Origin of the sequence: Rickettsia sp. Tenjiku01 (assembly GCF_001653015.1) — a bacterium.
GTDB classification, from domain to species: domain Bacteria; phylum Pseudomonadota; class Alphaproteobacteria; order Rickettsiales; family Rickettsiaceae; genus Rickettsia; species Rickettsia rickettsii.
Window position 1 is genome coordinate 1 of the sequence record NZ_BCMR01000006.1, and the last position, 57,671, is coordinate 57,671.

The following is a 57,671-nucleotide window of genomic DNA, read 5'->3' on the forward strand; positions in this document are numbered from 1 at the left end:
GGTAATGTAGTTAAAGAATTTGGGCTTTCTAAAGCTATAAAAAGACATGATCAGGATAATATAGAGCTGTGCAACTAGCTTTAAAGGACTCTATTTTATTTATTGAATCTTTATATACAAACCGTGATGATATATTGAATGAAAAAAGTGATATATTTTTTAGAAGAAGATAATATAAAGAAGAAAGTTTTTGGCAGATAAGCTTTATACGGGATAAGCAATAACAGCACTAATAAAACATCATGAAGTTGCTTAAATACCAAAAGGTTAAAATTATTATGCTTCTTTAGGATTAAAAAGCCATTTATTATTACAATTTTTAATTTTTGTTTTAATTGTAATCAACTATTATTAATAAAAATAAGAAATGACTTTTATGGAAGATTTAAGCTCTTGGAAAGAAAAGTTTGAAACTTGCGTTTACGCTAAAAAACTATTAGACAACATCGAATATTTAAATTCTAAAGTAAAAAATCCTGTTGATATAGAAGAAGTTAAAAAAGGTATCTACTACGCTCGCAAGTATCACGGCTTACAAATACGTCAATTAGGCGATCCTTATTATTCTCACCCGATTGAAGTAGCGATTATGCTCGCAGAGTTTGTAGCCGAATAAGCTCCTAAGCTTTATAATGCTATTATGCTGCAAACTGCTTTACTGCATGATACTATTGAAGATACAGCACTGACTGAAGAAGTAATAACTATTGGACCGGAAGTAGCAAAGCACGTAGAGGGTTTAACTAGAATAAAACCTTACGGCAAAATAAGTAGAGAGAAAAGTCTGAATTTGCTAGTTAGACAAAAAAGATATAATACAGTATTAATAAAGTTCTTTGACAGAATGTATAATTTACAAACTTTAGGTGCTAAATCACCTGAAAAAATGAGGAAAGTTTAATTAGTTTGGTAAAAATTGCTGTGTATATAGAGGCACATGAAATAAAAAACAATTAATTAAACTGTGCTACAAATAAATTTTGATGAATAATTTCTGCAGGGCTATAATTAACAGTATTTTTAATATATTAGCACAATAAATATATGATACATAAAATGCTACAGGACCTGTACAATCTAATAAAAAAAACGCTATAATAGTTTTAATAATATTACTTTTATCTTCTTAGGATCAATATTAGCTTGTTCTAAAGTGTTTCTTAAATATCGTTTAGCATCCACAAACTCCGGTGTCTCTCTAAGCGAAGTTCTCACGATGACTCCTACTATAGTGATTCCAGCACCGATTCAAAAAGCTATACGCCAACTAAAACCAAATGAAGTAACTAAAGAAGCTAAGCATAATGCTCCAAAACCACCTAATATACAAAAACTATCTAAAGTTGCTACAGTTGGATATTGTACAGGTGGTCAATTCAGTTAAATATACATCTGCTCCTATTACTTTCTCCATTGAGGACATGCCTTGTGCCATACGGCATGCTATCATAACCCATGTAGCTACATTCCTATTTCATCATAAGCTGAAGATTTGCCATAATAAAACAAGCTATAGTCATAAGCAAAGTAGTTATTATTATAGTTGATTTTCTTCCTATATTATCACCAAGTCAACCAAAGATTAATGCTCCTATCGGTCTAAATACATATGTTGAACATAATGCAGCTGCTTTATAGATTAGAGCAGTCTGAGGATCAGCTTGAGGAAAAGTTCGTTGAGAAGCACTGCTGCCATATGTACATATAAATATAAATCAAAATATTCAAGAAAAGTGCCAATAGACAAAAAACCTCATGCTTGTTTTGGTTCTCTATTTAAACTTGTTTGTGCTTTCTCATAGCCGAGCATAAATGCTTTATAAAAAATTAAATTGTAAAGAAATCTATACTGTTTTATATAAAAGTCAATAGGAAATTTCGCTTTATACGAAAATCAGAAAGTGAAGTGCAACTTATTATTAATTTATGTTATCCATTTTGTCAATATGATTGCACTAGTTTAAAGCGGTATGTCTGTGTACCTGAGCATTCATCACAAGCCCAAAGCCGATTAGCATGGATGCGATCATTGTTCCGCCGTAAGAAATAAACGGTAGCGGTACGCCTACTACGGGAAGCAAGCCCATAACCATAGCTATATTAATAAATACGTGAATAAATAAGATTGAAGTAATACCTATTACCATTAATTTACTAAAAATCTCTCGGCAATTTGTGGCAATTAATAAAGAAATAGTTATAAGTGCAAAATATAATATTAGTAAAAACATTCCTCCTATAAAGCCGAACTCTTCAGCGAAGGTAGCAAAGATAAAGTCAGTTTGATGTTCGGGAAGAAAATCCAAATGGCTTTGGCTACCTTGATTTAAACCGCGTCCAAATAGGCTACCTGAACCTATAGCGATTTTAGACTGAATAATATTATAACTAGCACCGAGCGGATCATGTTCGGGATCTAAAAAAACCATTACCCGTTTTTTTTGATAATCATACATCATATTCCAAGCAATAGGTAGGCTAATAAGAGCAGCAAGACCTAGTATTATAAAATATTTTATTCTAAGACCTGCCGCAAAAAATATAATTGCCGAAACAATTAAAACAATCATTCCCGTACCTAAATCTGGTTCTCTAATTATTAGAAAAGCCGGTATTAAAACTCCTATAATCGGTATAATAACTTTATGAAATTTTGTAAGATCATCAATTGTGAGTGAATGGAAATATCTAGCAAGCATTAGTACAACGGCGATTTTTATCGGTTCGGAAGGTTGAAGCTTAACTATACCGATATCAATCCATCTTTTACCGCCCATGGCAGTTGAGCCGAAAAGCTCCACGGCTACTAGTAAAGCGAGTACGCACAAATAAAAGATATACGATAACCTAAATATTATGCGTAAATCAATTAATGTAATAATAATAGCTAAAGGCAAGAATATACAAAAATTTATAATTTGTTTGTAAGCCCAGGGCTGCAAATTACTATTTGCTGCAGAATAAAGCACAATGAAACCAATACAGCAAATTAAGCTAATTAGTAAAATTAAAGTAATCGGTAATTTTTGTAATTGTTCTAGATAATTTTTATGCATTGTTTTTGTATTCAGTAGAGGTGTTGTATGTCATTCCTGCAAAAGCAGGAATCCAGTACTTTAAAGCTTTTTAAAAGCTCAATTTATTGCGCTTGTTCCTGGCTTCCTGCTTTCGCAGGAATGACATAATAGGATTCCAGCAACAAATCTGCTAACTAAACCTCAACATCAAACACCTTAAAAATAAATACTAATTCGTCAGCTATCTCTTTCAGATAATCAAAACGACCGGCAGAACCTTTATGTCCCGTATCCATATTTATTTTTAATAATAAGGGATTATTGTCCATTTTTAGTGCTCGTAATTTTGCTACCCATTTAGCAGGTTCCCAGTAACCTACACGTGGGTCGGATATACCGCAAGTAACGAATAGAGCAGGGTAGTGTTGTGTTTTTACGTTATCATAAGGGGAATATGATTTAATATATTCAAAATATTCTTTCTCTTTCGGATTACCCCACTCATTATATTCCAAGAGAGTTAACGGTAAGCTTTCGTCAAGCATGGTACTCAAAACATCAACAAACGGTACATGCGCGATTGCTGCTCTATAGATTTCCGGTTTTTCGTTGAGTATGTAACCGATTAACATACCGCCGGCACTACCGCCCATTATTACTATATTGTTGTTACTTGTATATTGCTTGTTAATTAAAGCTCTACTACAGGCTATGAAGTCTTCAAATGTTCTTTTTTTGGTTAAAAACTTAGCAGCTTCATACCAATCATGACCTAGATCATCGCCACCTCTAATATGAGCAACTGCGTAAATAAAACCGCGATTGGCAAGTGTCACTGCTGTATTTCTAAAATTGACGGGCATAGCGATGCCATAAGCACCGTAACCCATTAGATATAAAGGATTTGAACCGTCTTTTTTAAATAAAGATTTTTTATAAAACAAGGTTATAGGTACTTTTACATCTTCATTATCTGCAAATATTCTCTCTACTTTATACTCCTCCGGGTTAAAGCCTGAAGGTATTTCGTGGCTCTTTAATATCGTTAATTTATCGCTATTAAAATCGTAGCTATAAGTGGTATTGGGTCTTGCTAGAGAAGAGTAATCTATTCTGATATCGTCTTCCTCAAAGTTTGTAGAAAAAATACTTGCTTGGAAACTTTCGTCGGGAAAATGAATTGTGTTTTCTTGTAAATCTTTAAATCGCTTTATTTTAATTAGCGGTAAACCTTGGTCACGATAGTTTAAGATTAAATAATTATTTGTAACATTAAAGCTTTTTAAATATTTTTCTTGTTCTTCCTTAATATAAATATTATCCCAATCATCCCAGCTAGTATTTTCAAAATTATTTACCGGCAGTTTTATAACATGGAAATTTTTAGCTTTATAATTAGTTCTAATATAAAAATAATTGCCATTATATTCTATTTCATAGAATATTTTGTTTTCTGCAGCTCGTACTAATTTAGGCGTAAAACTATCATCCTGCATAGAAATTACGTAAATTTCATTTTCATTATGATCGCCTGAATTTATAAAAATATATTCATGACTTGCTGATTTCTTGCAGCTGATAAAATGAAGAGGGTTTTTTACCTCGAATATTAATTTATCCTGAGTGACCTCTTCACCTAGACGGTGAAACATTACCTTATCCCAGCGTTGATTCTCATTAATAGTAATATAGAAAAAGCCGTTTAAGTGTTCATGCCAAATTATAGTAGGAGCTACAGCTAAATCTCGATCGCTTGATACAAGCGAATTTTGCGGCATGCGCCTATGCTCACGTACATTTGTACGTTCCGCAGGCTTATCCTGAAATTCATCTTGTCTGAAGCGATCGAGATTTAGCTGTACATTGCCTAATTCATCAGGTAAGTATTTTTGTTCTTTAAGGTTGTATATTTTGATATTGTATTGTTCATTACCTGTAAAATTAACACTATAAGCCATTAAATTGTGATCAGGTGACATTGCAACTGTAGCAACATCAGTAAAACTGCTATTTGGAGCAAGAAGGTTGACATCTAATATTACTTCTTCTGCTGAATCCATATTATTATGCTTTCTGCAATATATCGGATAATTTTTATTCTCCTCTACTCTATGGTAATAGTAATACTCTTTGTTCTTAACATAAACCGATTCATCGTCTAATTTAACCCGTCCTTTTAATTCTTTAAAAATCTTTTCCTTATCATTTTGCAGATCGGCAAAGAAATTTTCGGTATATTGATTCTCAGCTTTTAAATAATCTAAAATTTTAGAGTCTTCTACATTTGGCCACTTAGGATCACGCAGCCAGTGATAATCATCGTTTATTGTTGTTTCGTGAACTTCAAAGCTGTAATTTTGTTTGTCTGTTATTGGTGGTTTCATGTTTTTTATTTTTTTGTGTTGTTATGCCTCAAGTCGTCCTTGCGAGGAGCCGTAGGCGACGCGGCAATCTAGTAAAATAATAAAAAAATTCTGTAATCAGAATTGTTTACTAGATTGCTTCGTTGAAACTTACAGTTTCTTCTTGCAATGATGATTTTGGTATCTATACAACAATGACATCGAATTATTGTAGTGTTAAAATCAAACTAATTAATAGGAATAATACAATCAATATAGCAGTTTGCTGATTATGCCAAGCAGATATTTTACTTAAAATATTATCCCAAATAACCTTAAAATTAAGATATTCTGCCGCATCTTCATTATTGTCTGCCGTTTCTTTATATTTATCGATACTGAAATATATAAATTTTTCAATATATTGGTATAGGTCAAGGTTTATGTTTTCTGTCGAAATGCGTGGTATTTTTCTAAATATTAAAGCCAATAACAGTGAGATTGCAAGGATCACTAGCTTAAAGTTAGCAGTATGTGATATTTGAATAGGGTAGAATAAACATATGCATAAAGTGATGATGCAGAAAGAGAGGTAGGGTATAGTTCTTATGTCATTCGCGCTTTCGCGGGAATCCAGAAATATTATAAAGCTTTTATTTTTAAGGTTTTTACTGGATTCCTGCTTTCGCAGGAATGACGTAGCACTCTCCATCAACAACCCAAATAATACGGTACAAGTCGCTATCTTGGAAAATAGCATTACACTATTCTCGTTTAAAATATTAGCTATTTCATCTTTAATATAAGAAGAACTAATAGGCAGTATAGATGTATAGATCAATATACTAATAACAAATCCGCTTAATAAAATAAAATTAATTTGAGTATTCTGAAGATCTTGGTAATTTTTAATATTATACTCATCTTCTATATAAGCGAAATATAAAGCAAATAATCCGTTATATAATATATGTATGAATATAAAGCTTGTGATAAGATACGCTATATTTGGAGAGTTTATGCTAATAGCCGTTAATATAAAACCAAGCTGTGATACGGTAAGATAACATATTAATCGTTTAAGTTTTTTTTCAATTAGAGACAATACTAATCCGTAAATGATCATTGATATCCCAAAAAACTTTAATATCTCAAGACCGCTAAATAATTTTAAAATGATAATTAAACTAACTTTAGTAGTAAAACTAATTAAATATATAATACCGCTACTTGAAGCTATAGGATAGCAATGAACCACCCAGCCGTTTACAAAAATAGCCGAGGCATTAATTAAACAACCTGCAAGTATGAATATTGCTGGTAACTCAAAATTATTTACTGATTCCGTTAAAGAAGTAAAAGTCGTATTACTTGTTGTTTGGATTAGAAGAGTCATACCGATTAAGATTAGCCCGCTGCTGCATAAATGAGTGAGGAAATATTGACGTGCCGGTTTTATCTTTAATTGGTCACAAAAAATAATTATGCAGGCAAAAATCGTCATGAATTCAAGCGAGATTATCATGGAAATAAAATCAGCTGCAAATACGCATATAATAGAGGATAAACAGTATAAACTACCGATTAAGCATTCTAATTTTCTATTTTGGGAAATTGTATAAAGATTTAAGATAGCAGTAACAATTAGAAATGCTAGAGCTATTAGCTGATTTTGTGGGTGAAAATCAAACATAAGCTCAAAATTAGTAAGCGGAAATGTACACTTGGTATTTTGAATAAACATTTTAATCCTTAGAAGAAACTGTTAAAACCTCTAGTCCCTGGATTCTTTTAAAGTCTTTTACATTTAGAGTTAATATCAGAAAACCTTTTGTAATAGCCGTTGCTGCAATAAGCATATCATGAGTTCCTATAGTTATACGTTGTGTGTATAAATCATGAGTAATACGTGCATATGTATATACTTCTTCAATACGAAAGGTAATATAGTAAACAGACTTGTTACGTATTCTATAAAAGCTAAACATTTTATACGTTTATTCTCATTCTTGACTCTATCTACTCCTATTAATAGTGCAGTTAACACAATAGGGCTAATATAAGTCTGACCGTAATGTGACCATTGCTTAGTACTTACTTACCTTTTCTCTTTCTAAAGCTATGATTATAACAGTATCAATAACTAATCCCTTCAACTAATTTTTTAATATCTTGTTTAGTATTGTGTCTTATTTCTTCGCGATTTTTCATGAATTGATCAGCATCTTCAGGATCAAGATGTGGACCATTTTTAAAAGTTTCCTCTAAGTCTCTTACTGCTACAGAAGGTTTGATTTCTGCAGGCGTAATCCTTGCTACGATATGATTACCTTTTTGAATGTCAAAGCTTTCGCCTTTATAGTAAACTCTATTCATAATATCTGAAAAAGATCGTACAAATTCTGTTGCTCTAATAATTTGTGCCATATTTATACCTTTGATACTTCAAGATTTGGTACGTCAAATTTCGGGATTTGCCTGTGCTCACTATTGTACGCTGTGTAGGCGTACTGCTTATTTGACTTCCAACTTTTGAAGTATCAAAGGTATAAATATTATATGATTATGTGTAGATTATGTAAATATGTTTATGTAATATAAGCTAAAAATTCTCTGATTAAGATTTGAATAAAATAGAAAAGAGTTACGGCACAGCAGCACATTATTATACTAATTTGCATAGAGTAGGGGAGTGGTTTTGTTACGCTAGATTCTACTAAAGAAGGTTTATAAATAGAGCTTAATATTTTGAGCAGGTAAAGGCTTGAGAATATACTACTAGCTATTACGACAATCATAACAATGATTTGATTCTGTTCGCTTGCGGCAAGTAATATTGAGAATTTGCTAATAAATCCGCTAAAGATAGGTATACCGATTAATGATAATGAAGAGATAGATATAATAAAAGAAATTAAAGGAAATTCTTTGGATATACCATGTAAATTCTGTACTTGATTGGCTTTCTTTAAACTGTAAATACTTCCCATACTATAAAATAAGCAGATTTTTGTAAAAGAATGTGAAACTAAATGGAGTATTGCAGCTCCAAGTGCCTTAGGTGTTAACATGAAAGCACTAAGCAATGCAAGGCTTAATTGGTTCATAGTGGAGTAGGCGAGTATTTTTTTGATATTATCCGTGTCTAGGGCTTTGATTGAGCTATAAAATATGCTTACTATCGGTATAAAAATTAACCAGTTAAACTCGGCAAATATCATTTGTAAATACGATAAACCGAATATATATAATAGGATTTTGTAAATACAAAATAATCCGGTTTTAACCACTATTACGGCATGCAGCAAACTACTAATGGGGTAATGTGCAACCATTGCAGCAGGAAGCCATGAATGCACCGGAAAAATTGCAGTTTTAGCAATACCGCAAATAAACATTAACAATAAAATAATTGACTGGTTTTTGGAAAAATAATTTTCTACTAAACTCCCACTTGCAAAATCTCCGTTACCGGTTTTAGTATAAATAATTATCACTGCCGGTAAAAATAATATTGTGGCAGAAATCATCAGAATTTTTAGATATTTATATAACCCGCTAAGTACTATGTTATTTTTGGTATGTCCTATTAAAAAAGCTGTAGAAATAGTTAAAAGCTCATAGCAAATAAACATCGTGAATAAGTTGCTAGAGAAAGCAATTAAAACACCGATTAGAATAGTGAAGTTAAAGAAAAATAAGAATCTAGAAGAATAGTCTATATTATTAATAGCAAGATATTTAGGAGTGTAAAGTAAAGCACAAATCCATAAAAAGCCTATTAAACTTAAGAAAATAAGCCCTAAAGGTTCAAGATGGAATCCTATAGAGTAATTACCGGATATATTAAATTCAAATCCTGCTCTAATACCTTTTAAAAACAACCAGTCTATAATTAAAATATTACCGAAGAAAAAAATAGCGATAGTAATAAGTAAAAAATTACGTATAAAGCTATCTTTTTGAGTGGTATACGGGCTAGTTAAGTTTAATGCACCAACTAGCAAAGTTGATAGAATCAAAAGACTCGGAGTAGTAAATTGTGTAATCATGATAAGTTATTATACTTTTTTTGATAGTATGGTTAGAGCATTACCTGTATGGCTTTCTATGTCATGCCTAGCTAAAAGTGGGGGAATCCAGAAAAAGCGAGATAAATCGTGCTTTTAGTTTTAAAAACTTACTGTGTTTATATTTTTTAATTACTGGATTCCCGCTTTCGCGGGAATGACAATAGTACCATTTTATAATGGTAAAATAACGATCCTACGGAGCTAAGTAAAATTATAATAAAATCTAATAGTAGATTTTGTGTTAATAATAATTCAAGAATATTTACTTTGATAAAAAATAATGGACTGATAGGTAAGCCACAGCTGCACATAATAGCAATTATTATTAAAACTTTGTTAGGTTCTCTTTTATAGCTTCCATTATAAGCATCTATCAAGAAAAGAGCTATTTTATTTATACTATCCGCAAGTAATAAACTTGGTAAAACTATTATACCGTTTTCGGTTACGTATAATAAAAATACGTAACCTATTTGAGTGCAACATGAATATATTATAATATTCTTGAAATCTTTTGTTTGGTAAGCAAAATATGGGGCTATAATAAGAGTAGCTAAAGCGATAGGTTTTATAAAATTTGTAATAGCCGTTTTAATTGTCTCATAGCCTATAATAATATAAGTAAATTTATATATTATATATATTCCTATTATAGTAGAAATCCCTGCTAAATATACTAAAATAACTGAAGCCGTGTTATTATAAGCTCTCATCATCCAAAAATGCATAGGGAAAAAAGCTGTTTTTAAAATAGCACCTATTAAGAAAAAACCGATAGCTATAGTGATTATACGGGAATTAGTATTTGCTTGTAAATACGCTGCAATTTCTGCCATATTCAAACTACCCGTAATGCTTAGCAAAAATCCTATAGATATAAGAATAAGAGTTGCACCGATACTACCTATTATCAAATAATCAAAAGCTCCGATTAAAGATTTTGGATTATTACCTGAGGCTATCAGGACATAGCTACTAAGTGCCGAAATCTCTATAAATATATATAGATTAAAAAAATCATGAGTAGCCATCATCCCTAAATAGCCCGTATGAGCGAATAATAATATACCGTAAAATAAAGATTTTCTATTATTGTTTATATATTTTAAGATAGTTTGATTAGTAATCTTATGACAAAAAACTAAAAAGAATAATAAAACCAAGTTAAGATAAATAATAATAGTTTGGTTTAGTGCATTTAGCCGATATTCTATTCCTATTTTTGAAGTCCATCCTCCCATGGTGTAAGATAGCTCCGTATTTTGTATAATGCTATATCCATAAACACTGACCAAAAGGCTAGATAAAATACAAATCGTAGTAATTATTCGTGCAAAGGTAATAAAGCGAAAAGATATTATTGAGAGTAAAGCCCCAAATAAAGGGAATAATATTTGTATGATAGGGACATGGTTAGCTAGAATCATTTATCAAAATTAATTTCATTTTCTGATATTGTACCAAAATGTTTATAAATTTGATATATTAAACTTAAAGCTACGCTAAGAGTAGCAAACCCAACTACTATAGCAGTTAGCATTAATACATGAGGCAAAGGGCTAGTGTAAGTAGTGATGCCCTCTTGGAAAATAGGTACACCACCTGTTTTAATTTTTCCGATACTTAAATAAAATACTAACACCGAACTTTGAAAGATTCCAAGCCCGATAATTTTATGAATATAATTACGACTTGTAAGCATTATAAATAAGCCGCTAGTTAGTAAGATCAAGGCAAAGAAATATATTAAATTATGCATAATTATATTGTTATTGTAAGAAAAGTATTGTTAACTGAATCAGTTTTATCGTCATTGCCGCAATGACGTTGGTAGACATTAATACGCTTTGAAAGACTGATTAAATACGCATGTGACTTTTTTGCCCTTACGTATAGCGAGCTTAGGAAAAACCTGTTCAAGGATCACCATATTAGGATTATCTTGAGCAAGGCGATAATTTACTAAAGATTCTCGAAGTGCATCATCTACAGCAAAAATACCGGAAATTTCGGCGTTTTTATCTCTAAATTGTAGATAAGTAAACTCGCCGTCATCAAAAATTTTAATAGGAGCTATTTCTTCGCTGCCGCTAATATAGTAATTAAAGTTATATTTTTCAGGATGAGTCAGGTCGGGACTTGCTAGGGCAGCAGAAAAAGTTTGCATATGACCGCTCATATTGTCATTTTCGTCATCCGGATAAAGAAACTTTACGTTAAAGACCATTTCAGGATCACGCATATCAAGAGTTTCGGCAGCATATAGTTCAAAGAAGTACGTCCGTTTATTAGTAATTAAAGTCATATTAGTAGTAGCATCTGGTTCCATCGGTTTAATAAAAATCCTATGACCGGCAGGTACTATTTGCCATGAAGTAGTATCTCCCATAGAAATACTTACTATTTCCTCGTCTCTTGCTAGTTCTATACTTGCTTGATAGCCGTAATATCCTGTGAATTTGAAAACATCGTCAGGGTTATAAGTCATAACTCTTAAACGTGGGTCTCGACCTAGAGGTCGAGATATAGTAAGCGCAAATACATCTAATGTCAGTATTATAAAAGTACAAAATATTATTAGTTGCTTCATATTATTTCTGATTTTTATTCCTTAATAACTTTAGCTTGTAACTAGTAACGGTAAAATTGAACGGCATATCAGGTGATGTATTTGTACTGATAGAATCCATTATAAATCCGATTTTTGCTTCCCATACCATATTTTCTAAAATTGCATCCGTACTATTTTTTGCCAATGATTCAAAAGTAACAACTGCCTCGTTATTGTTTATATTGTTAATTGATAATATATTAATTGAGCGTCTATATAGTTTTTGATATCTTATGACCGGTGATAATGGGTTATCAATATTCATAAAATTAGCAAATTGCATATAAACAATACTCGTAGAAGCATTTTTGATAAAGGTAAATTGTTCTTTTAATATATCGTAATTGTATTCTTCTCGTTGTTTTACATAATTCTGAAGCATAATATTTGCAATAGAGATATAAGGATTTGCTAATGTTGAATGTTTAGTATTAGTAACGGCAGCTTGTTGTTCGGCATCATCTTTTATCAAATAATTTACTTTTTTGTTTATAGGTAGCAATATGTTGATATTTATACAAATTAAGGTTAATAATAAGGTAAAAATCGTGCATATTAAAAGCAGAAGACTTCTATGACTTAACGGTAAGATATACTTAAAATTATACCATTTTCTTGCATCAATAAAATATTCGCCGGATTTTATATATTCTTGTATTGCGTTGGTTAATGGGTCCATAATTACTAGATTAATATCTAATTTTATTCTGTTTTAAAACTCTATCATAATTATTATAATATGATTATGATTTAATTTAATGTTATTTAAGCTATAAAATAAGTTTATATTATTGCTACAATACCAAATATTGTTTAACTTTAAAATTAAAATAAATAAATTTTAAATTAAAATTATACAATAACAATTATTGATGGTAGTTATTATGTTATACTCATCCCACTTGAAAAATTGGCGACAATGTCTTTATAAGTCCGCAGGTAGCCACATATTAAGTATACGCTCTTCTCCTAAGCTGAACTTCGTATAACTACTCTTTATTTACTTCAGAGTATAATAGTTTACAATCTTTTTAATATTTTTTTCTATTTATAAATAGATTTTTTTAAAAAATGCTTGTGAACTATTGTATAGTAAGGTAATTTTAAAATAGTAACAAGATAATTTAATAATGTATAATTAGAATGTTAAAATCATTAAAGCTTCTATTAGTATTAATTATGCTTGCTCAATTGTTGTCATGTACCTCTTCAGCTCCTTATGAAATTAAAAGCCCGTGCGTTTCTGCTGATATAGATGATGGTTCGAGTGTAAGCGTAAATCCTTGTATAAGAAGACCTGTTAATTCAGTAAATATAGTATAAAAGTAATAGTTTTACACAATAACAATGTAATAATAAAAATACCTTTGATATGAATAATATATTTGGCTTCTTTAAATCAAGTAATAACTCGCAAAGCGGTTCAGGAGATACACAAACGCAAGAAAGTATTAAATCGGCTAATCCTTTAAAAATTACTCAGAATTGGTATGAAGAGCGATCTGATAAGTTACTTGTTCAACGTAACTTACTTATCATATTAATAATACTACTAACCATTTTTATGGTTATAGCAACTTTAGTAATAGCCTTTGTAGTGAAATCTAAACAGTTTGAGCCTTTTGTTATTCAGCTTAATAGTAATACCGGACGTGCCTCAGTGGTAGAACCTATTTCATCACCAGTGTTAACGGCGGATGAGTCTCTTACAAGGTATTTTATAAAGAAATATATAACGGCACGGGAAACATATAATCCGGTTGATTTTGCGACGATAGCTCGTACGACAATAAGATTATTTTCAACAAGCAGTGTTTATTACAATTATCTTGGCTATATAAGAAATAAAGATTTTGATCCTACTTTAAAATATAAGGAAAAGAATACTACATTTTTAGTAATAAAGTCATGGTCAAAAATCGCAGCAGATAAATATATAGTTAGATTTTCCGTAAATGAAACATCAGGAAACCAATTAGTTTATAATAAAATAGCGGTAGTAAGTTATGCTTATGTGCCTATGCAATTAACAGATTCAGAACTTGATGTAAATCCGGTAGGGTTTCAAGTGAACGGATATAGGGTAGACGATGACAATAGTTAGATTTTATTTTTTAGTTTTTATATTATTAAGTGGTTTTACAGTACAACGAGAATGTCCACTTGTAGATGATCCATGTAATAGTAGTAATAATTATGTAGATGATTTATCTATAACTAAAGATAATAGGATAAAAACTTATATATATAATCCAAATGAAGTTTATTTATTAGTTTTGCATTTTGGCTTTCAATCGCATATAGAATTTGCTAAAAACGAAGAAATCCAAAATATAATTCTTGGGGATGCTTATGCTTGGAAAATAACTCCTTTGGCAAATAGATTATTTATTAAGCCTCTTGAAAAAGATATTCGTACAAATATGACTATTATAACTAATAAAAGAATATATGAATTTGATATCGCTTCTACGGAACTTATGATGGGTAACGAAAGGGATTTAGTATATGTAATTAAATTTTACTATCCTAAGAAAAATAGTAATTACATGGCAAGATTTTAATCGATGTCATTTCTGCGTAGATATGTCATTGTGAGCAGCAGTAGGCTGCGTGGCAATCTCATGAAATAATACAAACTCCTGAGATTGCGGACGTACAATTGCTCTGAGGTTTCCGCGCAATGACGGAAAAATCGATCCACGCAACAATGACAATAAAAACACTTTAACTAATATAATTTAGATATGGCTGAAGAGCAAAATAACAATCATAATACCAGTTCTTTATCAGGAGCAGATTTTCCTGAAGTACAAAGAGAATTATCAAAAGTTTCGGTTAGCTTTAATAAGAGTATTGCGATAGTAGTCGTAATTTGTGGTATTTTTATATATATTTTTTATACTCTTTTTTTCGGTACTGAAAAAGTAGAAATACAGGAGACTCAGATACCGAGTAATATTGTAAAACCTGTTACGGAGGTTGATGATAATATTCCGGAGATTCCAAAGTTACCTGATCCGCCTAAGCTTGAGACGCCCACCGCTCCTCCACCGCCTCCCCCTCCGGTAGTAAAAGTTCCACCGGTCTTACCTCCTACTACTCCTGTAGAAGAGAATAAAGACAAAACGCTTCCATTGCCGCCGGTTTCGTTGCCTTCGACTTCAGGAACGTTAGTTGAGAGTGATGCAGAGAAGCAACGTCGTGAAGCAAAAAGAAAATCAGCTATAGTGTTAATTGCTGGTGTAGAGCCTAAAAAAACACCGGAACAGATTACGGCGGAAACGACCTTTAAAGATCGCGGTGATATGTCTTTGGTTCTCGGACGCGGTAAATTAATTGATGCAGTCCTTGAGACGGCAATAAATAGTGATCTCGGCGGTGAAATAAGAGCCATTATTAGTAGAGACGTATTTTCTGAGAAAGATAAAGTGATATTGATACCGAAAGGGTCAAAAATATTCGGTAAATATGCAACCTCAACTTCGTCCGATAGTTATGGTAGAGTTTCTATAATATGGGATAGAATCGATTTAACGAGCGGTTATACTATAGAATTCGACTCACCTGCAGTTGATAATTTAGGTAGACCGGGATTACAAGGAAGAGTTGATAATAAATATAAAGAACAATTTGCAAATGCCGTATTACAATCCGGCTTTAATATAGGGCTTGCTAAAGTCCTTGATAAGTTAGTGCCGCCTCCTATAGCTTCTCAGGCAGCGGCTACCAATAGTGCTACGGCAAAACAATTGTTAAATACTGCTCAAACTATTGCGTCTAATACCGCTATAGATGCAAATACTAGGATAGTTACAATTTGTACTAATATACTTGCTGCTATTACCGATAAAACTTCGACTGCTTATACTACTATGACTCAAGCATGTACAACCGCACAAACTGCTTCTTCAGCGAATACTGCTGAGCAGAGACTTCAAACCTTAGTACAGGCAGTTAATACGGCAGCTTCAAGTTTGCTTACTACTACCTCTATAGCATCAACTCCGACGCAAGCACAACAAGCTTCTACTCAAGCTTTTACGGATGTAACGAATGTTGTAAAAAATATGATAACTCAGCAGCAGTTTAAGCCGACGACAACGGTTAATCAAGGTACGCCGGTTAGAATATACGTTAATAAGGATTATAAATTCCCAAAAGCCGTTTTATTAAAATCGAGGGTAATGAAATGAATGAAGAATTTGCAGCCTTAGAGACGTTTTTACTTCCTTTTAAAAATTTATTTGCTGAAGACGGTATTAACGAAATTATGGTTAATAAGCCCGGAGAAGTATGGGTTGAAAAAAAAGGCGATATATATTCTAAACAAATACCGGAACTGGATAGCGAACATCTACTTGCATTAGGGAGTTTAGTCGCTCAATCTACCGAACAGATGATTTCAGAAGAAAAACCGCTTCTTTCGGCAACTTTGCCGAATGGCTACCGTATTCAAATAGTATTTCCTCCTGCTTGTGAGATAGGACAAATCATTTATGCTATAAGAAAGCCTAGCGGTATGAATCTAACTTTAGATGAATATGCTAAAATGGGGGCATTTGATGATACTGCAACAGAGAGTTTAGTAGATGAAGATGCAGTAATTTTAAATAATTTCTTAGCTGAAAAAAAGATTAAAGAATTTATTAGACATGCAGTTGTTTCAAAGAAAAATATCATAATTAGCGGCGGTACTTCAACCGGTAAAACTACTTTTACTAATGCAGCACTCACTGAAATACCTGCAATAGAAAGATTAATTACTGTAGAAGATGCTCGTGAGGTTGTGCTATCACGCCATCCTAACAGAGTGCATTTACTGGCTTCCAAAGGAGGACAGGGGCGTGCAAATGTTACTACTCAAGATTTAATAGAGGCCTGTTTGCGTTTAAGACCAGATAGGATTATAGTAGGTGAGCTGCGAGGTAAGGAAGCTTTTAGTTTTTTGCGTGCTATTAATACAGGTCATCCCGGTTCAATATCAACACTGCATGCTGATAGTCCCGCTATGGCTATTGAGCAGTTAAAGCTTATGGTTATGCAAGCAGATCTTGGTATGCCGCCTGAAGAAGTAAAGAAGTATATTTTAACCGTTGTAGATATCGTTGTGCAGTTAAAACGCGGTAGCGGCGGGAAAAGATATGTTTCGGAAGTATATTATAAGAAGAACAAGAACGCTGAGGGGATGGTTTCAAAACGTCATTGCGAGGAAATTACGAAGTAATTGACTAAGCACAATCTCCAGGCCACGCTCCTTTTAGTTGCTCGCAATGATGTAAAAATTACTCCACGCAAAAACTAATATATAAGCATAAACTAGGAATATCAATTCATGGAATGGCATAAGATACTTAAAGTGACTAGAAATATATTCGGTCATGCTATAATTCATCCGGTTGTTATTTTTTGTACCATTTGGATAAGCGGTGCATTTGTTGCAATTTTTACTAATGAGGTTGGAACTTTAGGTGTAAATATAAATGCTATAAATATTGCTTATAAGTGGGCTTATTGGCTTATTAACGTTTGGGGGCAGTTAAAAATTGCCGACTATAATTATTTAAAATTGAAGCTAATTGCCTCTCTTCTCAGTCCGGCTATTATTGTTATAATATTTTACATTAAAAATTTTGAAAGAATAAAATCATTACAATTTTTCAAACAAGATGAAAAAGTATATGGAGATGCAAGCTGGGCTAATCCGTCAGATATAGAGGCTGCAGGTCTTAGATCTAAGAAAGGTATGCTGATCGGTGTTGATGCCGGTGGATATTTTGTTGCAGACGGGTTCCAGCATGCTTTATTATTTGCTCCTACCGGTTCAGGTAAAGGTGTAGGGTTTGTGATACCTAACTTGTTATTTTGGAGTGATTCGGTAGTAGTGCATGACATAAAGCTTGAAAATCATGGGTTGACAAGTGGTTGGCGTGAGAAGCAAGGGCAGAAAGTTTTTGTATGGGAGCCTTCTAATCCTGATGGTGTTACTCATTGTTATAATCCGATTGATTGGGTTAGTACTAAGCCTGGGCAAATGGTTGATGACGTTCAAAAAATTTCAAATCTTATAATGCCGGAAAAGGATTTTTGGAATAATGAGGCACGAAGCTTATTTTTAGGCGTAACTCTATATTTAATAGCCGATCCTACTAAAACTAAATCTTTCGGTGAAGTAGTGCGTACTATGAGGAGTGACGACGTAGTTTATAATCTAGCGGTCGTACTCGATACGCTTGGTGGTGTAATACATCCTGTTGCATATATGAATATTGCTGCATTTTTGCAAAAAGCCGATAAAGAGCGTTCCGGCGTAATATCTACAATGAACTCATCGCTTGAATTATGGGCAAATCCACTTATTGATTCAGCTACAGCATCTTCTGATTTCAATATACAAGAATTTAAAAAAGTCAAAACAACCGTATATGTAGGGTTAACACCCGATAATATACAGCGTTTACAAAAATTAATGCAGGTGTTTTATCAGCAGGCGACAGAATTTTTAAGCCGCAAAATGCCGGATTTAAAAGAAGAGCCGTATGGAGTAATGTTCTTACTTGACGAGTTCCCGACGCTCGGGAAGATGGATACTTTTAAAGCCGGTATAGCTTATTTTAGAGGTTATAGAGTTCGTTTATTTTTAATTATCCAAGATACACAGCAGTTAAAAGGAACATATGAAGATGCAGGGATGAATTCTTTCTTATCTAATGCAACATATCGTATTACTTTTGCCGCTAATAACTATGAAACGGCAAATTTAATATCGCAGCTTGTCGGTAATAAGACGGTAGAACAAAGATCATTTAGTAAACCTTTATTTTTTGATCTTAATATTGCTACTAGAACCCAAAACGTTTCTCAGGTTCAAAGAGCTTTACTTTTACCTCAAGAAGTAATACAGTTACCGAGAGATGAGCAAATTGTTTTAATAGAATCCTTTCCGCCTATAAAATCTCGTAAAATTAAGTATTATGAAGATAAGTTTTTTACTAGTAGATTATTACCGCCGACTTTTGTACCTACTCAAGTACCTTTTGACCCTAGGGCAAATAATAATGAGGCTTCGGAAGAGACCGAAACAATAACTGTTCCGGAAAATAATGAGTAAAATGCGTTCAGCTATTATTGATATCGGTTCAAATGCTTTAAGAGCTGTAGTTTATGAAAGTGATGAGCTTGGAGCGCCGGAAATTTTTAATTATAAATTTAGAAATTATCTTACAAATTTACTTAATTTAGATAATTTAGACGTAAAACATCAAACATATTTATCTCTACAATATCTTATTCATATTTTTACCAAACTGTCTGTTACTAATATTAGATGTGTTGCAACAGCTATACTTAGGGGGCATCCTAAAGCAGATGAATTCAAAGCTATAATTAAAAAGAGATTCAATATTGATATTGAAATTATCTCAGGTGAGCGTGAAGCTTATTTAACTGCTGCCGGATTAATTTCCGGTATTAGTGATGCTTTCGGTATTGTAGCTGATCTTGGAGGTGGAAGTCTTGAGCTTGCACAGATTGGAAATAAAAAAGTCGGTAAATTAAAATCATTGCCGCTTGGTACAAAAATTATTGTTAGTAGCAATTTTGGTGATGTCGGGCTGATTACTAAAATGCTAGAGGAAGAATTTGGAGCTGCACATTATCCTAATTTATATTTAATTGGCGGTGCATTACGTCTAATGAGCCGTATATACATGGAGTCTATAAATTATCCCCTTAAAAATTTACATAATTTTGAAATAAATCGTGTAGAGTTTGAGTTATATTTAGAGAAATTATCGCAAATCGATAAATTAAAGCTGAGTTATTACGAGCAGAAAGTCATAAATTATAATGCAGTTTTAATAATAAAAGCAATGATTAAGGTATTTTCACCGGAAAAAATTATTATCTCAAATTACGGTTTAAAAGAAGGAGTAAGATTTGACTCGTTGCCGTCTCATGAAACAGAAAAAGATATTATTTATGAGAGGGTGAAGAGATTAGTAAAATTTGATAGCAATATATGTAAAATTGAAAAATATATTGAAGCAGTACAATATCTTTTAATTAATGCCGATGCCACGACTCTTATTATTATTGAACTCGCTATAATGCTAGCACAATATAATAAAAATATTGATAAAACGCTTAGAGCAAATTTTGTTTCGGAATTTATATTATCTTCAGACATTCCTTTTAGTCATAGACAGCGTCTTATGCTAGGTATTGCCCTTACGGTTACTTATACTGCTAAAACTGACATGCAGATTAATAAAATAGCTAAGAAAATGATTAGTAAAAGTGATTATTACAACAGTCATATAATCGGTTATTATATAAAAATTGCTAGAGAAATTGATGGGCCAGAATTTCAAGAGCCTTCTTTTTCGATTAAATTAAAAGACGATAAATTTTTACAAATTAATGCTTCAAATATCTTGCCTAAACAAGTCTTTGAAAAGGTTTGTGAACGTTTAAAAGATATAAGTTCTGCTAGAAAAAATATTAGGTATAATTTTAGTGATTAGGTTTTTTTGTTATAGTGCCGGATAGTGTTCGAAAAGCCAGTGATGTCATACATGCGAAAGCAGGGATCCAGGCTAAAAAAATCTTGATTGCAAAGATTTTTTTATTATATTGTCTCACTTTTAAAGTAAAATCTTTAAAAAGCTTTAAAGTACTGGATTCCTGCTTTCGCAGGTATGACATAAAAAGCGCCACACAACAATAGCTAAATTAATTACGCTCCATCAAATGTGTCACAATTATATTCCTTTGTACATCCTATAATAGTAGATTCCATTTTAGGAACTATGTGTTCCTCCCAAAAATCCACCAGCGGTTGAATTGCATTAATAATAAGTGAATCTTCGATGGGATGCAATAAATTATCTATACTAATTTCTAGATACCTAACTATGAACTTTGCAGCTCTATTATCTGATTCTCTGTGTATAAGATTTCCAATTCTTTCTAAGTAGTAAACTTGCTCGCTAGTAAGATCTTTATCTTTTATTATTTGCGATAGAATCTTGGTTAATATACATTGCAATTGAACTTTTTGATCAGTTGCAAATTATGCATAATAATCCTGTTCTTTTACACAAGGTAATTTTAGTTAATTAATAATTAAATTGGTCACATAACATGGGCATGAGAATTAGTTTTTATAACTTCCTCTAATTCTCTTGTATCTGTTCCGGTCTATAATTATTAAAGTAAAATATAGGTAATATAGTCTCATTTTTTAAATATTTAATCAATTCTTTACTATCGTTATATTTACTACTAATTTCATTTTGTTCCTCTGGTGTTAATATTAAATTTGCCGTTAAATCAAGTATTGGTTTTGCCGCTCTACTAATATTCATATGCACTATTAATTAAGCGCTTTAAGCTTTCAAAATTTTTAGGCAAAAATATTTTATCATCATTTTGATATGGTACATTTTTTACGAAATCTGTTTTCAAAATTTGAAAACTATTATTTAATGGGATACTTGCAATGTCCAAATTCATGTGCTATTATTGATTCTAAATTTAATTTTTCTGCGCCTATACATATTAGGTTATTGTCTCAATCATAATGAGAAAATGATTTATTATCAAATATTATTTTTAGGCTATCTTGCACTTTAATATTAACCCCTGCTATATAGGCTAATAACTTATTTGTAGGCCCCTATTGCAAAAGCTTTGTATAGTTATGAAGAATTATATTGTCATTTAAATCGCTTACATTGTAAGTCCTTGTCATTAAAATAGTAATATCAGAGTTTTCGCTATATGCAATCGGTGATAATTTTGCAATATTAAGTTCTTCAATATTTATCTCAATTTTATTATCTTCAATAAAGCTTTTAAACTCTTGAAAACTTAAATAACTAGCTAATTTTTTAATTCAAATCCTTCTATTTTAAATTCACTAATTGCATTGTTATTGTGCTCCTCAATTGTTCTCTTCTTAAACTTAATCAACTCTTGCAACATGCTGCTTTTTGTATCTCTATATGGTATAGTATCAAAATTTATAAATGCTGCTACATCAAGCATAGATGTATCATCGATGTTATGTATATATCTATCGTATTCAGCAGAAGTAAAGTGGCTAGGGTTAGTATAAGAAATAATAAGTTTATATGCTTCTAGATCAAATGACGTAATGGCATGATGTAACCCTAACAAATTATAGCTGTTCTTAGATGCTAAAATTGATTTTATTTCGTCATATTTTTTAGTTTTTATAAAATTTTATTAGCTTATTCAAAGCTGTTGTGGGTCATTGTGAATAATATTCAGATGGTAAAGACATGTTTTATATCCTATCACGTTGCTATATTTCATGGTAATATATTTTATAATAAATAGTATATCTTTCTATTTGTGAAGAAATAATTTTAATTACATTAACGAACATTAACATCTTATTAAGCTCTCTTAGTCTACCTCCCAAATCATTATATAATCCTGAAAACAATAAATATATTAGGATATATGATAAAAAATTATTGGAAAAAGTTTTGGAAGAATAGTACTACCAAATCACAAAATTTTATTGAACTAAACGACATTGCATATGGTAATTTAATCAGAGTCGACATAGAAGCTTATCGAGAAAATGTTATAGTATATAGATGTATTAATTTAATTGCACAATCGGCGGGACATGTTCCGTGGAAAGCGCTTAAAAGTAAAACCAGAGAAGTAATATTTAGACTATCCGGTGCATTATTTACTAAAAAAAACGAATCCCAAAAAAGCCGGAGCGGATTTTGTTAGTGAGCTAATTGCAAGCAAATTATTATTCGGTAATAGTTATATTTTATCAGCTCTAGACTCGTACCCTAAAGAGATTTACTTACTACCGGCTCTTGTTACGGAACTGGTTATAGAACATAATAATTTAGTTGCTTATTTTGATTTGAAATTATTGGTCCGTTAACTCTTGCAGTACCGAAAATTAGCGGTATAGGTTCGCCGTAATTAGCTGTTACATATTTAAAACTTTCTTTGAAATTTTTAATATTGTCATATTCTATCGGTTCGTGATTTAGTGGATCTAAATACTCACCAAGCATTTTGCCGACAAATCTTCCCACGTTTGAAAATATGCCGCCGCCAAATGCATTTCCAACAGTACCGCCAAGCGAACTAAAAAAACTTCCAAACATATTTACCATATTATAATGTAATATGGATTGATATTAGCAGTATGATGTGGTAACACTAATATATGTCATTCGTGCGAAAGCGGGAATCTAGGAAAACATATAAAAAAACAAGCTTTTATATGTTTATTTTGTCAAACATGTACCAATTATTAAGGTTATTTTTTCTGGATTCCCGTTTGCGCAGGAATGACATAGAAAATCACAGGGTGATATGCTGCCTTTAAAAAAATGGAAATCATAAATGTTTAAAAAATATATATTTATTCTAATATTATTTATTGCTTCTATAGCTCGTGCAGAAATTATAGAAGTGGATAGTTTAAATAAAATAAAACAAGATTTTAAAGAAAATTATAATAAAAATTATGTACCTCAGGATTTATTAGTAGTAACGGTTCTAGATGAATTTTTGTTTAAGTCTTTAGTGCCTATCGTTGCACAGCTTGATAAAGACATTTATCTTACACTAACTCCTCTTTTACTTAATATTAATAAAAATTCAAAAGCTATTTATATGAAGCAATTGATTTTAACTAATGATAGTTATAAGAAAGAATTACAAGAATCTGATTTTCCAAATTTTGTAAATGAAATGAGTAATAGTAAAATCCCCATAATAGCAGTAAATGATGGGTTTACCGGTAATTTTAATAATATTCCTAAATTTGAGATATGGTTTGCCGATTATTTAAAGAAAAATTTCGATATTGATTTTTCAAATAGTTTTCCAAACAATAATTATATTATTTTTAATAATTTAGACAGTTTTGCTAATACTTATCCGGTATTTTATAAGGGTATATTGACTAGTAATAATATATCGGAAGCGGAAATGATGCTCAATTTCCTTATTCAAATGAATTTTATACCGAAATGCTTTATAATGATTAGTAGTAGCATAGAATTGCTAAGCTCAATGGAATTGCAACTTAGTAGTTATAATTCTAATATATTATTTATTGGTTATCATTATAATAATAAAAATACTCCGAAAAATAAAGATGTTGCATATTATACTAAACTGATTAATGATTTAATATCTCAAATAAATAAGCTAAAAAGAAATAATCCACCTTTAAAGAATAATAATGCAAAAGGTAAAAATCCTTATGACACGAATAAATAAAGTTTTATTGAGTTTACTTTGCTTAGTTATTTCGTATGCGGGCTACGGTCAAATTATTCCTACTTACTCCGTAGATTCAGTAACAATGAAAAACTTATTACCGAAGATAGATGCAGATACGTTGGTACTTATAAATATAGATAATACTATCATAACACCGAAATCCAAATTATTTCGATATCAGGATAATTCTTATATAAATTTTACTAAATATTTATATAGTCTTGCAGCGGATAACGCATCAGTTAATAAAACTATTGCAAAATTGATAGTGCAGCGTCAGATGATGCTTGTTGAATCTAAATGGGTAGATTTAATTAATAAGATGAAACAGCAAGGTGCAAAGGTTTTAGGTCTTCAGGAAATAACGGCCCCATGTAATTTAATTGAAAATTATGAAGAATGGTTATATACCTTACTTTACGGACTCAATATTAATTTTACTAATAAAGTTAATGATAAAGATGTATTTAGATTTAATCCAAGCGATGCTGAAGCCCCTATTTTTTATTTAGGTATAATATTTACCGGTAATATAAATAGAGTAAAAGCTCTTATAGAGTTCTTAAAAATTATACCGAAACAACCTAAAAAAATAGTAATTTTTGCAAATAATAAAAAAGATTTAGAAAATATGGACTCTTATTTAAGTATGGTTGATATAGGATATTATGGAATTGAATATTTGGGGTGGCAAATGTTACCGGGGTCACCTGATCATCAAATCGCTGAGTTGCAGCAATCTACGTTTTTAAATACCGGTCAGTGGTTAGAAGATGATACAGCTGCAAAGATGTTAAATAAATAATTATGAATGACAATTTAATTAATGCTTTAAAAGATTTAATTATTAATACCGGCAAGATTGCACTAGATATAAAAAAGGCAGGAATATTGACTGATATTAAATCAGATGGGTCAGTAGTCACTAATGCCGATAAGGAAATTAGTAAAATAATTTATCAAACTCTACAAACCTTAACCTCTCAAATAGCTATAGTATGTGAAGAGCAGCCGCTACCTATATTCAGCAGTGATACTTTTTGGTTAATCGATCCTATTGATGGGACATGGAGCTATGTAAACGGTAAAAGTACATATACGGTCAATATAGGGCTTATTGAAAACGGTTTTCCAACCATCGGCTTGATATATCACCCTGAAACAGCAAAGCTATATTATACTGATGTAAACGGTCGGTTAAAAATCGAACAGAATTCTAAAGAAATATTTGTTAATCATGAACCTAAACATGAAGAGCTTAATGCGGTAATAGGTTTTTATAATTCAAATAAAGCTACTAAAGAATTTTTAAGTAAGTATTCATTCGGTCAAATAAATGCAATAGGCAGTTCAATGAAACTATGCTTAATTGCTGAAGGAGCAGCTGATATATATCCAAAATTCGGTCAAACTATGGAATGGGACATAGCGGCAGGTCATGCTTTAATTAAAGCCGGCGGTGGTAATATTTTAGATACACATGGACAAGAAATTACTTACGGTAAAGAAAGTTTCACTAATCCTAATTTTTTCGCCTGTAGTAAATATTGGTTGGAAAGGGAGGCAAGGTTGTATAGATACTAGATCGTCATTGTAAGCAGCCGTAGGCTGCGTGGCAATCTCATGAAATAATAACAAACTCCTGAGATTGTTTTGTCAAAACTTGCAGTTTTTCCTCGCAATGATGAAAAAACTGCTCCACGCAGGCACTGCCCAACTCGCATCAAACCAATTTCTTTAACTCATAAATTAACTCAAGTGCTTCTTTAGGGGATAGTTTATCAGGATCGATAGTGCTGAATTTTTTATCTAATTTGCTGCTTATAGTAGTTTTATTAGGTTCAAGATAAAACAAACTCAAATTATTTGATGTCGTTGATAAAATACTTTTTCCTTTACCTGTAGAAGTTTTTTCAAATTTAAGCAGAATCTGCTCAGCTCTGTTTATAACACTCGCAGGAAGACCGGCAAGAGCCGCAACATGAAGACCGTAGGACCTATCGGCAGCACCTGATATAATATTATGTAAAAATAGAATATCTTTACCTGACTCCTCAATAGCAATAGTATAATTTTGCAAAGCCGGCAGGAAATTACTCATAACGGTTAGCTCATGATAGTGCGTTGCAAATAAACAGCGACATTTCAGCTTATCATGAATATATTCAAGCACCGACCATGCTATAGATACCCCGTCATAAGTGGATGTGCCTCTACCTACCTCATCAAGTATGATTAGTGAGTTTTTTGTAGATTGAGCAAGAATTGCTGAGGTTTCAAGCATCTCTGCCATAAAGGTCGATTGTCCCTTAATTAAGTCATCGGCAGCACCTATTCGGCTAAATATTTTGTCGACTACCCCTATTTTAGCACTTTTTACCGGCACAAACGAACCTATTTGAGCAATGATTGCAATAATGGCGTTTTGACGTAAAAAAGTACTTTTACCTGCCATATTAGGACCGGTAATTAACCAAATACGCTCAAGCTCTGATAAATGACAATCATTATATACAAAGCTTTTGCTTTCTCGCTGTAGTGCTTTCTCTACTACAGGATGCCGTCCTTTAACGATATCAAAGCTTAAATCATCGGTAAACTCAGGCTTAACATAATCATATTCATCAGCGATGTAAGCAAAATTACAAAATACGTCAAGCCCGCTTAAGGAGCTTGCAAGCATTCGTAAATAGGAAGCTTTGTCGATTACTTGGCTACAAATATCCGCATATAATTCTTTTTCTAAGCTTATTACTAAGGTTTTAGCATTGACTAACTCACTTTCAAGCTTTTGTAGTTCAGCAGTAGTGTAACGAACATGATTAACCGTTGTTTGACGGTGAATAAATTTGGGATCAAGGATTTTATTAACATTTTTAGCGGTGATATCGATAAAAAGCCCTATAACATTATTATGAGATATTTTTAAACTGTCTATTCCCGTTTCTTTACGATATTGATCTTTTAGCTTTTCAATATATAATTTTCCGTTATTAATTAAATCATGTAATTGGGCTACTTTCGGATGATATTTATGTTTTATTATACCTCCGTCATTTAAATTATTCGGTGCATCTTCTCGTATTGTTTCGTCTATTAAATTATATAATTCTGCATCACCTGATAGAGGTTTAATAATTTTTTCGATAAAATCAGGTAAATTAAAACCGTAAGCGTCAAAGAATACTCCTTTAATAATCGTTGCTGTTTCTAAAGTATATTTAATGCTAAGTAAATCACGACCTGAACTTCTGTTCATCGTAATACGTGTTAAGCAGCGTTCTATATCACTAGTTTTTTTTAGAAGTTCTCTAATTTTTTGTACTATTTCTAAGTTGGAATAAAAGAACTCGGTAATATTTAAACGATGATTTATTTTAGCAATGTTGGTTAAAGGACTTGAAAGAAAATTATATAGTAAACGTCCGCCTTGTTTAGTAACCGTATGATTAAGGGTGCTTAATAAACTTCCTTGCGAGCCGCCTTGTGAGTTTGTTACAATTTCAAGGTTCCTTCTAGTAGAGAAATCAATAGTCATATAGCTATGAAAATTGATAATTCTAGGGATTGGCAAATGAGGAATATTTTGTTTTTGCGTTAACGATAAATATTCTAAAACGCTACCTATGGCACAAATTTGACTACTAGATATCTCGCCGATGCCTTTAATATCTTTCATTTTATAAAAATCTAAAATGATTTTTTCGCATTTATTAATCGCAAAAAAACTATCAACTTGATAGGTAATACGAAAATTTAATTGTTTGAAAATACTATCCGCAAGATTAGAAGATCTCAGATTTTCGCTAAGCAGAATTTCACGAGGTTTTAAACGAGCCAGCTCATTAAGAATTTCCGTTTCCGGTACATTAACTACAACAATTTCGGAAGTAGAAAGATCAACATAACAAAGGCTAGCTGTTTCTTTATTTTTCGGTATTACGAGACTTGCTAAATAATTAGGTTCGGCTGAAGCAATTAAATTTTCTTCAATTATAGTTCCCGGAGTTATAATACGTGTAACATCCCTAGTAACTACCGCTTTATAACCGCCTCTATTCTTTGCTTCTTCAGGTGTTTCTAGTTGATCACAAATAGCAACCTTATAATTTTCTGCAATTAACTTAGTTAAATAATTCTCAAGGGCATGATAAGGTACCCCGCACATCGCAATTTCTTCTTCGCCGTTTTTGCCGCGCTTTGTTAAAGCAATGCCAAGTACATTGCTTGCTAGAATTGCATCTTCATAGAACATTTCATAAAAATCACCCATTCTAAATAGTAGTAAACAATCTAAATGAGCAAATTTAATGTCTAGATATTGCTGCATCATTTTCGTTGCAACATCGTAATTATATTTTTGTTTCAACTCTTGAAGATTCATATTAAGCAGCATAATTTATATTATAGTTTGGCTTTATTGCATGGATACCGAATCGTCATTGCGCGCGACTGCAAGGAGCGTAGCAATCTTATGCAATAGTGCAAAATGCCTGAGATTGCCACGTCGAGGCTTTGCCTCTCCTCGCAATGACAGATAATAACAATGTTTAACAGTTTATACAACTATTTTATCTTTGATAGGCGGGTGCTATGTCTGCCGCCTTCAAATTGGGTAGTTAAAAACTTATCTATAATATCAAATACTATTTTTTGGTCTATGGTTTTTGCTCCGAGTATCAAGATATTAGCGTCATTATGAGCTTTAGCATTTTCGGCAGTTAATATATTGTTGCACAAAGCGGCTCTTATTTCCGAGCTACGATTCGCAGCTATAGACATACCAATCCCCGTATCACTAATTAAAATACCGATAGGTGCTGATTTTTCAATAATAATATCTACTACTTTCTTAGCATAATCAGGATAATCAACGGTTTGTGTATTATTTGTTCCGCAGTCATAAATCTTTAGAGATTTCTGCTCTAAATAATTGATAATTTCAGACTTAAGCTCATAACCTGAATGATCACTAGCTATGACAATATTATAAGTTTTCATAGTTAATTTTTTGATGGAAAATAATGATAAAAATTATATACTATGTAAGATTTGTTTTCTAATGTAAATAATAGTTTTGTTAAATATATGAAATATCCTGTTGTACTTAGTATCGTTATATGTTTTTGTTTAGTTGCTTGTGTTGATCAGCCACCGGCTCCAATTGAGTATAAAGTAGGAGATGTTACTACAAATAATAATTCTACCGCACTAGATTACGATGAGGGTATGATAGTTCAAAGAACTATGGAAGACAATCCCGCGTCAGAAAAAGTTAGCGGTGGACTCGAAGAGCCAAAGGCAAAAATTATAGAAGATGATAATGATGATATTGAGATTCCTATGTCTCGGAATGAAGACGAAGATGAAGAAGCGATAGAACAATTAAACTTTGTAAAACCGTTAAATGGGGTAATTATTACCGAGTTTAAAGCCGGTAAAAGTAAAGGGATAGATATTGTAGCTAAAGAATATAGTGAAGTTAAATCGATAGCTGCAGGAACGGTAATATATTCAGGTTATAATAAGCAATTCGGTAATTTAGTAATAGTTAAATTAGATAAAGACGATCTAGAAGTAGCATATGCGAGTTTAGATGATTTATTACTGAAAAAAGGTGATAAAATTGCTAGAAATAGTGTTATCGGACATGTAGAACATAAATTATATTTTGCTATGCGTAAAAATAAAATAGCAGTTGATCCTAATAAGTATATAGAATTTTAAATGGAAGATGTTATTACTCTTACCAAATATGGTGCACCTCAAAATGTTATAGTAAGAAGGAGTAGCAAAGCTAAAAATATAGCCATCCGCATTACGTCTAAAGGTGCAGAGCTTGTATTACCTCTTAAGGTAAAAGCCGAAAAAGGTCATAATTTTTTGTTAAGTCAAGAATATTGGGTTAGGCAAAAATTACGTCGTAATGTAACTACGATACCAAAAGATGAAGATAAGATTTCTATTTTGGGTAAATCTTATGAAATAATACATATTGATTCGTCTAAAAATCAGATAAAATTAAATGATTCTACGTTAGAAGTGTATTGTTGTAGTCAGGTACTAAAAAAACTTAGTATAGAAGTATTCCTTAAAAAGAAATTATTAGCAGAAATAAAAATAATAGTAGAGAATATATCTAAAAAACATAATTTGACTTATTCCAATATTAGAATAATGGAAAATGTTAGCCGTTGGGGGAGTTGTTGTAGTAAAGGGAATCTTGTTTTTAATTGGCGGGTAGTGTTTGCCCCCTTTGAAGTACTGAAATATTTAGTAGCTCATGAAATGGCACATTTAAAAGAAATGAACCATAGTAAAAATTTTTGGGGGCTAGTTGAGGATATATATCCCGAATACCAACCGGCAAAATTATGGCTAAAAAGAAACGGTAAGAATTTATATAGTTATTGGCCATAACTTTATGTCATTCCCGCTTTCGCGGGAATGACATAAACGAGCTATGCAACAACGCAGGAATGACATCGGAAAGGTTAATTTAAAGAAAAACATAAAGGATAAATAGAATGCATAACACCACAAAAAGAGTGACAGTCCCGGCACTTGAAGAAATCTTATATGAGCCTATAAAAGTGTTAGATTACGGCTTTATTAGAGTGATCGACTATATGGGGGATGATAGTGCTATAGTACAAGCAGCTCGTGTTTCTTACGGTAAGGGTACGAAGCAATTAAACCAAGATAAAGGGCTGATAAACTACTTGCTTCGTCATTATCATACCACTCCTTTTGAGATGTGTGATATCAAGTTCCATATTAAACTACCGATATTTATTGCAAGGCAATGGATTAGGCATAGAACAGCTAGCGTTAACGAATATTCGGCAAGGTATTCTATTTTAGGTAATGAATTTTATCTACCTGAACCGGCAAATATTGCTTCCCAATCTGCTGTAAATAAACAATGTAGGGAAGGGGATAGCTTACCGAAAGAAGTAGCTGAAAAGGTCCTTGCAATTTTAGAGGAAGATGCTAGACAGTGCTACGGGCATTATAAGGAATTGATGAATGCCGATGAAGAGGGTAATATTATAGATGAGAACGCCACAGGGATAGCAAGAGAGCTTGCTCGTATGAATTTAACTTTAAATTATTATACGGAATGGTATTGGAAGATTAATTTACATAATTTACTTCATTTTTTAAGATTGCGAGCCGACCCTCACGCTCAATATGAAATTAGAGTTTATGCTGAAAAAATGCTTGAGATAGTCAAAGCTTGGGTTCCTTTTGTTTACGAAGCTTTTAAAGAATATCGTTTGCAGGGAGCAAATATTTCACGTAAAGGTTTGGATGTAATTAAAAGAATGATAAACGGTGAAAAAGTTACCCATGAAACTAGTGATATGACTAAGAGAGAATGGGAAGAACTGATGAAGATTTTTGGGTAATGTATGTCATGCCTGCTTTCGCAGGAATGACATACAACAACCATAACGGAATTTGAGAAAAAGGAGTATTTTAAGTGAGAAATATTATATATTTTATACTATCACTATTATTTAGCGTTACCAGCTATGCACTTGAAACAATAAACATTGAGCATGGGCGAGCTGACCCGACACCTATAGCGGTCAATAAATTTGATGCCGATAATTCTGCCGCTGATGTATTAGGTCACGATATGGTTCAAGTTATCTCTAATGATTTAAAGCTTTCGGGGTTATTCCGTCCTATTTCTGCTGCCTCTTTTATAGAAGAGAAGACAGGAATAGAATATAAACCGCTTTTTGCTGCATGGCGTCAAATTAATGCTAGTCTTTTAGTAAACGGTGAAGTTAAAAAACTAGAAAGCGGTAAATTTAAAATTAGCTTTATATTATGGGATACGTTGCTTGAAAAACAGCTCGCCGGTGAAATTCTTGAAGTACCGAAAAATCTATGGAGAAGAGCAGCACATAAAATTGCCGATAAAATTTATGAAAAAATTACCGGTGATGCCGGTTATTTTGACACTAAAATAGTGTATGTATCAGAAAGCAGCTCTTTACCGAAAATAAAAAGAATTGCTTTGATGGATTATGACGGGGCTAATAATAAATACCTTACCAATGGAAAGTCACTAGTCTTAACCCCAAGATTTGCTCGTTCGGCGGATAAGATTTTTTACGTTTCATATGCTACTAAAAGAAGAGTACTTGTTTATGAAAAAGATTTAAAAACAGGCAAAGAAAGTGTAGTAGGTGATTTTCCCGGTATATCTTTTGCTCCTAGATTCTCACCAGACGGTAGAAAAGCTGTAATGTCGATAGCTAAAAACGGCTCGACGCATATTTATGAAATCGACCTTGCTACTAAACGGCTTCATAAATTAACTGACGGATTCGGTATTAATACCTCTCCTAGCTATTCACCGGACGGTAAAAAAATTGTATATAATTCCGATAGAAACGGTGTGCCTCAATTATATATCATGAATTCAGACGGAAGTGATGTTCAGCGTATTAGTTTTGGCGGTGGTTCTTACGCAGCTCCTAGCTGGTCGCCTAGAGGAGACTATATAGCATTTACTAAGATTACTAAAGGAGACGGAGGCAAAACTTTTAATATCGGAATTATGAAAGCATGTCCTCAAGATGATGAGAATAGTGAAAGGATAATAACAAGCGGATATTTAGTCGAAAGTCCTTGTTGGTCGCCTAACGGACGAGTTATTATGTTTGCTAAAGGTTGGCCGTCGAGAGCTAAAGCTCCGGGAAAAAACAAAATTTTTGCAATTGATCTAACAGGTCATAATGAAAGAGAAATTATGACACCGGCAGATGCTTCTGATCCAGAATGGTCAGGTGTACTAAACTAATGTCATTTCTACAAAAGCATTGTTGGCTGGATCGTTTTTCCGTTGCCATACCGTGACTTAATCGCAGTATCTAGTAAAAATACTATTAGTTGTTTTTGGATCCTGTGGTCAAGCCACGGGATGACAGTCCAATAAGGCTTAAGCTACTTCTCTACTATGGTTTAAAATAAACTTCTTTATTTTTTCAAAAGCCGTATTTTCTATTTGTCTAATACGTTCCTTAGAAATATTATACTCATTGCTTAGAATATCTAGAGTTTTAGGAGTATCCGTTAATTTACGCTCTGTTAAAATACGCAGTTCCCTGTCGTTTAAAATCTTCATAGCATTTGATAGTAACTGCCTTTTACTGGTAGAATTTTGCTTATTAATAGCTATAGCTTCAGGAGTAGGGCGTGTTTCCGGTAATAGTTCTATTAATTCTCCGGATTCTGCATCGTCACTATTTATAGAGTTATTTAACGATAAATCAGGACCTGAAATTCTAGTATTCATTTCAGAAACTTCATTAACCGAAACGCCTAGCTCATCTGCTATTTGTACAAAATCATCGGTAGTAATAGTCCTTGAGTATAAATTAGTAATTTTATGCTTAACTTTATTAAGACTAAAAAATAATTTTTTTTGTGCGGCCGTTGTTCCCATCTTTACTAATGACCAAGATTTTAATATATATTCTTGTATGGATGCTTTAATCCACCACATCGCATATGTTGATAGGCGAAAACCAAGTTCGGGATTGAATTTTTTTACTGCCTGCATTAAACCTATATTACCTTCTGAAACCAATTCGGTAATAGGAAGACCGTAAGTCCTATAGCCGCTTGCAATTTTTGCAACAAGTTTAAGATGGCTTGTTACTAATTTATGTGCAGCTTGTAAATCATTCCCTTCTAAATAGGATTTTGCTAATAACAATTCTTCTTCTTGCGTAAGTGAAGGAATTTTATTGATTTTCTGTAAGTAGCTATAAAATCCTGAGTCGCTAGAAATTGCTAATGCATTAATATTATTAGTCATACTAACCTTAAAAACTATTTTTTTTATACTAACACATATATGATCTAAAATAAACTTTTTCTAGAGAATTTTTAAATAAAATCAAATAATGTCTAAAAAATCCAATAAAAATTTAGCTTTTTCCTTGCTGGGATTAATAATTAGTATGGTGTTACTCAGTTTTGCTTCCGTACCTATCTATAATTTATTTTGTAAAGTTACAGGATATGGCGGCACTACTGCAAAAGAAACGGTGAGTGTATATTCTAAGGTAAAAGGCACTAAACCTATAATTATCGAGTTTGATGCTAATGTTGATAAAGATTTACCTTGGCGGTTTATTCCAAGGCAGCAAAGAGTGCAAATTGTTCCGGGGCAGAATACTCTAGTGTTCTATGAAACGGAGAATCTAAGCGATAACGATATAATAGGTACTTCCGTATATAATGTTACTCCAAATAAAGCAGGAAAATATTTCGTAAAAATTCATTGTTTTTGTTTTGAAGAACAATTATTAAAAGCCGGCGAAAAAGTCTTAATGCCGGTTACATTTTATATAGATAAGGATTTTGAGCTTGACCCTGAAATGCAAGACATTAAAGTACTTACTTTATCTTATAGTTTTTTTAAAGTACGAGAGATGTCGTCATTGCGAGGAAATTACGTAAGTAATTGACGAAGCAATCTCAGGAGTTTGTTATTATTTTATGAGATTGCCACGCTCTCTACGTTCGCTCGTAATGACGACTTTGGAATTATGCAACAACACCGGCTCATTGAGTATACTCGATAACCCATTTACGAAGTCTAACAATCGTCGGAGTATTTATAAGAGAGGTAGCAGGTAAAACTTTGCCGTTATTATTAAAATTAATTATAGGATCTATACCGTATATGCTATACCAAGGTTTTAACGGTGAACTATTTGAATATTTACGGTGGAACCAAGATAAAGAAGGTGTTGTTTTTTCATATTCTATTACTTTAACCGATTGTGGATTTTTATGATATATAAGGCTCAGTACTGATTGATCGGAATGATGCCATTTATATTCATCGTAATTAGGATGGATATTATAATTTGTACCTGAAAGAATTCTAATATCTTCACAACTTTTTAGCCATTTTTCAATGAAAGAACGAGAAAGTTTGGTATTACGCACAATAATAACGGCACTCCAAATGTGATCGTCATTTCTGCATTCGTCTGTAAGGCAATCCATTAAAGCAAAAGTTTCGCCTTTAACAAAACTACCGTTTTTACGATTGCGATCATGTACCAGTAATATATCATTATCGCCTAAAAGATTTGTTAAATTGCTGATATGCTTTTTAATAACAAATGCTGAATCTAAATATACTATAATAGCTCCTTCTGGTGCATTTTTCATTGTTTCAAGTATAATATAAGGCTTCCATAGCCATAACCCCGCTCCTGCAGGTTCATTAAAAATTTCTTGGTTTTTTTCTATAAACGCTTGATTTATGTGCTTTTTCTTATAGTTAAATATGAAGTCTATACCTTTATTAATTGCATAATGAGTGGTTGCATTTTGATTGCGATAAACATACTCCAGACCGTCGGCATAAGAAACTAAATAAATTGGTTCTTTTATGGAATTCTGAATAGATAAATCTACTTTTTGTAACGACAAGTCATTAATAAAACCTTGACGTGCATATTCTAAAATAATCAGTATGAAATAAATTAGAGCTAATGTAATAACTGTTTTGTATAATATTTTAAATAACATATAATTTTTGCATTATTTGAAGCATTTTGTCATTCCTAGGTGGATTAGTAAATCGTCATTGCGAGGGAAGCAATCTCAGGAGTTTGTTATTATTTATTTCATGAGATTGCCACACATCCTAGGGCTGCTTGCAATGACGAAATCGATAATTATTAAACAACGCCAATTATAGCATTTTAATATATTAAAAGATAGTGTTGTAATTTAATTATAAATTTAGTATAATTTGCTGTTTGTTTAAGGTTGGTATGATTAATTTAGGGGATAAGCAGTCTACTATAGTTGTCGCAATGTCAGGCGGGGTTGATAGTTCGGCGGTTGCCGCAATGCTGCATGAACAAGGACATAATGTTATAGGTATTACCTTGCAGCTATATGATCACGGTATGGCAGTAGGGAAGAAAAATGCCTGTTGTGCTGGTCAGGATATTTACGATGCTAAAATGGTAGCAAATAAGCTAGGTATTCCCCATTACGTACTTGATTATGAGAGCAAATTTAAAGAGTCGGTAATAGATAATTTCGTCGATAGCTATTTACAAGGTGAAACACCGCTTCCATGTGTGCAATGTAATAAATCGGTAAAGTTCAGGGATCTAATTAAAACGGCTAGAGAGCTTGGAGCAGATAAGCTTGCTACCGGTCATTACGTACGAAAAATAAACGGTGATAACGGAGCGGAATTACATACAGGGCTTGATCCAGCAAAAGATCAAAGTTATTTTTTATTTACGACAACTAAAGAGCAATTAGAATATTTACGTTTCCCTCTAGGAGGGCTTACTAAGGATGAAACACGAAAGCTTGCTAGTAACTTTGGGCTTGAGGTAGCGGATAAGCCTGACAGCCAAGATATTTGTTTCATACCTGACGGAAATTATAAGAGCGTAATAAATAAAATACGTCCAAATAGTAGTGAAAGCGGTAAAATTATTCATGTAAACGGGTTTGAGCTAGGAGAGCATAGCGGTATAATTAACTACACCATAGGGCAACGTCGTGGTCTTGGTATAGCTTATAATGAGCCTTTATATGTAGTAAAGATTGATCCTAAGGACAATATAGTATATGTAGGACCGGAGTCCGCATTAAACGTGCAGGAATTTATCATTAGAGATGTGAATTGGCTTGCAGATGAGATTAAAGATAACGAAAAGTTAGAAGTAGCAGTTAAAATTCGCTCGACAAGACCGCCGCGTCTAGCCGAAATAAGTAAACTCGGTGATGATAAAATGAAAGTAAAATTTTTATGCGAAGAAAAAGCCGTTGCCCCTGGGCAAGCATGCGTTATTTATGCCGGTGAAAGATTACTTGGCGGCGGATGGATTACTAGAGAGATAAGGTAATTGTGTCATTGCGAGGAGCGAAGCGACGTGGCAATCTAGTTAGACCTCCTGAGATTGCCACGCTCCTTGTAGTCGCTCGCAATGAGACACAATTCACAAAAAAATAAGCTCACTAAAACAGGAGAAACTAATGAGTTTTTTAAGGAAGAAAAGTTTTGAATCAGTAAAAGAGATAGGCAGTTCAAGCAGTCTTAGCAAGACACTTGGAGCATTCGATTTAATATTACTGGGTCTTGGTGCGATGATCGGCACAGGCGTATTTGTCGTTACCGGTATAATTGCTGCTAAATATTCAGGACCTGCAGTAATGTTATCTTATGCGATTGCAGGTATTACCTGTATCTTTGTAGCGCTTGTTTATACTGAACTTGCTGCAATGCTTCCGACATCAGGAAGTATTTACACTTATTCCTATGTAGCATTTGGCGAAGTATTTGCTTGGATGATCGGTAGTGTTATAATATTAGAACTTGGTGTTGCTGCAGGAATAGTAGCTGCAGGCTGGTCGGGCTACGTACAAGGAATACTAGCAGCAGGTGGAATCAATTTACCGAAAGAATTAACTACTGTACCGACAAACGGCGGTATAATAAATTTACCGGCATTTTTAATCTCGGGATTTATTGGATTTATTTTATATTTAGGTACTAAAGATAGTAAGAGACTAAATGCAATTTTAGTTTTCATAAAAATGACTGCAATATTTGTATTTATACTCGCTGCTGCCCCTCATTTTGATGCTACTAACTGGAGTAATTTTATGCCTTTCGGTTTTAGTAATGTTTTAGTAGGTGCGTCTATTTTATTCTTAGCTTTTACGGGTTTTGGAACGATTGCAACCGCAGCTGAGGAGTGTAAAAACCCAAAACGCGATATAATGATCGGTATTATTGGCTCACTTGTTCTAACTACTATTGTTTATGTAACAATGGCAGGGCTTGTTACCGGTATTGCACCTTTTGATCAGTTAAATAACGATCAACCGCTTGCTTATGCTTTAACTATCAATAATAGCAAGATCGGCTCTGCTATTGTTGCAACCGGAGCAGTTTGCGGTATGATGACAGTGTTGATGATGAATATTTACGGTACTTCTCGTATTTTTTATGCTATTGCACGTGACGGTTTACTACCGAAAAGTTTTGCAAAGTTGCACCCAAAATATGATAGTCCGTATATTACGATTATAATATTTGCTTCTTTAGCCGCTATCCTTGGAGGATTTTGTTCTACGGAATTATTAACGCAATTAACTTCAATGGGAGCTCTTATTGATTATATAACCGTTACAATAATAGTGGTATTATTTAGGGTAACGCTACCTGATGCTCAAAGACCTTTTAGATGTCCTTTAGTATTGATTATCGTACCGTTTATTTTAATTGCTTGTGCATACTTACTATTTATTCAAATATATGATGGTGAATTTAATCTATTAACCGCAGGTCGTGCATTAATATATTGGTTTATTACAATATTTGTTTTATATATTATAAGATCGTTTTTTATGCAAAAAGAGCAGAATTAAGCGGGGGGTATCCGTAATTGCGAGCGAACGTAGAGAGTATAGCAATCTCATGAAGTAGTACAAAATTCCTGAGATTGCCACGTCAAGGCTTTGCCTCTTCTCGCAATGATGAGTTATTAGTATCCACGCAACAAAACAAAATTAACTAAATGACTGAAAAGCTGCAACCACTCCGAGGAATGAAAGATCTCTTGCCGGATGATTATAAAGTTCACGACTATATAATTAACAAAGCAAGAGATGTTGGAGTATTGTATGGCTATAAACAAATGAGTACTCCTATTTTAGAGTATACTAAAGTCTTTAACCGTTCGATGGGTGAAAGCTCTGACGTAATCAGCAAAGAAATCTATAGTTTTTTAGATAAAAGCAATGATTCCGTAGCATTACGACCTGAATTTACAGCATGTATTATAAGAAGCCTCATCTCAAACAGATTACAACATAAATTACCATTAAAGTTTTTCTCTACCGGTCCTGTTTTTCGTTATGATAGACCGCAAGCAGGGCGTCAAAGACAATTTCACCAACTAAATTATGAGTATATCGGTGCTAAAGGAGCAATTACTGATGCTGATACTTTGAAGTTAGCCGTTGATATATTAAAAGCACTCGAAATAGAGCAGGATACTACCTTAGAGCTTAACTCTCTTGGATGTAATGAATCAAGAAGCATTTATCAGCAAAAATTAGTAGAATATCTAAATGATTTTAAAGACCAATTATCAGAAGAAAGCAAAATAAGGTTATCCAAAAATCCAATGCGGATACTTGATTCTAAAAGTGAGACTGATCAGAAAATAATAGCAAACGCACCGGTTTTATCTGAATATTACACTGATGAATCCAAAGAATATTTTGAGGAGTTAATAAAGTATCTAGATATTTTAGGTGTGAAATATAGCATAAATCCACGCTTGGTTAGAGGGCTTGATTATTATTGCCATACTGCTTTTGAATTCACTACAAAAAAGTTAGGGAGCCAATCTACTATTCTAGCTGGTGGACGTTATGACGGGCTTGCTAAAATCATGGGTAATAACGATGATGTGCCGGCTATCGGTTTTGCTGCCGGTATTGAGCGAATTGCTTTAATGCGGGAATATAATATATCTGAAGTTAAGCCGGTATTTGTATTACCTATAGGCAAAAATAATATTTGCTATGCTTTAGAAATTGTAGATAAATTGCGAACAGAAAATATTGCTATTACCATAGAATCCCTAGGTAAAATAGCTAAAAGAATGCAACGCATTTTTAATGAAAATGCTCAATTTATTATTTTTATAGGTGACGAAGAGCAGGCGAATAATAACTTAAAAGTTAAAGACTTAAAAAAAGAAGAAGAACATATAGTAGATTTTGCAAAAGCTCTTGAGCTATTGAAGAAATAAGATTTTTTATTGTTATACCGTGAACCTTCCATGGTATCCATCAAAACTAACTTTAAGTAATAAGCATTTATGAATCTTGCCACAAGTGCGGCATTGCCCGCATGGCTCTTATGTTATGCCTGCATAGGTCTTGTTGTGTGGATACTGAAGGTCGTCATTGCAAGGAAAAACTGTAAGTTTTGACGAAGCAATACAATAAAAAATTCTGATTTACAGAATTTTTTATTATTGTTTTGGACTGCCACGCAGTCTACGACTGCTCGTAATGACAGGGCGGTATCTATGTAACAACGCCTTCGCTGGAATGACATAAAACGAGCCATGCAGCAAGATCTGCAGTTGTTCACAATGGCGATTAGGTGTCTATACAATAACACCATTTAACCACGACATCTAAAAATATGATTATTATAAATGATTTAGCCATGAGTTATGGTACAAGAATACTATTTACCGATGTAAATTTGCATATTAAAAACAATAAACGATATGGTGTAGTAGGTGCCAACGGAGCAGGTCAAATAACTTTTTTCAAAGTCTTAACTAAGGAAGAAGAGCCAGCTTTCGGTGAGATTAACATACCAAAAAACTCCAAAATAGGTTGTTTAAAACAAGATCAGTTTCTTTATGAAAATACTAAAATTATAGATACGGTAATAGCAGGGAAGAAGGAGTAATGGAAAGCTTTACAAGAAAAAGAAGAGATATTAAATCGGCAGGAATGTAGCGATGGTGAACTTGAACAGGTAATATACTATAATGACGGTTATACTGCTGAAATTTTTGCAGCTAGCTTGCTTGTAGGTCTTGGAATAGCCGAAAAATACCATTATGAGCCGCTTTCTGCGTTGTCAGAAGGTTATAAGCTTTTGTGTATTACTCGTACAAAGTCTATTTAATAATCCCGATATTTTACTACTCGAAGAACCGACAAACCATCTTGATATAGAGTCAAGAGAAGCTCTTAAAAAATCTCTAATTGATTTTGATGGTACGGTAATATTAGTAACGCACGATCGGAATTATTGCTCTTTCCTATAGGAAAAAGATTGTTGATTTTAAAGGTAAATATGATGATTTTTTTGAGAAATACGGCAACGATTATTTAAGTTCTACTACAAAATTATCCTAAGTTTTAGGCATTGCTCATTAAATATAGATATCGTCATTGCGAGCAGCCATAGGCTGCCTAGCAATCTCGTCAAATATCCTGAGATTGCTTCGTTAATTGCTATGCAATTTCCTCGCAATGACAATAAAAATCGAGTCATACAACAAAGCAGAATCTTAAAGTTAATCACTCCACATTATAAAACTCCAAATGATGACCGCTAATAAACTTTTTTATTTCAGCATGGTTACCATACTCATCAACATTTAATATATTTTCGTAAATAATCAGTCATCACAGTCCCACTTAGCTTTAAAAGCATTTTCCTTAATAAGTTTAACTCCGGTTACTCCGTGTTTGTGATATATTATTTCTTTTTTTAAAGCAGAAACAAAAGAGGTAACTTTACTTTTATCAAAGGTGTTATAGATTTTTTTAGACATTGTACCGTAACAAAAATCCTCTATATTTGCCAAGAAATTTATCCGTACCTTTTGTTACTTCCTGATTATCAATTTTAATTTGACCTTCTTTAGGAATATTCCAAGAATTATTATTGCAGTTGGTAATCTTTTGAATGGCTAGATAAAATTCATGTTTCTTTTTTAGTTGATAATATTGATGGATTTTTTTGTATAATATTGCAGGGGTAATTGTTCTAAGTTTTCTATTGGCTTATTATCGGGGGAATAGCTTGCAATAATCCCTTCTTGTTTTTTTGACTTCATTTACTTGCATATTCTTGTACTTTTTTAGGTTATTATTTAATAAGGCGGTAAATACTCCAATTTCTAAAGTGTTTTCATTGCAAGAATCATTTTGCAGAGCATTTTCAACATGTTGAAAAATCTTTTCAGATTTTTCAGAAGTTAATTTAGTCTCGTTATCTGCTATTAAACCGGTATTAACGGCGTTAAGAACCCTCTGTTTTTTCATTGGATGTTAGAGTATTATTTTGAGGTAACGTATAATTTGGGTCCACGTAACTCCGAAGTTTTATAAGAGCCTTTTCATACAAATTTATTTGATGCTCAGGTATCTTATTTAAAAGATCAGAAGCCGTTTTAAATTGCTTACTACATAGGGCAAGTGAGAATGCTAGAAATATGTTGTTTGGGGTTCACTAATTGCTTTTAGTTTTGTGGTTAATATTGATTGTTGGTTTTTGTTAATTTTTTTTATTGGCAATTTTGTTATAAAAAGCCATGTATTCACAGCCATCATATATTGATGAATAGAAAGGAACTAAGGTATTTTTTTTATTACATCTAACGTCTTATAAGAAATTTCATATGGATTAGTTAACATTTCTAGAATGTATTGTATATATTCTACTGGCACATATTGTATTCAGTCATTAGCTTTATCACATTTGCCTTGTATTCTATAATTAGACCATAAATGATAGGCTGCTGTTGGATGTGTAGGTAGAAGCACAAAAGCATGTTCATAACATTTAGTGGACATATCATAGCTCCCGGTTTCTTCATAAATACGCCCTGTTCTATAATACACTGGGCTAAACCTGATTTTCAGTGTTAGTATTTAACGAAAAAATAGATTCTTCAAGTAAAGCTTTTACCCCTTCAAAATTTTTATTTTCCATTAATACATCAGAGAATTGACCTGACAAATCTAAGCTGGATTTTATATACGGTACTAGTACTTGGGTAATTTTAAGCTTAGATTCCGGTTCAATAAGCTTTAGTAAGGGGAGTAGATATTCTGCACATTTGCTATATTGTTCAACTTCTTTTGCAAAGTAATTAAAATATAGATTTATTGCTGCAATTTTAAATATCTCTTTAGCAGCTTCATTGTGTCTATTTAATATACTACATTGAAAGGCAAGACTCATTATTTGAATTTTGGTTAGCGTATCAGGTGGTATAGAAATGATTTTATCCGGCATCCATTTTATGAGTTTACCATCTAATTGATATTCAAAAAAGCCTGGTCTCTGTATTATTTCATAATTTTTCAACAATTCATGATTTGTGTAACTTTCATATGGATAATTAGGCATTAATTTATGTATTAGTGAATGCTTAATTTCTGTAACTTTCTTGCTACTTACTGTAGATTTTCACTATTTAAATGTCCAAATATATAATGCATGACTTCTATAGCGGCACCAACGGTTGGTATAGATGAAAAGTTTTTATCCATTTCTACTACATCAAGACCGGAAAAGTTTTTTCTAAAATTTCTTATGTTACTTTAATATATTGAGGGTGTTATAAACCGTGATAATATCAAGCTTAAAAGTAATTGAAGGCTCTGCATTGTGCATGAATATAATTTAGTATTAGTTGGGCTTAAGAACTGCTACTATGTGATAGGAAAGGTTTAAAATTTTACATAGAATTATTATTAAAAACTTACAGTGTATGAACTTTTTATTACTGGATTCCTGCTTCTAGCTAGGAATGACATCGAGAGGCTCAATTAACTCACAAAGCAATTCTTTCTAAGTAATGTCTATTCAAACCCAAATCCAGTAAAATATTTATGAAAATATCCGGTATCATGACCTATCATTTTAACTTTATCATAATAATAAGGTGATGCAGATTCACGATATATAGTTGTGCCGTCATCCATATAGTAAATAGAATAAGATAGAAGGCCATAAGGTCTAAAAAAAGTGTCTTTACTTATAACTTTAGGAGCTTTATCGGATTTTTGTATATTTTCTGATTTCAGCATATTAATTTTCTTAATAAATGATTGTTTTATTAATATATAATTTTTATATATTATCACAAGAATAATTATAATAGCTATCTACAGAACCTAGAAATTCAGATTTATCAATTGCAGTATTATATTCATAAGGATATTCTAAATATTTTTGCAATTTTAAAGTATTTTTTTGAAACAATGGGTAATTATTTGATTATTCGTGCTTTGATAAATTGAAATATTATCTCGCCAAGAATTTCTTATCTTGAACATGATTAAAAGCTTTGATTTTTGAATATCTGTCTTGTTGTTTTTCTTGTAAAAAATAATCTTCAGAGTCCTTATAATTCTTTGGAATATTTAATATACATCTAGCATATTGTTCTAATTGAAAGTTAGTTAACCAAGTAAATATAGAATATAAATTTGCTCTATAGTCCGAAGAAAAAATAACAGCCACTTCTGATTGCTTTATCTTTTCTCTTTTCTCTCTCAATAACGTTATTAGATAATATAAACAACTCTTTATTAAAATGTTTTTTATTTTCTTGAGTTTGAATGATTATATCAAACAAGCTCAGTTTCTAATTCATCTGAGGTAAATAATTGTTTGTATTTATTAAGCCATGGACCAAAAGCTATAGATTCAAGTTTTTTAAATATTGAATTAATTTTATATACAACTTTAGAGTAAATTTAAGAGCAGCATTTTATATCAAAAATTGACATAAGTCAAGAGATATTAAATTAATGGTTTAAAAATATGTGTCACCTCGTGATTTATTCACAGAATCCAGTTAAAAATACTAATAATATTAGTATTTTTAGTTGTTTTCTGGATACTGTGGTCAAGCCACGGTATGACACTGAAGTGTTTTTCAAAAGCCATACTAAATTGATTACTAAAATTTTTCACATAACCTAATGACAAAAATAAAATATGAATATATTATTTAATTTTAGAATAATTTAAATGAATATATATTCAATGAGTGCAGATACTAATATTAGCGACGGTTTAGAAGTCATTACGCAAGATCATTTATCGATTTTTTCTTTAATAAGCTCCTCCGACATTATCAGTAAGTCAGTTATGCTGATGTTGCTTATTGCCTCTATTTGGTCATGGGCTATTATTTTGGATAAAATATTTAAGCTAGTGCAAGTGCAGAAAAGCATGCGGGCATTTGAAAATGTGTTTTGGTCCGGTGGAGTATTAGAGCAATTATATGAAAGCATCAAGAGGTCGGTTAATAATCCGCTAGCTTTAATTTTTGTCTCCGCTATGGATGAGTGTAAAAGCTTAAGCACTAAAGGGCTTTCTGAAGGCTTAAAAAACAACCATAAAGAGCGTATAACGGGTGCAATGTATTTAGCTCAAAATAGGGAAGTTGAAAAGCTCGAGAAAAATTTAAGCTTCTTGGCAACTGTTGGATCAAGTGCTCCTTTCGTAGGTTTATTCGGTACCGTTTGGGGGATTATGCATAGCTTCCAATCGATTGCTACTTCAAAAAATACTTCTCTTGCCGTAGTAGCTCCCGGAATTGCTGAGGCGTTACTTGCAACTGCGATAGGCTTATTTGCAGCTATTCCGGCAGTAATTTTTTATAATTATCTGATTGCCCGTATTACTCTTATCAATAATAAGATTGAAGATTTTATTAGTGAGTTAAACTCTATACTTTCTAAGGCAATTGATCAGGAGAAAATGTAATGGCTATAAAGCTTGCCGGAAGTAATAGAAAAAGTAAAAGAGCGGTAGTGAGCGAAATTAACGTTACGCCGCTTGTTGACGTGATGCTTGTGCTATTAATTATTTTTATGATTACTTCTCCAATGCTTGTGTCAGGAGTAAACGTGGATTTGCCTGAGACAAATTCAAGCCCGATTTCAGGTCAGGATGAGCCTTTGGTTGTTACTATCAATAATAAAGGCAAAATTTTCTTACTTGAAATTCCAATAGAAAGAATGCATTTAACCCACAAGCTTGCAAATATCACTAAAGAAAAAAAGGATGCTAGAATTTTTGTAAGAGGCGATAGAAATGTTTCTTATGGGCAGGTAGTAGAGATAGTTGCCGAAATTCATGCTGCCGGCTTTTCTCGTGTAGCTCTTATTTCAAATATTAAAAATAATGAAAAGTAATCAAAATAAGGATAATTTTACGGTTTTCCTTAGCTTCTCTGTTGTTCTGCACTTACTTCTTTTATATTTTTTTCTATTCGGTATGCCGTCACTTTTTGAAAAATTACCGGAAGAACAAACTATAACTTTTGAAATGTTACCTGTTAGCGATAAATCAAATATTATCACTCAGACAAAGCAAAAAGAAGCCCCTATAGAAAACGAAGACGCTAAAAAATCTGAGCAGAGTAAGCCAAAAGAAGAACCGCAAGATTTGCCTAAAGAAGAAAAAGCAAAAGAGCATGAGGCTAAAACAATGGAAGCAAAGCCTAAAATAGACGAGAAAAAACCTATAGAAGAACCAAAGTCTGAAGAAGCAAAAGAAGCGTTACCTGAGAAGAAAGAAGAAGTAAAGGAAGAAAAACCTAAAGAAGAAGAAAAAAAACAAGCAGAAGAAAAGAAGAAGCCCGAAGAAAAGAAAGAGGAAACGAAACCGGCTGAGAAACCTAAAGAGGTGAAGAAAAAAGAGCCTAAAACCGATGAGCTTGATTCTTTGCTGAAGCATTTAGAGCAATCTTCAGAAGGGGATAATGTAAAATCCAATAAGCATCAAAGGTCAAAAAAAGCTGATAATGCACAAGAAGCTAAAGGGGTTTATACGGATGGGCTGCCTCTTTCCGATAGTGAAACATCTTTGATAAAAAGACAGATTGAAAGACATTGGAGTAATGTACCGGCAGGAGTTAGAGGTAATAATAAGGTGAAAGTCATTATTAGTATTACGCTAGATAAAGCAGGTAATGTTGAGCAGGCAAAGGTTAACAAAAAAATCTGTCCTAATATTCCGGTTAGTGTTTGTGAAGCTTTGGCAGATAATGCAATTAGAGCGGTATGGCAAGCAAGCCCTATCGAAAACCTTGACTCTGCACGCTTTAACCATTGGAAAGAGATTAATTTTAGCTTTGATCCAAGTAAATTGTAGGTTGGGCATTGCCTGCGTGGATACCACCCCGTCATTACGAGCAGTCGTAGACTGCATTGCAATCTCATGAAAGAATAACAATCTCCTGAGATTGCTTCATCAATTATTTCATAATTTCCTCGCAATGACTATTTTCGAGCCACGTAGGCAAGCCTTTCGCAGGAATGACATTAAGAACCATGCAATAATTAAAAAATATTATTCATTATGTTCGTGGTGATCACCGATTAATTCAAGCCCCATATCTTTTGACTCATTATTGAAATAACAGTAGCAGCAATAACCAAACAAGAATAATAAGGTTGCTTCCATTAAAATAGGGTCAAGCGGCATTACTAGAGCTTGCTAACTCATATTCTGAAGGTAATAAATCCGTAGGGATGTCTTTGTTCATAAAACTTAGTTATTATGTTTACTATTTGTAAATAAAAAAACTCTATCACTTTGTCTATTAAAATTACATTGATTTCACAAAGTTTTAAGAGCAGGATAAGTAAATAATAATACATGGCATAAATTTAGACCGAAATGAACTATCACAGAGCATAATATTTTGCCTGTTTTATAATATGCATAACCATAGAAAAAACCGCATATAGTGCTTAAAGCTATATATATTAGTCTTGAAAAATATGTATCCCAAATATTAAAGATGCTATAATAACAGCTAAAATCTGCTGTTTTGGTAAAAGATTTTATAATGTTCTTTTTACAAAACCCTTGAAAGAATACTTCCTAAGCCATACAGACGAAAAAGAAATATTGTTGTAATGAGAAAAATGTAGGTGATAGTTAAGAATGACATATAAACCTTTGTAAAAAACTATTTTTAATATATAGTTATTTTTTAGCATTAAAAATAGCAATTTTATTAAATATAGAGATTTTTAATAAATAATAATTGTATTTTAAAAAGAAAATATAAAAGATAATCATCAAAAAAACCAATAAAATAATATATATATAATGGGACGATTGTATGAAAGATATAGAATATTGGGAAAAAAATTTTGAAAACTGTAAATATTCAGATCAATTAATCGAAAGGCTTTTATTTTTAAATACCCAAGTAAAACAACCTATCGATATTAGAGAAGTTCAAAAAGGTATTTATTATGCTCGTAAATATCATGGTGAGCAAATGCGTCAATCAGGTGACCCTTATTATTCTCATCCAATCGCAGTAACGATTATGGTAGCGGAATTTGTAGCAAAAGAAGTGCCTAAACTCTTTACTTTTAGAATGCTACAAGCTGCATTACTTCATGACACTATTGAAGATACTGAACTTACTGAAGAAATAATTAGCAATATTTTTGATGAAGAAGTAGCAAGGCATGTAGCAGGTCTAACTAGAATTAAACCTTGGGGCAAAATAAGTAGCGAGAAAAGTCTTAGTTTATTAATTAAACAAAAAAGATACGATACTGCTCTTATAAAACTTTTTGATAGAATACATAATTTACAAACTTTGGAAGCAAAATCGCCTGAAAAAGCTCATAAAATAATTAAAGAGACGTTAAAAAGCTTTTTAGTGTTAAGTGAAATACTTGAAATACCTTCAGTTTCAGAGCTTATATATGCTGAATGTTATAAAAATAATTTAAAATTTAATATAAATTCTACTTTTAATAAAATTATAAATTGCGATTCGTTTCCATTTTCTCAAAATAAGTTACTCCCATAAAAAAAGTTATACCTACCGGAATGAAAATTAAAAATAATCCCCAATATCCTAGATAATTGGTAATATAAACTAAACCAAATGACGTTATAATATAAGTAAATAATTTTGCTATTGCACTTAGCATACTAGTATATGTAAATCTCTTAAAAACCGGAAAATATTTATAAAATATAGGAGCTGCTGGTACGTGATCAAATACGAATAATGCAGCTAAACATTGAAAAATAAAAATATATACAGGAGTAGGGTTATAATTTAACATTATAGGAAAAAAAATGAGAGAGGTAAAAAATAGATATAATTTTACCTTTAGGATTTTTAAAGGATGGATTTTATAGCTAATAAATGCAAGACCGATAATACCGAGTAAATCTATTATAGATACCCAAAAATTTTGATTTATAATTTGATTTGGAGTAAATCCACATTCTCTTTTTAATATATCACCGCAATATATATATACGAAATAAAAACACGGTGGTCTAGCACACTGGATAAAGAAATACCAAATAGAAGTGGTGTTTGGAACTTTTTGATCTAGAATATCTTTGTCAATTTCTTCAAGCATAATATTATTTTCTTGAAGTCTTAGTTTTAATTTGTTTCTTTTATTTGAAAATGCCTCTGCTTCTTTTAAACTAGTCCTTGCAATAGTACCTACAAAAGCGATAGTTGCACCAACGAAAAAGGCTATACGCCAACTTGACTCATGGTGATAAATATTTTGATTGGTAAAAATTGATGCAATACCTAGTGCTACCGTAGTGCCTACGGCAGAAAATACGGTTATAATTGTTACTAATGGATATTGTATAGGAGGAGATGAATTTTCGGTTAAGTACAGCTCTGCACCTCGTGCTTCTGCAGTTGCTGACATACCTTGAATTATACGACATATAGTAAGAACCCAAGAGGCTGTTATACCTATCTGTGCATATGTTGGCATGCTGCCTATAATCACACAAGTAATAGCCATTAATAGGGTAGTTAAAACAACTACAATCTTACGTCCAAAATGATCGCCTATATACCCAAATATTAATGCTCCTATAGGTCTTAGCAAATAGGTAGAACAGAAAGAAAAGGCAGTAAGCAACGAAAAAGTGAAAGGATCATATTCCGGAAAAAATAAATTATTTAAAAGCACCGCCATATGCACATAAAGCATAAGGTCAAAATACTCTAGAAATGTACCTATAGAAAGTAATCCGACTGCTTGTTTTTGTTCTGTATTTAAACTTCTTTGTTCTTTTTCGTAGCCTAACATAACCTTTGTATATTAATTAGATTACAAAATAAGCTATACTGCTTTTGATGCAAAGTCAATAAAGGATTAAGAATTTTTAATAAATATTGTAAATATTTAGGTTTCGTAAAGTTATCTAACTTAAAATTTTCAAATTATCTATTTTTCTCTGAAAGCTTTAAATGCAGTATCAGTAACGGGATCAAGTAAATATCTAAGTAGTGTTCTAGTACCTGTTACGATTTGTACCTCAGCTTGCATACCGGGGTGTAATTCAAGATTTTTAATTTTAGCAACTTTGTTAAATTCATCCATATCGATTTCAACTCTTGCAACATAATAATTATCTTGCTGTTGTCCCGGATGCTGTCTTTCATCTTGTACGATATCGGGAGATATGCTTACTACTTTACCGGTAAATGTTGGAGTTGTTCTTGATTTAAATGCACTGAAACGTATTTTTGCAACTAATCCCTCATGTACTGAGTCAATGTTTTTTTGAGATACCTTTGCTTCTATTATTAATGGGTCATTAGTTGGCGAAATTTCCATAATAGGTTGTCCGTGACTTATAACACCGCCTATTGTATGATATTTTAAATTATTAACTATACCGTCAACAGGTGATCTGATTATCACACGATTAAGCGAATCCGTCAGGGCATTATATTTTTCTTTAAGAGATGCGGTTTGTACTTGAGCTTCACGAAGCTCTGTTAAAGTCCGTTCAGTGTATTTATTTTGTTGATTTATAATTTTAATTTGAGTTTCGGTAATAGCATGGCGTATTCCTGCTATTTCGGCTTCAGTTGTTGCAACATCGCTTTTTGAAGCGGCAACTTTTGCCTCTTGGTCTAATAAGGCTGCTTTTTGTACAAAGCCTTTTTCTTTTAACGTTCTTAAAGCTTTTAAACGGTCTTGATAAACTTCAGCAGTTTTGGAGGCGGCAACTTTTTTTGCTTCTAAACCTTCAATTTTTTTCTCAAGTTGAGCAATATTTTGATGTAATGCATCTTTCTCTGAGTTATATACTTCTTTTCTAGATCTAAATAAATTTTCCTGCGTATGAATTATTTTAGCTACTTCCGGTAAATTGATATCCTGCATTAGAAAATCAGAGAATTCGATTTGTTCTAAATTATCACGTTCGGCAATTAAACGATTTTCAGTTGCTAAAAAATTACGGTACTGACCAAGAATATTTTCATGTTCGCTTTTTATTCTAGTTTCTTCAAGCTCTATTAATTTATCGCCTTCTTTGACTTTATCACCTTGCTTCACATAAATAGCATTGATTATTCCGCCTTCATGATGTTGAATCGTTTTTTTATTTGTGCTTGGCATTACGATACCGATAGCTACAGCACCACTATCAAGCGGAGCAAGAGCCGACCATAATCCACCTATTAATACTAAAAAGATTATAACATAAACACCGAAAAGTATAGGTGATCTTGCAGCTTGGGCTACGTTATTACGATCTTTATCGGTTTTCTTGGTAATAAAATTAACAAACCTATCAAGTTTTACTAATAAGAATTCTATAGCATTAGAGGTTTTCTTTAATGTAGTATTTATTAAAGCTTTACGTTTAGAACTTTGACCTTTAAGATTTAACACATCTTCTCTTAAGGACAATAATTGTTTTAATTGTTCCGGAGTAATGTGAGGTTTATTGTGTTTTAAGTCCTGCATAATATTTAATCATTATTATATTTAGTCAGTATTGTTTGTATTTTGCGTCATTGCGAGGACATGACGTAGTAATTGACGAAGCAATCTCGATAGAATTCATGAGATTGCCACGCTCACTAAAGTTCCCTCACAATGATGATTTGGAAGCCATGCAACAATACCAATCAAGTCACGATATGACACTTTAGTTATTAATATGAATGGTACCGCTTTTTAAAGTTTTAAAGTGTTTTTGAATCTCTTCTTCCGTTCCGTAAACTGCAACGGCTCCATCCTGTAATATTAGAATTTTATCAACAACGGATAATACGGATGGTCTATGTGAGATTACAAGAACTGCTATTCCTTTAAGTTTTGCTTGTTTTAAGGCACTTGCAAGGGCAACTTCACCTGCCTCATCTAAATTAGCATTAGGCTCATCTAAAATGATGAGTTTTGGATTACCGTAAAAAGCTCTAGCAAGCCCGATACGCTGTCTTTGACCACCTGATAGATTAGAGCCTGCAGGACCGATATCAGAATCATAACCGTCAGGGAATCTTAATATCATTTCATGAGCTCCGGCTATTTTAGCTGCTTCAATAACTTTTTGCGGATCGGCATCTTCTTCCATTCTAGCTATATTTTGTTTAATACTACCGCTAAAAAGTTCTATTCCTTGAGGAAGATAGCCGACATGTCTACCGAAATCTTCTCTATTCCAACGATAAATTTCAGCACTATCTAAACGTACGGAACCTGATGATTCTTTCCATACCCCGACTATGATTTTAGCTAAAGTTGATTTTCCTGTAGCCGAAGGACCGATAATTGCTAAAACTTCGCCCGGTTGTACTGCAAAACTAACGCCTTTTAAGATATATTTCGGTACGGGAGGTTGCGGTAAATATTTCGGTATAGGGTGAGCATAATAAATATTTTCAACAGTAAGATGACCATCAACGTTCGGAATTGGCATCGTTTCGTCTCTAGAAGAATAAGTGTTAAATAAATTATTAATGTTTTTGTATGATTTAATAGCACCACTCATACTTTTCCATAAATCAATAGCATTATCGAAAGGAGCAAGAGCTCTACCGACTATGATAGAACTCATAATCATATTACCGGGAGTCATATCTGCACTGTGAGATTTTACAACAATGTAAGCACCGACTCCGGTAACAGCCATTTGCATTATATTACGGATAAACCTTGAAAAGTTAGAAATAACACCGTTACGATAGCTAGCAACCGATTGCTTATCAAGTGCTAATATGTTAAATTTATGCCAATTTTTTGTAACATTCTTCATCATTCCCATTGCTTCAATTGCTTCTGCATTTCTGTTTGCAATATCGGCTTGTGTCATACCTTTGATCGAAAATTCGGTAGCTTCACCAAGTGTTTTATTAGTAGCTGCAGCGTTAAAGAAAGCGGTTGAAACTATTATAATTGCACCAAAAACGGTAATAAGACCGATATATGGATGAATTGAAAAAATAACCGCAATATAGATAAGGCTCCAAGGGGCATCGAATAAAGTATTAATTCCGGTACTTGTTAGGAATGTTTTGACGGCTTGAAAATCACGTAATAATTGGCTAGAACCCATATTTGCTCGTGTTGCAGCTGCAGAAATTGAAGAAGCAAAAATTACGGGAGCTACTGTTCTATCAAGCCATTCTCCGACCTTTATAAGTGTAAAAGAACGAGCAATTTGTAATAATCCGTAAACAAAATAAATATATGCGATTATTATTGATAAAAATAATAATGTTTGTAGATTACCGCTTCCAAGGACTCTATCAAGAACTTGTAGTGAGTAAAGAGGAGTAATTAACATTAGTAAGTTGATTACAAAAGCAAACCAAAAGACTATCCAAAAAGCTGTTCTACATTCGCCTAATGCTATTACTAGTGGGTTTTTTTTATTTAGATTATTATTTTTATTATCCATATTAGTTATATTATAAATAATTATTAATTAATTCTTCAGCAATTTGAACACTGTTTAAAGCTGCTCCTTTACGTAAGTTATCACATGTGATCCATAGATTTATCGTATTATCTCTACTTACGTCATTTCTAATTCGGGAGACATATACGGCATCTTCGCCTACCACTTCAACGGGTGAGATATACGCAAGGTAATTATTATTAGAAATTGTAACAATTCCATCGGCATCTTGTAATATTTCTTCGACTTCTTTGGCATCAATTTTGTCGTTAAATTCTATGTTAACCGATATAGAATGACCGATAAATACTGGTACTCTAACAGAAGTAACGCTAGCTTTAAAGTGATTACCTATAATTTTGTTTAGTTCAGAAGCAATTTTTGCTTCTTCACTTGTATAGCCATCTTTATTTAAATCACCTATATGAGGAAAAAGATTAAATGCAATCTGTTTTGGAAATTTCTTAGGATCATTCTCTCCAAAAACATATTTAGATTTTGTTTGGTCGTAGAGTTCGTCCATTCCTGCTTTACCTGCTCCTGATACTGATTGATAAGTAGATATCACTACTCTTTTAATCTTTATTTCATTATCTAGCGGTTTTAATGCTACTGCAAGCGGAATGACGATACAGTTAGGGTTAGCTATGATATTTTTAGTATTAAACTCTTTAAGTGTTGATAAATTAACCTCAGGTACAATTAACGGCACTTGATTATCAACTCGAAAAAGTGAGGATTTGTCGATAACTACACAATTACTAGCAGTAGCTTTTGGTATAAATTCTTTTGACACTTCTGAACCTGCACAAAAAAAAGCAATATCGATATCGTCAAAATGTAAACTTTTTAAACTATTAATTTGTAGTATTTTTTCTCCAAAGCTTATTTCCCGCCCTAGAGAGCTATCTGAAGCTATAGCATAAACTTTATTAATGGGGAAATTACGCTCAGCTAGAATATTTAGAGTTTCACGCCCTACATTTCCTGTAGCTCCGATTACTGCAATATTGTATTTTTTAGTCATTATTTATTAATCCGATGAGTTTTTTACCTCCGATAATATGGAAATGGAAATGAAAAATAGTTTGTCCCGATTTCTCACCTTGATTAGTTATTAAACGATAACCGTCTTTATCTAAACCCGCTTCATTTGCTATATCAGAAAGTTTAGCAAAAAAATGTTTTATTTCGTCTATAGAAGCTTTAGAGATGAAATCGGCATAATCTATATATTCGTTTTTAGGTATAACGATAATATGTACAGGTGCTACGGGTGCTATATCTTTGAATGCTAAAATTTGTTCGTCTTCATAAATTATGTCTGCCGGAAGATTTTTACCTATAATTTTTGCAAAAACATTTTCTTTGTTATACATCATTTTATTCCTGTTAAAAGCTTTATTGTATGGCTTAATTTTCCGTCATTGCGAGTAAAAAATGTAAGTTTTGACGAAGCAATCCAGTAAGAAATGCTAATTTTAGCATTTCTTTAATTTTTTTCTGGATTGCCGTGCAGTCTACGACTACTCGCAATGACGATTTAATATTTATGAAACCACGTTGCTGTTAAACAAGCATACTACGTTTTAGAAATTTTAATTCAGCTTCAATTCTAGAGTTGGCAATTATTATATCTTCTAGTCGGTAATTATTTCTTTTTAAATGATTTTCTCTAATATCTGAAGCAAAAAAGCCGAAGCCTAATATTAAGACTATCTTAAATATAAACTTTAACTCTTCAATATTAATCGCCGTAACGATTATATTCGCTATTACGGCAATAGCAACAATTAACCACATTTTATGGTATAATGCCCAAAATATACTTAAAAGAGCCGCTATCCATGAAAAGCCTTCTGCAATAACAATAAAATTATTATTTTTTTGTGTGGAGTTAATGTATATTGCGTATATATTCATTATTTAAGTTTAAGCCTTGAAAATTCAAGGGACAATAATTAATTAAATTGGATTAGTCAAGTATACTCGTTTAATTTGGAAAATTGGCTACGTCGTTTTGGTAAGTCCTTGGATGCTCACGTATTAATATACGCTCCGCTCCTCGGCTTACAGACTCCTTGCTCTTTTCCAAATTAAACTTCGTCTATTCGTCTACTTAACAGTAATTCTAATAGTACTTAATTAACAACTTAATATCAATAAATTTTATATTATGTCAGATAATTTATCCTTACACGGTACAACAATACTTTGTTTAAAAAAGAACGAAGAAATAATTATAGCAGCAGATGGACAAGTCTCGCATGGTAATACCGTACTAAAATCTACAGCACGAAAACTTCGGACTATAGCAAATAATAAAATTATTGCCGGTTTTGCGGGTTCTACGGCTGACGGTCTTGCGTTATTTGAAAAGCTTGCAGTAAAGATAGAGCAGCATAAGCATAATTTACTTAGAAGTGCAGTTGAGCTTGCAAAAGATTGGCGTAGCGATAAATATTTGAGACGTTTGGAAGCAATGATGATTGTTGCTGATCGTAGTCATATATTAATTTTAACTGGTAACGGTGATGTCGTAGAGCCTGAAAATAATGTTGCAGCAATAGGTTCAGGCGGTTTATTTGCGCTATCTGCCGCTCGCGCTCTCATGTCTTACGAGAATAATTTAACTGCTGAAGAAATTGCTTTAAAATCTATGAATATAGCTGCAGATTTGTGTGTATTTTCTAATCATAATATTATAATGGAAAAAGTTGTATGAAAGCTACTAAAACTACTTATAAAAAAGACCCTATGGGGCTTACCCCTTCTCAAATAGTGAATGAACTTAATAGATTTATCGTAGGTCAAGAAAAGGCCAAAAAAGCTGTTGCTATTGCACTTAGAAATCGTTGTCGTCGTAAAAGAGTAGAAGGTAATTTACGTAATGAAATAGTACCGAAAAATATTTTAATGATTGGTTCAACCGGTGTCGGGAAAACGGAAATAGCAAGACGCCTTGCAAAGCTGACTAATTCTCCTTTTTATAAAATTGAAGCAACTAAATTTACCGAAGTCGGATATGTAGGGCGTGATGTAGAATCAATAATTCGTGATTTAGTCGAAATAGCCGTTAATACTGAAAAAACTTTAGCAAAAACGAAAGTAGATATTCATGCCCGTGAAAAAGCGATTGAGAGAATATTAGATAGTTTAGTAGGTAAAACTTCTAGTAGTGAGACTAGAGAAAAGTTCAAAGAAAAAATTTTAAACGGTAAACTTGATGAGACGGAAATTGAAATTAGCGTAGCTGATACTACACCTGTCGGCGGTGGAAGTTTTGAAATACCGGGTATGCCGGGAGCATCTATGGGCGTTCTTAATCTTGGCGATATGATTGGACGAGCCCTTGGCAGTAGTAAGACTAAAACAAAAAAAATGCTAGTTAAAGATGCTATGGCTATTATTATACCTGAAGAATCAGAAAAATTAATAGACCAAGAAAAAATTATTCAGCAAGCTATAAATTTAGCTGAAAATGACGGTATAGTTTTTATTGACGAAATTGATAAAATAGCTTCAACTGGTAGTTCCGGAGCAAAAAATGCTGAAATAAGTAGAGAGGGAGTGCAAAGAGATTTGCTACCTTTGATAGAGGGCACGACGGTTAATACTAAATATGGACCGGTTAAAACCGATCATATATTATTTATTGCTTCCGGTGCTTTTCATATTGCTAAACCTTCTGATTTATTACCGGAGTTACAAGGAAGGTTACCGATTAGAGTAGAATTAAATTCGCTTACCAAAGATGATATGATTAAAATATTGCTTGAGCCTGAAACTAGTTTAATAAAACAATATTCGGCGTTAATAGGTACTGAAGACGTACGTCTTGAATTTGCTGCTTCTGCTATTGAGAAGATAGCGGATTATGCGATCACCGTTAATTTAGAAGTCGAAGATATAGGGGCTAGAAGGCTGCATACTATACTTGAGAATTTGCTTGAGGATATAAGCTTTGAAGCTAGCGAAATGAAAGGCAAAAAAATAACTATCGATGATAAATTCGTAGAA

At 32.5% G+C, this 57,671-nt stretch carries 56 protein-coding genes and 6 pseudogenes (1 of these 62 running past the window's edge); 28 read left to right on the forward strand and 34 right to left on the reverse strand.

Annotation, left to right across the window (positions count from 1 at the left end; translation table 11 throughout):
* Positions 1–376: 376 nt before the first annotated feature.
* A pseudogene (locus TENJIKU01_RS01835) lies at positions 377–901 on the forward strand (HD domain-containing protein).
* Between the two features lie 191 nt (positions 902–1,092).
* On the opposite strand, the gene TENJIKU01_RS10125 reads toward TENJIKU01_RS01835, so the two are convergent.
* The gene (locus TENJIKU01_RS10125) at positions 1,093–1,215 is read right to left on the reverse strand and encodes a hypothetical protein (RefSeq protein WP_255374169.1); all 123 of its coding nucleotides are present in this window, start codon (positions 1,213–1,215) and stop codon (positions 1,093–1,095) included.
* A gap of 1 nt (position 1,216) precedes the next feature.
* Here TENJIKU01_RS10125 and TENJIKU01_RS09455 point away from each other — a divergent pair, with 1 nt between their 5' ends.
* Positions 1,217–1,384: a hypothetical protein gene (locus TENJIKU01_RS09455; protein WP_227779848.1), complete on the forward strand. Its 168-nt coding sequence runs from the start codon at positions 1,217–1,219 to the stop codon at positions 1,382–1,384.
* 571 nt (positions 1,385–1,955) lie between these two features.
* Here the strand turns inward: TENJIKU01_RS09455 and rodA are convergent.
* The 11 genes and pseudogenes from rodA to TENJIKU01_RS01895 all read right to left on the reverse strand — a co-directional run bounded on the left by rodA (position 1,956) and on the right by TENJIKU01_RS01895 (position 12,722).
* The gene (gene rodA, locus TENJIKU01_RS01845) at positions 1,956–3,056 is read right to left on the reverse strand and encodes a rod shape-determining protein RodA (protein ID WP_064428992.1); all 1,101 of its coding nucleotides are present in this window, start codon (positions 3,054–3,056) and stop codon (positions 1,956–1,958) included.
* A 155-nt stretch (positions 3,057–3,211) separates the two neighbouring features.
* Entirely contained in the window at positions 3,212–5,401 is a 2,190-nt protein-coding gene (locus TENJIKU01_RS01850; RefSeq protein WP_064428993.1) for a prolyl oligopeptidase family serine peptidase, read from the reverse strand.
* 184 nt (positions 5,402–5,585) lie between these two features.
* Complete coding sequence (locus tag TENJIKU01_RS01855) at positions 5,586–7,103, reverse strand: proton-conducting transporter membrane subunit (protein WP_064428994.1); 1,518 nt, start codon at positions 7,101–7,103, stop codon at positions 5,586–5,588.
* A 1-nt stretch (position 7,104) separates the two neighbouring features.
* A pseudogene (vapC, locus tag TENJIKU01_RS09460) lies at positions 7,105–7,515 on the reverse strand (ribonuclease VapC).
* Complete coding sequence (locus TENJIKU01_RS01870) at positions 7,496–7,786, reverse strand: hypothetical protein (RefSeq protein WP_064428995.1); 291 nt, start codon at positions 7,784–7,786, stop codon at positions 7,496–7,498. Before TENJIKU01_RS01870 ends, vapC begins: the two are co-directional and overlap by 20 nt.
* A 5-nt stretch (positions 7,787–7,791) precedes the next feature.
* Positions 7,792–7,916: pseudogene (locus TENJIKU01_RS08250) on the reverse strand (palindromic element RPE5 domain-containing protein); the annotation flags it as partial.
* Between the two features lie 31 nt (positions 7,917–7,947).
* Positions 7,948–9,411 carry a proton-conducting transporter membrane subunit gene (locus tag TENJIKU01_RS01875; protein WP_064428996.1) on the reverse strand — a complete coding sequence of 488 codons (1,464 nt, stop codon included), beginning with the start codon at positions 9,409–9,411 and terminating at the stop codon, positions 7,948–7,950.
* A gap of 146 nt (positions 9,412–9,557) precedes the next feature.
* Positions 9,558–10,859, reverse strand: a complete 1,302-nt coding sequence (locus TENJIKU01_RS01880; RefSeq protein WP_064428997.1) for a proton-conducting transporter membrane subunit — start codon at positions 10,857–10,859, stop codon at positions 9,558–9,560.
* Positions 10,856–11,191, reverse strand: coding sequence for a Na+/H+ antiporter subunit C (locus TENJIKU01_RS01885; RefSeq protein WP_010977038.1), 336 nt, complete (start codon positions 11,189–11,191; stop codon positions 10,856–10,858). Before TENJIKU01_RS01885 ends, TENJIKU01_RS01880 begins: the two co-directional genes overlap by 4 nt.
* A 78-nt stretch (positions 11,192–11,269) precedes the next feature.
* Positions 11,270–12,022, reverse strand: coding sequence for a P-type conjugative transfer protein VirB9 (gene virB9, locus TENJIKU01_RS01890; protein ID WP_064428998.1), 753 nt, complete (start codon positions 12,020–12,022; stop codon positions 11,270–11,272).
* A 1-nt stretch (position 12,023) separates the two neighbouring features.
* A complete protein-coding gene (locus tag TENJIKU01_RS01895; RefSeq protein WP_064428999.1) occupies positions 12,024–12,722 on the reverse strand; it encodes a virB8 family protein in 699 nt (232 codons plus the stop codon).
* A 464-nt stretch (positions 12,723–13,186) separates the two neighbouring features.
* Between TENJIKU01_RS01895 and TENJIKU01_RS01900 the strand changes: the two genes are divergently transcribed.
* The 7 genes from TENJIKU01_RS01900 to TENJIKU01_RS01930 all read left to right on the forward strand — a co-directional run bounded on the left by TENJIKU01_RS01900 (position 13,187) and on the right by TENJIKU01_RS01930 (position 20,568).
* Complete coding sequence (locus TENJIKU01_RS01900; RefSeq protein WP_064429000.1) at positions 13,187–13,366, forward strand: DUF2706 domain-containing protein; 180 nt, start codon at positions 13,187–13,189, stop codon at positions 13,364–13,366.
* Between the two features lie 49 nt (positions 13,367–13,415).
* The gene (locus tag TENJIKU01_RS01905) at positions 13,416–14,147 is read left to right on the forward strand and encodes a virB8 family protein (RefSeq protein ID WP_064429001.1); all 732 of its coding nucleotides are present in this window, start codon (positions 13,416–13,418) and stop codon (positions 14,145–14,147) included.
* The gene (locus TENJIKU01_RS01910) at positions 14,134–14,607 is read left to right on the forward strand and encodes a TrbG/VirB9 family P-type conjugative transfer protein (protein ID WP_017443177.1); all 474 of its coding nucleotides are present in this window, start codon (positions 14,134–14,136) and stop codon (positions 14,605–14,607) included. Before TENJIKU01_RS01905 ends, TENJIKU01_RS01910 begins: the two co-directional genes overlap by 14 nt.
* Before the next feature lie 183 nt (positions 14,608–14,790).
* Positions 14,791–16,239 carry a TrbI/VirB10 family protein gene (locus TENJIKU01_RS01915; RefSeq protein ID WP_064429002.1) on the forward strand — a complete coding sequence of 483 codons (1,449 nt, stop codon included), beginning with the start codon at positions 14,791–14,793 and terminating at the stop codon, positions 16,237–16,239.
* Complete coding sequence (gene virB11, locus TENJIKU01_RS01920) at positions 16,236–17,270, forward strand: P-type DNA transfer ATPase VirB11 (RefSeq protein ID WP_064429003.1); 1,035 nt, start codon at positions 16,236–16,238, stop codon at positions 17,268–17,270. The genes TENJIKU01_RS01915 and virB11 overlap by 4 nt, the downstream gene beginning before the upstream one ends.
* 108 nt (positions 17,271–17,378) lie before the next feature.
* The gene (locus tag TENJIKU01_RS01925; protein WP_064429004.1) at positions 17,379–19,154 is read left to right on the forward strand and encodes a type IV secretory system conjugative DNA transfer family protein; all 1,776 of its coding nucleotides are present in this window, start codon (positions 17,379–17,381) and stop codon (positions 19,152–19,154) included.
* A gap of 1 nt (position 19,155) precedes the next feature.
* Positions 19,156–20,568 (forward strand): Ppx/GppA phosphatase family protein, encoded by a 1,413-nt coding sequence (locus TENJIKU01_RS01930; protein WP_064429059.1) that lies wholly within the window; start codon positions 19,156–19,158, stop codon positions 20,566–20,568.
* Here TENJIKU01_RS01930 and TENJIKU01_RS10550 read toward each other — a convergent pair.
* The 3 genes from TENJIKU01_RS10550 to TENJIKU01_RS01950 form a co-directional block, all read right to left on the reverse strand.
* A complete protein-coding gene (locus tag TENJIKU01_RS10550; RefSeq protein WP_064429005.1) occupies positions 20,558–20,749 on the reverse strand; it encodes a hypothetical protein in 192 nt (63 codons plus the stop codon). The genes TENJIKU01_RS01930 and TENJIKU01_RS10550 overlap by 11 nt on opposite strands.
* Before the next feature lie 470 nt (positions 20,750–21,219).
* The gene (locus TENJIKU01_RS01945) at positions 21,220–21,411 is read right to left on the reverse strand and encodes a hypothetical protein (RefSeq protein ID WP_064429007.1); all 192 of its coding nucleotides are present in this window, start codon (positions 21,409–21,411) and stop codon (positions 21,220–21,222) included.
* 517 nt (positions 21,412–21,928) lie between these two features.
* Positions 21,929–22,225, reverse strand: a complete 297-nt coding sequence (locus TENJIKU01_RS01950; protein WP_064429008.1) for a hypothetical protein — start codon at positions 22,223–22,225, stop codon at positions 21,929–21,931.
* A 309-nt stretch (positions 22,226–22,534) separates the two neighbouring features.
* On the opposite strand from TENJIKU01_RS01950, the gene TENJIKU01_RS01955 reads away from it, so the two are divergent.
* On the forward strand, positions 22,535–22,819 hold the full coding sequence (locus TENJIKU01_RS01955) for a hypothetical protein (RefSeq protein ID WP_064429009.1): 285 nt from the start codon (positions 22,535–22,537) through the stop codon (positions 22,817–22,819).
* Positions 22,820–22,926: 107 nt separating this feature from the next.
* Here the strand turns inward: TENJIKU01_RS01955 and TENJIKU01_RS01960 are convergent, their stop codons facing one another.
* The gene (locus TENJIKU01_RS01960) at positions 22,927–23,211 is read right to left on the reverse strand and encodes a hypothetical protein (RefSeq protein ID WP_064429060.1); all 285 of its coding nucleotides are present in this window, start codon (positions 23,209–23,211) and stop codon (positions 22,927–22,929) included.
* A 241-nt stretch (positions 23,212–23,452) separates the two neighbouring features.
* On the opposite strand from TENJIKU01_RS01960, the gene TENJIKU01_RS01965 reads away from it, so the two are divergent.
* From TENJIKU01_RS01965 to TENJIKU01_RS01975, 3 genes are read left to right on the forward strand one after another with little or no spacing between them, the layout of a single operon-like run.
* Positions 23,453–24,337 (forward strand): DUF2608 domain-containing protein, encoded by an 885-nt coding sequence (locus TENJIKU01_RS01965; RefSeq protein ID WP_064429010.1) that lies wholly within the window; start codon positions 23,453–23,455, stop codon positions 24,335–24,337.
* Positions 24,300–25,145, forward strand: a complete 846-nt coding sequence (locus TENJIKU01_RS01970; RefSeq protein WP_064429011.1) for a DUF2608 domain-containing protein — start codon at positions 24,300–24,302, stop codon at positions 25,143–25,145. The genes TENJIKU01_RS01965 and TENJIKU01_RS01970 overlap by 38 nt, the downstream gene beginning before the upstream one ends.
* Positions 25,146–25,147: 2 nt before the next feature.
* Entirely contained in the window at positions 25,148–25,924 is a 777-nt protein-coding gene (locus TENJIKU01_RS01975; RefSeq protein ID WP_064429012.1) for a 3'(2'),5'-bisphosphate nucleotidase CysQ, read from the forward strand.
* A gap of 139 nt (positions 25,925–26,063) precedes the next feature.
* Here TENJIKU01_RS01975 and mutS read toward each other — a convergent pair whose 3' ends face one another.
* On the reverse strand, positions 26,064–28,724 hold the full coding sequence (mutS, locus tag TENJIKU01_RS01980; protein WP_064429061.1) for a DNA mismatch repair protein MutS: 2,661 nt from the start codon (positions 28,722–28,724) through the stop codon (positions 26,064–26,066).
* 182 nt (positions 28,725–28,906) lie between these two features.
* Positions 28,907–29,341 carry a ribose 5-phosphate isomerase B gene (gene rpiB / locus TENJIKU01_RS01985; RefSeq protein ID WP_010977056.1) on the reverse strand — a complete coding sequence of 145 codons (435 nt, stop codon included), beginning with the start codon at positions 29,339–29,341 and terminating at the stop codon, positions 28,907–28,909.
* Positions 29,342–29,392: 51 nt separating this feature from the next.
* On the opposite strand from rpiB, the gene TENJIKU01_RS01990 reads away from it, so the two are divergent.
* From TENJIKU01_RS01990 to tolB, 4 genes are all read left to right on the forward strand, one after another.
* Complete coding sequence (locus TENJIKU01_RS01990; RefSeq protein WP_172795013.1) at positions 29,393–30,067, forward strand: murein hydrolase activator EnvC family protein; 675 nt, start codon at positions 29,393–29,395, stop codon at positions 30,065–30,067.
* Positions 30,068–30,760, forward strand: coding sequence for a M48 family metallopeptidase (locus TENJIKU01_RS01995; protein WP_064429013.1), 693 nt, complete (start codon positions 30,068–30,070; stop codon positions 30,758–30,760).
* A 107-nt stretch (positions 30,761–30,867) separates the two neighbouring features.
* Entirely contained in the window at positions 30,868–31,752 is an 885-nt protein-coding gene (thyX, locus tag TENJIKU01_RS02000) for an FAD-dependent thymidylate synthase (RefSeq protein WP_064429014.1), read from the forward strand.
* Between the two features lie 74 nt (positions 31,753–31,826).
* Positions 31,827–33,161 carry a Tol-Pal system beta propeller repeat protein TolB gene (tolB, locus tag TENJIKU01_RS02005; protein WP_064429015.1) on the forward strand — a complete coding sequence of 445 codons (1,335 nt, stop codon included), beginning with the start codon at positions 31,827–31,829 and terminating at the stop codon, positions 33,159–33,161.
* A 138-nt stretch (positions 33,162–33,299) separates the two neighbouring features.
* Here the strand turns inward: tolB and rpoH are convergent, their stop codons facing one another.
* Positions 33,300–34,181: an RNA polymerase sigma factor RpoH gene (rpoH, locus tag TENJIKU01_RS02010; RefSeq protein WP_064429016.1), complete on the reverse strand. Its 882-nt coding sequence runs from the start codon at positions 34,179–34,181 to the stop codon at positions 33,300–33,302.
* An 88-nt stretch (positions 34,182–34,269) separates the two neighbouring features.
* On the opposite strand from rpoH, the gene TENJIKU01_RS02015 reads away from it, so the two are divergent.
* The gene (locus tag TENJIKU01_RS02015; protein WP_014410107.1) at positions 34,270–34,836 is read left to right on the forward strand and encodes a cytochrome c oxidase assembly protein; all 567 of its coding nucleotides are present in this window, start codon (positions 34,270–34,272) and stop codon (positions 34,834–34,836) included.
* A 97-nt stretch (positions 34,837–34,933) separates the two neighbouring features.
* On the opposite strand, the gene TENJIKU01_RS02020 is transcribed toward TENJIKU01_RS02015, so the two are convergent.
* Positions 34,934–35,914 (reverse strand): hypothetical protein, encoded by a 981-nt coding sequence (locus TENJIKU01_RS02020; RefSeq protein ID WP_064429017.1) that lies wholly within the window; start codon positions 35,912–35,914, stop codon positions 34,934–34,936.
* A gap of 248 nt (positions 35,915–36,162) precedes the next feature.
* Between TENJIKU01_RS02020 and mnmA the strand changes: the two genes are divergently transcribed.
* The 4 genes from mnmA (at position 36,163) to TENJIKU01_RS02040 (ending at position 40,859) form a co-directional block, all read left to right on the forward strand.
* Entirely contained in the window at positions 36,163–37,260 is a 1,098-nt protein-coding gene (gene mnmA, locus TENJIKU01_RS02025; protein WP_064429018.1) for a tRNA 2-thiouridine(34) synthase MnmA, read from the forward strand.
* A gap of 130 nt (positions 37,261–37,390) precedes the next feature.
* Positions 37,391–38,788: an amino acid permease gene (locus TENJIKU01_RS02030; protein ID WP_064429019.1), complete on the forward strand. Its 1,398-nt coding sequence runs from the start codon at positions 37,391–37,393 to the stop codon at positions 38,786–38,788.
* Between the two features lie 149 nt (positions 38,789–38,937).
* The gene (gene hisS / locus TENJIKU01_RS02035) at positions 38,938–40,182 is read left to right on the forward strand and encodes a histidine--tRNA ligase (protein ID WP_064429020.1); all 1,245 of its coding nucleotides are present in this window, start codon (positions 38,938–38,940) and stop codon (positions 40,180–40,182) included.
* A gap of 401 nt (positions 40,183–40,583) precedes the next feature.
* Positions 40,584–40,859, forward strand: a complete 276-nt coding sequence (locus TENJIKU01_RS02040) for an ATP-binding cassette domain-containing protein (protein ID WP_064429021.1) — start codon at positions 40,584–40,586, stop codon at positions 40,857–40,859.
* 721 nt (positions 40,860–41,580) lie between these two features.
* On the opposite strand, the pseudogene TENJIKU01_RS09465 reads toward TENJIKU01_RS02040, so the two are convergent.
* The 5 genes and pseudogenes from TENJIKU01_RS09465 to TENJIKU01_RS09475 all read right to left on the reverse strand — a co-directional run bounded on the left by TENJIKU01_RS09465 (position 41,581) and on the right by TENJIKU01_RS09475 (position 44,474).
* Positions 41,581–42,021: pseudogene (locus TENJIKU01_RS09465) on the reverse strand (hypothetical protein).
* Positions 41,972–42,500: pseudogene (locus TENJIKU01_RS09470) on the reverse strand (hypothetical protein). The pseudogenes TENJIKU01_RS09465 and TENJIKU01_RS09470 overlap by 50 nt, the downstream one beginning before the upstream one ends.
* Before the next feature lie 312 nt (positions 42,501–42,812).
* On the reverse strand, positions 42,813–43,319 hold the full coding sequence (locus tag TENJIKU01_RS02060; RefSeq protein WP_227779850.1) for a hypothetical protein: 507 nt from the start codon (positions 43,317–43,319) through the stop codon (positions 42,813–42,815).
* A 455-nt stretch (positions 43,320–43,774) separates the two neighbouring features.
* Positions 43,775–44,002, reverse strand: a complete 228-nt coding sequence (locus tag TENJIKU01_RS02065; protein WP_064429063.1) for a hypothetical protein — start codon at positions 44,000–44,002, stop codon at positions 43,775–43,777.
* Between the two features lie 217 nt (positions 44,003–44,219).
* Positions 44,220–44,474, reverse strand: a complete 255-nt coding sequence (locus TENJIKU01_RS09475; RefSeq protein ID WP_227779852.1) for a hypothetical protein — start codon at positions 44,472–44,474, stop codon at positions 44,220–44,222.
* Between the two features lie 492 nt (positions 44,475–44,966).
* On the opposite strand from TENJIKU01_RS09475, the gene tolQ reads away from it, so the two are divergent.
* The 3 genes from tolQ to TENJIKU01_RS02085 are packed head-to-tail and all read left to right on the forward strand — an operon-like array spanning position 44,967 to position 47,084.
* The gene (gene tolQ, locus TENJIKU01_RS02075; RefSeq protein ID WP_064429064.1) at positions 44,967–45,692 is read left to right on the forward strand and encodes a protein TolQ; all 726 of its coding nucleotides are present in this window, start codon (positions 44,967–44,969) and stop codon (positions 45,690–45,692) included.
* Positions 45,692–46,123, forward strand: a complete 432-nt coding sequence (gene tolR / locus TENJIKU01_RS02080; RefSeq protein WP_064429022.1) for a protein TolR — start codon at positions 45,692–45,694, stop codon at positions 46,121–46,123. Before tolQ ends, tolR begins: the two co-directional genes overlap by 1 nt.
* Positions 46,113–47,084, forward strand: coding sequence for a hypothetical protein (locus TENJIKU01_RS02085; protein WP_064429023.1), 972 nt, complete (start codon positions 46,113–46,115; stop codon positions 47,082–47,084). The genes tolR and TENJIKU01_RS02085 overlap by 11 nt, the downstream gene beginning before the upstream one ends.
* Before the next feature lie 198 nt (positions 47,085–47,282).
* Here the strand turns inward: TENJIKU01_RS02085 and TENJIKU01_RS10130 are convergent.
* Both TENJIKU01_RS10130 and TENJIKU01_RS10335 read right to left on the reverse strand, forming a co-directional pair.
* Positions 47,283–47,478 (reverse strand): annotated as a pseudogene (locus TENJIKU01_RS10130) (hypothetical protein).
* Positions 47,479–47,552: 74 nt separating this feature from the next.
* Positions 47,553–47,786, reverse strand: a complete 234-nt coding sequence (locus TENJIKU01_RS10335) for a type II CAAX prenyl endopeptidase Rce1 family protein (protein WP_371440156.1) — start codon at positions 47,784–47,786, stop codon at positions 47,553–47,555.
* 277 nt (positions 47,787–48,063) lie between these two features.
* Between TENJIKU01_RS10335 and TENJIKU01_RS02095 the strand changes: the two genes are divergently transcribed.
* Entirely contained in the window at positions 48,064–48,771 is a 708-nt protein-coding gene (locus tag TENJIKU01_RS02095) for an HD domain-containing protein (protein ID WP_064429024.1), read from the forward strand.
* Here the strand turns inward: TENJIKU01_RS02095 and TENJIKU01_RS02100 are convergent.
* The 7 genes from TENJIKU01_RS02100 to TENJIKU01_RS07200 all read right to left on the reverse strand — a co-directional run bounded on the left by TENJIKU01_RS02100 (position 48,722) and on the right by TENJIKU01_RS07200 (position 55,746).
* Positions 48,722–50,038 carry an MFS transporter gene (locus tag TENJIKU01_RS02100; protein WP_064429025.1) on the reverse strand — a complete coding sequence of 439 codons (1,317 nt, stop codon included), beginning with the start codon at positions 50,036–50,038 and terminating at the stop codon, positions 48,722–48,724. The genes TENJIKU01_RS02095 and TENJIKU01_RS02100 overlap by 50 nt on opposite strands.
* Positions 50,039–50,176: 138 nt before the next feature.
* Positions 50,177–51,712 (reverse strand): HlyD family type I secretion periplasmic adaptor subunit, encoded by a 1,536-nt coding sequence (locus TENJIKU01_RS02105; RefSeq protein WP_064429026.1) that lies wholly within the window; start codon positions 51,710–51,712, stop codon positions 50,177–50,179.
* A 184-nt stretch (positions 51,713–51,896) separates the two neighbouring features.
* Positions 51,897–53,651 (reverse strand): type I secretion system permease/ATPase, encoded by a 1,755-nt coding sequence (locus TENJIKU01_RS02110; RefSeq protein WP_064429027.1) that lies wholly within the window; start codon positions 53,649–53,651, stop codon positions 51,897–51,899.
* Positions 53,652–53,661: 10 nt separating this feature from the next.
* Positions 53,662–54,678: an aspartate-semialdehyde dehydrogenase gene (gene asd / locus TENJIKU01_RS02115; RefSeq protein WP_064429028.1), complete on the reverse strand. Its 1,017-nt coding sequence runs from the start codon at positions 54,676–54,678 to the stop codon at positions 53,662–53,664.
* The gene (locus TENJIKU01_RS02120; RefSeq protein WP_064429029.1) at positions 54,671–55,030 is read right to left on the reverse strand and encodes an HIT domain-containing protein; all 360 of its coding nucleotides are present in this window, start codon (positions 55,028–55,030) and stop codon (positions 54,671–54,673) included. Before TENJIKU01_RS02120 ends, asd begins: the two co-directional genes overlap by 8 nt.
* Before the next feature lie 190 nt (positions 55,031–55,220).
* Positions 55,221–55,574 (reverse strand): DUF2628 domain-containing protein, encoded by a 354-nt coding sequence (locus TENJIKU01_RS02125; protein ID WP_064429030.1) that lies wholly within the window; start codon positions 55,572–55,574, stop codon positions 55,221–55,223.
* 70 nt (positions 55,575–55,644) lie between these two features.
* Positions 55,645–55,746, reverse strand: coding sequence for a palindromic element RPE5 domain-containing protein (locus tag TENJIKU01_RS07200; RefSeq protein ID WP_014410558.1), 102 nt, complete (start codon positions 55,744–55,746; stop codon positions 55,645–55,647).
* A gap of 81 nt (positions 55,747–55,827) precedes the next feature.
* Here TENJIKU01_RS07200 and hslV point away from each other — a divergent pair, with 81 nt between their 5' ends.
* Positions 55,828–56,376, forward strand: a complete 549-nt coding sequence (gene hslV / locus TENJIKU01_RS02130) for an ATP-dependent protease subunit HslV (RefSeq protein WP_004996101.1) — start codon at positions 55,828–55,830, stop codon at positions 56,374–56,376.
* Positions 56,373–57,671, forward strand: the 5' portion of a protein-coding gene (gene hslU / locus TENJIKU01_RS02135; protein WP_064429031.1) for an ATP-dependent protease ATPase subunit HslU. The gene runs 54 nt beyond the window's last position; the window shows 1,299 of its 1,353 coding nt (coding positions 1–1,299); the start codon lies at positions 56,373–56,375; the stop codon falls past the right edge of the window. Before hslV ends, hslU begins: the two co-directional genes overlap by 4 nt.

Coding starts and splice junctions, on each gene's coding strand:
- TENJIKU01_RS09455 (WP_227779848.1), top strand. CDS start 1,217: ATGACTCCTACTATAGTGATTCCAGCACCGATTCAAAAAGCTATACGC.
- rodA (WP_064428992.1), bottom strand. CDS start 3,056: ATGCATAAAAATTATCTAGAACAATTACAAAAATTACCGATTACTTTA.
- TENJIKU01_RS01850 (WP_064428993.1), bottom strand. CDS start 5,401: ATGAAACCACCAATAACAGACAAACAAAATTACAGCTTTGAAGTTCAC.
- TENJIKU01_RS01855 (WP_064428994.1), bottom strand. CDS start 7,103: ATGTTTATTCAAAATACCAAGTGTACATTTCCGCTTACTAATTTTGAG.
- TENJIKU01_RS01870 (WP_064428995.1), bottom strand. CDS start 7,786: ATGGCACAAATTATTAGAGCAACAGAATTTGTACGATCTTTTTCAGAT.
- TENJIKU01_RS01875 (WP_064428996.1), bottom strand. CDS start 9,411: ATGATTACACAATTTACTACTCCGAGTCTTTTGATTCTATCAACTTTG.
- TENJIKU01_RS01880 (WP_064428997.1), bottom strand. CDS start 10,859: ATGATTCTAGCTAACCATGTCCCTATCATACAAATATTATTCCCTTTA.
- TENJIKU01_RS01885 (WP_010977038.1), bottom strand. CDS start 11,191: ATGCATAATTTAATATATTTCTTTGCCTTGATCTTACTAACTAGCGGC.
- virB9 (WP_064428998.1), bottom strand. CDS start 12,022: ATGAAGCAACTAATAATATTTTGTACTTTTATAATACTGACATTAGAT.
- TENJIKU01_RS01895 (WP_064428999.1), bottom strand. CDS start 12,722: ATGGACCCATTAACCAACGCAATACAAGAATATATAAAATCCGGCGAA.
- TENJIKU01_RS01900 (WP_064429000.1), top strand. CDS start 13,187: ATGTTAAAATCATTAAAGCTTCTATTAGTATTAATTATGCTTGCTCAA.
- TENJIKU01_RS01905 (WP_064429001.1), top strand. CDS start 13,416: ATGAATAATATATTTGGCTTCTTTAAATCAAGTAATAACTCGCAAAGC.
- TENJIKU01_RS01910 (WP_017443177.1), top strand. CDS start 14,134: ATGACAATAGTTAGATTTTATTTTTTAGTTTTTATATTATTAAGTGGT.
- TENJIKU01_RS01915 (WP_064429002.1), top strand. CDS start 14,791: ATGGCTGAAGAGCAAAATAACAATCATAATACCAGTTCTTTATCAGGA.
- virB11 (WP_064429003.1), top strand. CDS start 16,236: ATGAATGAAGAATTTGCAGCCTTAGAGACGTTTTTACTTCCTTTTAAA.
- TENJIKU01_RS01925 (WP_064429004.1), top strand. CDS start 17,379: ATGGAATGGCATAAGATACTTAAAGTGACTAGAAATATATTCGGTCAT.
- TENJIKU01_RS01930 (WP_064429059.1), top strand. CDS start 19,156: ATGCGTTCAGCTATTATTGATATCGGTTCAAATGCTTTAAGAGCTGTA.
- TENJIKU01_RS10550 (WP_064429005.1), bottom strand. CDS start 20,749: ATGTCATACCTGCGAAAGCAGGAATCCAGTACTTTAAAGCTTTTTAAA.
- TENJIKU01_RS01945 (WP_064429007.1), bottom strand. CDS start 21,411: ATGAATATTAGTAGAGCGGCAAAACCAATACTTGATTTAACGGCAAAT.
- TENJIKU01_RS01955 (WP_064429009.1), top strand. CDS start 22,535: ATGATAAAAAATTATTGGAAAAAGTTTTGGAAGAATAGTACTACCAAA.
- TENJIKU01_RS01960 (WP_064429060.1), bottom strand. CDS start 23,211: ATGTTTGGAAGTTTTTTTAGTTCGCTTGGCGGTACTGTTGGAAATGCA.
- TENJIKU01_RS01965 (WP_064429010.1), top strand. CDS start 23,453: ATGTTTAAAAAATATATATTTATTCTAATATTATTTATTGCTTCTATA.
- TENJIKU01_RS01970 (WP_064429011.1), top strand. CDS start 24,300: ATGCAAAAGGTAAAAATCCTTATGACACGAATAAATAAAGTTTTATTG.
- TENJIKU01_RS01975 (WP_064429012.1), top strand. CDS start 25,148: ATGAATGACAATTTAATTAATGCTTTAAAAGATTTAATTATTAATACC.
- mutS (WP_064429061.1), bottom strand. CDS start 28,724: ATGAATCTTCAAGAGTTGAAACAAAAATATAATTACGATGTTGCAACG.
- rpiB (WP_010977056.1), bottom strand. CDS start 29,341: ATGAAAACTTATAATATTGTCATAGCTAGTGATCATTCAGGTTATGAG.
- TENJIKU01_RS01995 (WP_064429013.1), top strand. CDS start 30,068: ATGGAAGATGTTATTACTCTTACCAAATATGGTGCACCTCAAAATGTT.
- thyX (WP_064429014.1), top strand. CDS start 30,868: ATGCATAACACCACAAAAAGAGTGACAGTCCCGGCACTTGAAGAAATC.
- rpoH (WP_064429016.1), bottom strand. CDS start 34,181: ATGACTAATAATATTAATGCATTAGCAATTTCTAGCGACTCAGGATTT.
- TENJIKU01_RS02015 (WP_014410107.1), top strand. CDS start 34,270: ATGTCTAAAAAATCCAATAAAAATTTAGCTTTTTCCTTGCTGGGATTA.
- TENJIKU01_RS02020 (WP_064429017.1), bottom strand. CDS start 35,914: ATGTTATTTAAAATATTATACAAAACAGTTATTACATTAGCTCTAATT.
- mnmA (WP_064429018.1), top strand. CDS start 36,163: ATGATTAATTTAGGGGATAAGCAGTCTACTATAGTTGTCGCAATGTCA.
- TENJIKU01_RS02030 (WP_064429019.1), top strand. CDS start 37,391: ATGAGTTTTTTAAGGAAGAAAAGTTTTGAATCAGTAAAAGAGATAGGC.
- hisS (WP_064429020.1), top strand. CDS start 38,938: ATGACTGAAAAGCTGCAACCACTCCGAGGAATGAAAGATCTCTTGCCG.
- TENJIKU01_RS02040 (WP_064429021.1), top strand. CDS start 40,584: ATGATTATTATAAATGATTTAGCCATGAGTTATGGTACAAGAATACTA.
- TENJIKU01_RS02060 (WP_227779850.1), bottom strand. CDS start 43,319: ATGCCTAATTATCCATATGAAAGTTACACAAATCATGAATTGTTGAAA.
- TENJIKU01_RS02065 (WP_064429063.1), bottom strand. CDS start 44,002: ATGCTGAAATCAGAAAATATACAAAAATCCGATAAAGCTCCTAAAGTT.
- tolQ (WP_064429064.1), top strand. CDS start 44,967: ATGAGTGCAGATACTAATATTAGCGACGGTTTAGAAGTCATTACGCAA.
- tolR (WP_064429022.1), top strand. CDS start 45,692: ATGGCTATAAAGCTTGCCGGAAGTAATAGAAAAAGTAAAAGAGCGGTA.
- TENJIKU01_RS02085 (WP_064429023.1), top strand. CDS start 46,113: ATGAAAAGTAATCAAAATAAGGATAATTTTACGGTTTTCCTTAGCTTC.
- TENJIKU01_RS02095 (WP_064429024.1), top strand. CDS start 48,064: ATGAAAGATATAGAATATTGGGAAAAAAATTTTGAAAACTGTAAATAT.
- TENJIKU01_RS02100 (WP_064429025.1), bottom strand. CDS start 50,038: ATGTTAGGCTACGAAAAAGAACAAAGAAGTTTAAATACAGAACAAAAA.
- TENJIKU01_RS02105 (WP_064429026.1), bottom strand. CDS start 51,712: ATGCAGGACTTAAAACACAATAAACCTCACATTACTCCGGAACAATTA.
- TENJIKU01_RS02110 (WP_064429027.1), bottom strand. CDS start 53,651: ATGGATAATAAAAATAATAATCTAAATAAAAAAAACCCACTAGTAATA.
- asd (WP_064429028.1), bottom strand. CDS start 54,678: ATGACTAAAAAATACAATATTGCAGTAATCGGAGCTACAGGAAATGTA.
- TENJIKU01_RS02120 (WP_064429029.1), bottom strand. CDS start 55,030: ATGTATAACAAAGAAAATGTTTTTGCAAAAATTATAGGTAAAAATCTT.
- TENJIKU01_RS02125 (WP_064429030.1), bottom strand. CDS start 55,574: ATGAATATATACGCAATATACATTAACTCCACACAAAAAAATAATAAT.
- hslV (WP_004996101.1), top strand. CDS start 55,828: ATGTCAGATAATTTATCCTTACACGGTACAACAATACTTTGTTTAAAA.